51 protein-coding genes and 1 pseudogene (1 of these 52 running past the window's edge) are annotated in these 57,671 nt (G+C 73.0%); 16 read left to right on the top strand and 36 right to left on the bottom strand.

The genetic code is table 11. The annotated features are described in order from the left end of the window. From KBX46_RS21960 to mraZ, 24 genes and pseudogenes are all read right to left on the bottom strand, one after another. A protein-coding gene (locus KBX46_RS21960; RefSeq protein WP_247667947.1) for an AAA family ATPase crosses the window boundary here: on the bottom strand, positions 1–583 show its 5' portion. Its footprint begins 1,145 nt before the window's first position; the window shows 583 of its 1,728 coding nt (coding positions 1–583); the start codon lies at positions 581–583; the stop codon falls past the left edge of the window. A gap of 74 nt (positions 584–657) precedes the next feature. Further along, positions 658–1,686, bottom strand: coding sequence for a hypothetical protein (locus tag KBX46_RS21955; protein WP_210793883.1), 1,029 nt, complete (start codon positions 1,684–1,686; stop codon positions 658–660). A gap of 42 nt (positions 1,687–1,728) precedes the next feature. After that, positions 1,729–2,673, bottom strand: a complete 945-nt coding sequence (locus tag KBX46_RS21950) for an RluA family pseudouridine synthase (protein ID WP_088949365.1) — start codon at positions 2,671–2,673, stop codon at positions 1,729–1,731. Beyond that, complete coding sequence (gene lspA / locus KBX46_RS21945; RefSeq protein ID WP_088949366.1) at positions 2,670–3,284, bottom strand: signal peptidase II; 615 nt, start codon at positions 3,282–3,284, stop codon at positions 2,670–2,672. The genes KBX46_RS21950 and lspA overlap by 4 nt, the downstream gene beginning before the upstream one ends. Positions 3,285–3,348: 64 nt before the next feature. Beyond that, positions 3,349–3,768 carry a TraR/DksA C4-type zinc finger protein gene (locus KBX46_RS21940; RefSeq protein WP_088949367.1) on the bottom strand — a complete coding sequence of 140 codons (420 nt, stop codon included), beginning with the start codon at positions 3,766–3,768 and terminating at the stop codon, positions 3,349–3,351. A 228-nt stretch (positions 3,769–3,996) separates the two neighbouring features. After that, positions 3,997–5,496, bottom strand: coding sequence for a potassium/proton antiporter (locus KBX46_RS21935; RefSeq protein ID WP_088949368.1), 1,500 nt, complete (start codon positions 5,494–5,496; stop codon positions 3,997–3,999). A 22-nt stretch (positions 5,497–5,518) separates the two neighbouring features. Beyond that, complete coding sequence (locus KBX46_RS21930; RefSeq protein WP_210793882.1) at positions 5,519–5,824, bottom strand: DUF167 domain-containing protein; 306 nt, start codon at positions 5,822–5,824, stop codon at positions 5,519–5,521. Between the two features lie 10 nt (positions 5,825–5,834). Then, the gene (locus KBX46_RS21925) at positions 5,835–6,548 is read right to left on the bottom strand and encodes a hypothetical protein (RefSeq protein WP_210793881.1); all 714 of its coding nucleotides are present in this window, start codon (positions 6,546–6,548) and stop codon (positions 5,835–5,837) included. 80 nt (positions 6,549–6,628) lie between these two features. Beyond that, complete coding sequence (locus KBX46_RS21920; protein ID WP_088949371.1) at positions 6,629–7,441, bottom strand: DivIVA domain-containing protein; 813 nt, start codon at positions 7,439–7,441, stop codon at positions 6,629–6,631. Between the two features lie 44 nt (positions 7,442–7,485). Continuing rightward, entirely contained in the window at positions 7,486–7,791 is a 306-nt protein-coding gene (locus KBX46_RS21915; protein WP_088949372.1) for a YggT family protein, read from the bottom strand. A gap of 30 nt (positions 7,792–7,821) precedes the next feature. Further along, positions 7,822–8,514, bottom strand: a complete 693-nt coding sequence (locus KBX46_RS21910; protein WP_141910526.1) for a cell division protein SepF — start codon at positions 8,512–8,514, stop codon at positions 7,822–7,824. 190 nt (positions 8,515–8,704) lie between these two features. Beyond that, a complete protein-coding gene (locus tag KBX46_RS21905; protein ID WP_210793880.1) occupies positions 8,705–9,448 on the bottom strand; it encodes a YggS family pyridoxal phosphate-dependent enzyme in 744 nt (247 codons plus the stop codon). A 9-nt stretch (positions 9,449–9,457) separates the two neighbouring features. After that, positions 9,458–10,573 carry a cell division protein FtsZ gene (gene ftsZ, locus KBX46_RS21900; protein ID WP_088949375.1) on the bottom strand — a complete coding sequence of 372 codons (1,116 nt, stop codon included), beginning with the start codon at positions 10,571–10,573 and terminating at the stop codon, positions 9,458–9,460. Positions 10,574–10,819: 246 nt separating this feature from the next. After that, complete coding sequence (locus KBX46_RS21895; RefSeq protein WP_210793879.1) at positions 10,820–11,638, bottom strand: cell division protein FtsQ/DivIB; 819 nt, start codon at positions 11,636–11,638, stop codon at positions 10,820–10,822. After that, on the bottom strand, positions 11,635–13,200 hold the full coding sequence (gene murC, locus KBX46_RS21890; protein ID WP_210793878.1) for a UDP-N-acetylmuramate--L-alanine ligase: 1,566 nt from the start codon (positions 13,198–13,200) through the stop codon (positions 11,635–11,637). Before murC ends, KBX46_RS21895 begins: the two co-directional genes overlap by 4 nt. Next, positions 13,197–14,303: an undecaprenyldiphospho-muramoylpentapeptide beta-N-acetylglucosaminyltransferase gene (gene murG, locus KBX46_RS21885; RefSeq protein ID WP_099856017.1), complete on the bottom strand. Its 1,107-nt coding sequence runs from the start codon at positions 14,301–14,303 to the stop codon at positions 13,197–13,199. Before murG ends, murC begins: the two co-directional genes overlap by 4 nt. Then, on the bottom strand, positions 14,303–15,733 hold the full coding sequence (locus tag KBX46_RS21880) for an FtsW/RodA/SpoVE family cell cycle protein (protein WP_374223699.1): 1,431 nt from the start codon (positions 15,731–15,733) through the stop codon (positions 14,303–14,305). The genes murG and KBX46_RS21880 overlap by 1 nt, the downstream gene beginning before the upstream one ends. 327 nt (positions 15,734–16,060) lie before the next feature. Further along, positions 16,061–17,185, bottom strand: a complete 1,125-nt coding sequence (gene mraY, locus KBX46_RS21875) for a phospho-N-acetylmuramoyl-pentapeptide-transferase (protein ID WP_088949380.1) — start codon at positions 17,183–17,185, stop codon at positions 16,061–16,063. Continuing rightward, the gene (murF, locus tag KBX46_RS21870) at positions 17,182–18,579 is read right to left on the bottom strand and encodes a UDP-N-acetylmuramoyl-tripeptide--D-alanyl-D-alanine ligase (protein WP_210793877.1); all 1,398 of its coding nucleotides are present in this window, start codon (positions 18,577–18,579) and stop codon (positions 17,182–17,184) included. The genes mraY and murF overlap by 4 nt, the downstream gene beginning before the upstream one ends. Then, positions 18,576–20,138 (bottom strand): UDP-N-acetylmuramoyl-L-alanyl-D-glutamate--2,6-diaminopimelate ligase, encoded by a 1,563-nt coding sequence (locus KBX46_RS21865; RefSeq protein ID WP_210793876.1) that lies wholly within the window; start codon positions 20,136–20,138, stop codon positions 18,576–18,578. Before KBX46_RS21865 ends, murF begins: the two co-directional genes overlap by 4 nt. Before the next feature lie 52 nt (positions 20,139–20,190). Further along, entirely contained in the window at positions 20,191–22,398 is a 2,208-nt protein-coding gene (locus KBX46_RS21860; protein ID WP_210793875.1) for a penicillin-binding protein 2, read from the bottom strand. A gap of 3 nt (positions 22,399–22,401) precedes the next feature. Beyond that, a complete protein-coding gene (locus tag KBX46_RS21855; protein ID WP_141910533.1) occupies positions 22,402–23,007 on the bottom strand; it encodes a hypothetical protein in 606 nt (201 codons plus the stop codon). Further along, positions 22,997–24,106, bottom strand: a pseudogene (gene rsmH / locus KBX46_RS21850) (16S rRNA (cytosine(1402)-N(4))-methyltransferase RsmH). Before rsmH ends, KBX46_RS21855 begins: the two are co-directional and overlap by 11 nt. Before the next feature lie 205 nt (positions 24,107–24,311). After that, the gene (gene mraZ, locus KBX46_RS21845; protein WP_088949385.1) at positions 24,312–24,743 is read right to left on the bottom strand and encodes a division/cell wall cluster transcriptional repressor MraZ; all 432 of its coding nucleotides are present in this window, start codon (positions 24,741–24,743) and stop codon (positions 24,312–24,314) included. Between the two features lie 355 nt (positions 24,744–25,098). Between mraZ and KBX46_RS21840 the strand changes: the two genes are divergently transcribed. From KBX46_RS21840 to KBX46_RS21825, 4 genes are read left to right on the top strand one after another with little or no spacing between them, the layout of a single operon-like run. Continuing rightward, complete coding sequence (locus tag KBX46_RS21840) at positions 25,099–26,346, top strand: MurT ligase domain-containing protein (RefSeq protein WP_088949386.1); 1,248 nt, start codon at positions 25,099–25,101, stop codon at positions 26,344–26,346. Beyond that, complete coding sequence (locus KBX46_RS21835; protein WP_088949387.1) at positions 26,336–27,055, top strand: type 1 glutamine amidotransferase; 720 nt, start codon at positions 26,336–26,338, stop codon at positions 27,053–27,055. The genes KBX46_RS21840 and KBX46_RS21835 overlap by 11 nt, the downstream gene beginning before the upstream one ends. Then, positions 27,052–27,735 carry a TVP38/TMEM64 family protein gene (locus KBX46_RS21830; RefSeq protein WP_088949388.1) on the top strand — a complete coding sequence of 228 codons (684 nt, stop codon included), beginning with the start codon at positions 27,052–27,054 and terminating at the stop codon, positions 27,733–27,735. The genes KBX46_RS21835 and KBX46_RS21830 overlap by 4 nt, the downstream gene beginning before the upstream one ends. A gap of 2 nt (positions 27,736–27,737) precedes the next feature. Next, positions 27,738–28,523 (top strand): aminoglycoside phosphotransferase family protein, encoded by a 786-nt coding sequence (locus tag KBX46_RS21825; RefSeq protein ID WP_210793874.1) that lies wholly within the window; start codon positions 27,738–27,740, stop codon positions 28,521–28,523. A 109-nt stretch (positions 28,524–28,632) separates the two neighbouring features. Here the strand turns inward: KBX46_RS21825 and leuS are convergent, their stop codons facing one another. Next, entirely contained in the window at positions 28,633–31,473 is a 2,841-nt protein-coding gene (gene leuS / locus KBX46_RS21820; RefSeq protein WP_210793873.1) for a leucine--tRNA ligase, read from the bottom strand. A gap of 404 nt (positions 31,474–31,877) precedes the next feature. On the opposite strand from leuS, the gene KBX46_RS21815 reads away from it, so the two are divergent. The 4 genes from KBX46_RS21815 to KBX46_RS32640 all read left to right on the top strand — a co-directional run bounded on the left by KBX46_RS21815 (position 31,878) and on the right by KBX46_RS32640 (position 37,263). Then, positions 31,878–32,936, top strand: a complete 1,059-nt coding sequence (locus KBX46_RS21815; RefSeq protein WP_088949391.1) for a MoxR family ATPase — start codon at positions 31,878–31,880, stop codon at positions 32,934–32,936. Between the two features lies 1 nt (position 32,937). Beyond that, the gene (locus tag KBX46_RS21810) at positions 32,938–34,236 is read left to right on the top strand and encodes a DUF58 domain-containing protein (protein ID WP_088949392.1); all 1,299 of its coding nucleotides are present in this window, start codon (positions 32,938–32,940) and stop codon (positions 34,234–34,236) included. Positions 34,237–34,252: 16 nt separating this feature from the next. Further along, the gene (locus KBX46_RS21805) at positions 34,253–36,727 is read left to right on the top strand and encodes a DUF3488 and transglutaminase-like domain-containing protein (RefSeq protein WP_210793872.1); all 2,475 of its coding nucleotides are present in this window, start codon (positions 34,253–34,255) and stop codon (positions 36,725–36,727) included. A gap of 257 nt (positions 36,728–36,984) precedes the next feature. Continuing rightward, entirely contained in the window at positions 36,985–37,263 is a 279-nt protein-coding gene (locus tag KBX46_RS32640) for a hypothetical protein (protein WP_247667946.1), read from the top strand. A 124-nt stretch (positions 37,264–37,387) separates the two neighbouring features. On the opposite strand, the gene KBX46_RS21795 is transcribed toward KBX46_RS32640, so the two are convergent. From KBX46_RS21795 to KBX46_RS21755, 9 genes are all read right to left on the bottom strand, one after another. After that, positions 37,388–37,786: a DUF3040 domain-containing protein gene (locus KBX46_RS21795; RefSeq protein ID WP_088949394.1), complete on the bottom strand. Its 399-nt coding sequence runs from the start codon at positions 37,784–37,786 to the stop codon at positions 37,388–37,390. A 116-nt stretch (positions 37,787–37,902) separates the two neighbouring features. After that, on the bottom strand, positions 37,903–39,165 hold the full coding sequence (locus tag KBX46_RS21790; RefSeq protein WP_088949395.1) for a DNA polymerase IV: 1,263 nt from the start codon (positions 39,163–39,165) through the stop codon (positions 37,903–37,905). A 63-nt stretch (positions 39,166–39,228) separates the two neighbouring features. Continuing rightward, positions 39,229–40,395: an alkaline phosphatase family protein gene (locus tag KBX46_RS21785; protein ID WP_210793870.1), complete on the bottom strand. Its 1,167-nt coding sequence runs from the start codon at positions 40,393–40,395 to the stop codon at positions 39,229–39,231. Continuing rightward, the gene (locus tag KBX46_RS21780) at positions 40,392–41,168 is read right to left on the bottom strand and encodes a methyltransferase domain-containing protein (protein ID WP_210793869.1); all 777 of its coding nucleotides are present in this window, start codon (positions 41,166–41,168) and stop codon (positions 40,392–40,394) included. The genes KBX46_RS21785 and KBX46_RS21780 overlap by 4 nt, the downstream gene beginning before the upstream one ends. Positions 41,169–41,235: 67 nt before the next feature. Further along, positions 41,236–41,412 carry a hypothetical protein gene (locus KBX46_RS21775; protein ID WP_172862076.1) on the bottom strand — a complete coding sequence of 59 codons (177 nt, stop codon included), beginning with the start codon at positions 41,410–41,412 and terminating at the stop codon, positions 41,236–41,238. Between the two features lie 94 nt (positions 41,413–41,506). After that, a complete protein-coding gene (locus tag KBX46_RS21770) occupies positions 41,507–44,923 on the bottom strand; it encodes an error-prone DNA polymerase (protein ID WP_210793868.1) in 3,417 nt (1,138 codons plus the stop codon). 108 nt (positions 44,924–45,031) lie between these two features. Then, on the bottom strand, positions 45,032–46,876 hold the full coding sequence (locus KBX46_RS21765; protein WP_210793867.1) for a DNA polymerase Y family protein: 1,845 nt from the start codon (positions 46,874–46,876) through the stop codon (positions 45,032–45,034). Then, complete coding sequence (locus KBX46_RS21760) at positions 46,873–47,598, bottom strand: hypothetical protein (protein WP_099856054.1); 726 nt, start codon at positions 47,596–47,598, stop codon at positions 46,873–46,875. The genes KBX46_RS21765 and KBX46_RS21760 overlap by 4 nt, the downstream gene beginning before the upstream one ends. Before the next feature lie 102 nt (positions 47,599–47,700). Then, positions 47,701–48,150: an SAV_6107 family HEPN domain-containing protein gene (locus KBX46_RS21755; protein WP_088949400.1), complete on the bottom strand. Its 450-nt coding sequence runs from the start codon at positions 48,148–48,150 to the stop codon at positions 47,701–47,703. A 725-nt stretch (positions 48,151–48,875) separates the two neighbouring features. Here KBX46_RS21755 and KBX46_RS21750 point away from each other — a divergent pair. From KBX46_RS21750 to KBX46_RS21725, 6 genes are read left to right on the top strand one after another with little or no spacing between them, the layout of a single operon-like run. Beyond that, entirely contained in the window at positions 48,876–49,364 is a 489-nt protein-coding gene (locus KBX46_RS21750; RefSeq protein WP_088949401.1) for a YbaK/EbsC family protein, read from the top strand. Further along, entirely contained in the window at positions 49,361–50,098 is a 738-nt protein-coding gene (locus KBX46_RS21745) for a monooxygenase (RefSeq protein ID WP_088949402.1), read from the top strand. Before KBX46_RS21750 ends, KBX46_RS21745 begins: the two co-directional genes overlap by 4 nt. After that, a complete protein-coding gene (locus KBX46_RS21740) occupies positions 50,095–50,646 on the top strand; it encodes a GNAT family N-acetyltransferase (RefSeq protein ID WP_088949403.1) in 552 nt (183 codons plus the stop codon). The genes KBX46_RS21745 and KBX46_RS21740 overlap by 4 nt, the downstream gene beginning before the upstream one ends. Next, positions 50,643–51,542, top strand: coding sequence for a carotenoid biosynthesis protein (locus KBX46_RS21735; protein ID WP_210793866.1), 900 nt, complete (start codon positions 50,643–50,645; stop codon positions 51,540–51,542). The genes KBX46_RS21740 and KBX46_RS21735 overlap by 4 nt, the downstream gene beginning before the upstream one ends. Further along, positions 51,539–52,666 (top strand): glycosyltransferase family 2 protein, encoded by a 1,128-nt coding sequence (locus KBX46_RS21730; RefSeq protein ID WP_210793865.1) that lies wholly within the window; start codon positions 51,539–51,541, stop codon positions 52,664–52,666. Before KBX46_RS21735 ends, KBX46_RS21730 begins: the two co-directional genes overlap by 4 nt. 11 nt (positions 52,667–52,677) lie before the next feature. Beyond that, positions 52,678–54,165, top strand: coding sequence for an NAD(P)/FAD-dependent oxidoreductase (locus KBX46_RS21725; protein WP_210793864.1), 1,488 nt, complete (start codon positions 52,678–52,680; stop codon positions 54,163–54,165). 24 nt (positions 54,166–54,189) lie between these two features. Here KBX46_RS21725 and KBX46_RS21720 read toward each other — a convergent pair whose 3' ends face one another. Both KBX46_RS21720 and metF read right to left on the bottom strand, forming a co-directional pair. After that, a complete protein-coding gene (locus tag KBX46_RS21720; protein WP_088949407.1) occupies positions 54,190–54,879 on the bottom strand; it encodes a CDP-alcohol phosphatidyltransferase family protein in 690 nt (229 codons plus the stop codon). A 44-nt stretch (positions 54,880–54,923) separates the two neighbouring features. After that, positions 54,924–55,841 (bottom strand): methylenetetrahydrofolate reductase [NAD(P)H], encoded by a 918-nt coding sequence (metF, locus tag KBX46_RS21715; RefSeq protein WP_088949408.1) that lies wholly within the window; start codon positions 55,839–55,841, stop codon positions 54,924–54,926. A 248-nt stretch (positions 55,842–56,089) separates the two neighbouring features. On the opposite strand from metF, the gene KBX46_RS21710 reads away from it, so the two are divergent. Then, a complete protein-coding gene (locus KBX46_RS21710) occupies positions 56,090–56,479 on the top strand; it encodes a helix-turn-helix transcriptional regulator (protein ID WP_308159658.1) in 390 nt (129 codons plus the stop codon). Between the two features lie 9 nt (positions 56,480–56,488). Beyond that, positions 56,489–57,571, top strand: a complete 1,083-nt coding sequence (locus KBX46_RS21705) for a polyprenyl synthetase family protein (protein WP_210793862.1) — start codon at positions 56,489–56,491, stop codon at positions 57,569–57,571. Positions 57,572–57,671: the final 100 nt, after the last annotated feature.

Below are 57,671 nucleotides of genomic sequence, written 5' to 3'. Positions count from 1 at the left end.
GATAGCCCGGCTCGGCCCGGTATTCCGGCTCGACGCGATAGCCAGGCTCGGCCCGGTACGTCGGCTCGGCCCGATAGCCCGGCTCGGCCCGGTATTCCGGCTCAACGCGATAGCCAGGCTCGGTCCGGTACGTCGGCTCGGCCCGGTATTCCGGCTCGGCGCGGTACGCCGGCTCGGACCGGTACGCCGGCTCCGACCGGTAGTCCGGCTCAGAGCGGTACACCGACTCGGCCCGATAGTCCGGCTCGGCGCGGTAACCCGGCTCCGCCCGGTAACCCGGGTCGGCCCGGTAGGCGGGGTCGACACGGTAGGTCGCCTCGGCCCGGTAGTCGGGCTCCGCGCCGTACGACAGCTCGGCCGGATGCCCGATGGCGGACGCCCGCCCGGCGTTGCCGTTCGGTGCCGCGCGCCGTGGCAGCGGGTCCGGTGACGGGTCGTCGGCATGCCGGTCCGGCTCGGTCTGCTCCGCGCCGCGACCGCCCAGCCGGGCACGGTCCAACAACGCGCGCCACCGCGGCGCTGGTTCGGCCGGCCGGCCCCAGCCGGTCTCACTGCCCTCCACGGCCCGCCCTCCCAGCACCATCGATCTCCGTCTGACAGGCTACGAACCAAACCCTATTCGGACCACACCTCAGAGCGCACACCAGCCGACGCAGATCACGACGACGCGGGCGTCGGCGGCTCGGCACCGATGCCGTCCGGGGAGGTGGTGACGGTCGGCGGGGGTGGCTCGGTCGATGTGGCCGGCGACGGCGCGGGTGACGGAGTCGTGACGACCGGTGCGGGTTCCGACGATTCGCCCATCGACGCCATCGGTGCGGGCGCGGGTGGTGTCGACGGCGCGTCCCCGTCGGGTGTGGGCGCCGGACTCGCCCCTATGTCGACGGGCGGACGCACCACGTCGCGCTGCTCGGGCAGCGGAGGTGTGAAGACCGTGCGGTCCAGGCGGTACACCTCGGGAGCGGGGTCGACCGCGCGTACGTCCGGCCGGGCCGCCACACCGCGCAGCGCACCCGGCGTCGCTCGCACCACAGCGGCGTAGACGCAGGCGCAGCCGGTCCGGTACGCGGTCGCCTCGGCGGCGGCCACCTCGGCGCCGCTGGCGTAGCGCTCCCGCAACTCCCGCTCATCCGGCCCGTCACCGTCGACCGTGGCGGCCAGCGCCCGGTAGTCGGCGGCTTCGACGTCCTTGCGGGCCGCCACCTGATCCATCCCGGCCACGACGTCGTCCGGCACCCGCAGTGCGGGAATCTTGACGATCTCGGTCTGCCGCCCGGGTAGCGGCACCCGCCCGAAGACGGTGGAGACCCCCACGTCGCCGAGGACCGTCGCCAGACGCTGCGGCGGCAGGTACGCGGCAAGCGTGACCAGCGCGTAGGTCCCGCCCCCCGCGGACTGCGCCGACGCGGGCAGCGCGGCCAGGTCGGCGGCGGCGGACCGCAGGTAGCCGGGGACGGAATCGCCCTCGGTCACACCGACGCGGGTCACCTCACCCACCGTCCGGTCGCCGACCGGAGTGTCGTCGACGGCCCAGACCGCGGTGCCCAGGACCGCCGCCGCAGAGAGCACGGCGGCCCAGGTGAGCACCCCGGACCGCGCCGACCGCTCGCCGAGCCGGGTCACGGCCCGGGTCAGCGGCGGCAGCAGCCGTTGGTCCAGCTGCCGCAGCAGGTTGCCGGCGCGCACGGGCGGGATCCCCTCGTCGGAGCGGTGTCGGGCGGTCGCCGCTCAGTCACGCAGGATCTGAAGCGCACGGTCCAGGTCGTCAGGGTAGTCGCTGACGAACCGGACCTCGTCCCCCGTTCGGGGGTGCAGGAAGCTCAGTTCGCGGGCGTGCAGCCACTGTCGGGCCAGGCCGAGACGGGCCGAGAGGGTCGGGTCGGCACCATAGGTGAGGTCACCCACGCAGGGGTGCCGCAGGGTGGAGAAATGCACCCGGATCTGGTGGGTCCGGCCGGTCTCCAGTCGAACGTCGACCAGGCTGGCCGCCGGGAACGCCTCAATGGTGTCGTAGTGGGTGATGCTCGGCTTGCCGCCGGACACCACCGCCCAGCGGTAGTCGTGGGTGGGGTGACGGTCGATCGGCGCGTCCACGGTCCCGCGCAGCGGGTCCAGGTGACCCTGCACCACCGCGTGGTAGCCCTTGTCCACCTCGCGGTACTTGAAGGCCCGCTTCAACGCCGTGTACGCCTGCTCGCTCTTGGCGACCGCCATGATCCCGGTGGTGCCCACGTCGAGCCGGTGCACCACGCCCTGTCGCTCGGCGGCGCCGCTGGTGGAGATGCGGTGCCCGATCGCGGCGAGGGCGCCGATCACGGTCGGGCCGGTCCACCCGGGGCTGGGGTGCGCGGCCACGCCCACCGGCTTGTCGACCACCACGATGTCGTCGTCGGCGTAGACCACCCGCAGGCCGGGCACCGCCTGCGGCACCACTGTCGGCGGTGCGACCGGGGCCGGCAGCGTGACGTCCAGCCAGGAGCCGGCCTTGACCTTGTGCGAGTTGGGTCGGGCGGCGCCGTCGACGAGCGCGTCCCCGGCATCCACCAGGGCCGCGGCGGCGGTGCGGGAGAGCCCGAACAGGCGGGACACCGCCTGGTCAAGTCGCATGCCGTCGAGGCCGTCCGGCACCGGGAGGGAACGGTGGTCGCCGCCAGCGGCGAAGGCGGAGGTCATGCCCGCTCCTTCTGGTCGGCGCCCTGGGTGGCGTCCGTTTCGGCCGGGGCGTCGTCGCGTCCGGCCCGCCGGCCGTCCCGCTGACGGCCGGTCAGTTCCAACAGGACCGCCAGCAGCACACCGCAGACCAGCGAGCTGTCCGCCAGGTTGAACACCGGCCAGACCTGGCCGTACGGGTCGAAGAGGCTGATCATGTCGACCACGTGCCCGTGGAAGGGCGAGGGCGCCCGGAAGATCCGGTCGACGAGGTTGCCCAGCGCACCACCCAGCACCAGGCCCAGGGAGATCGCCCAGGGCAGCGAGCGGAGTCGCAGCGCCATCCAGACGATCCAGCCGACCACACCGATCGTGATCAGCGGGAAGATCCAGGTGTGGTCAGCGCCGATGCTCCAGGCCGCACCGCTGTTGCGGGTCAGGCTCAGGTAGACGAACCCGCCGAGCAGCCGGACCGGCTCCCGGTCGGTCAGCGCGGCCAGCGCGAGGTGCTTCGTGACCAGGTCGGCCAGCAGGGCCACGAGGGCGACTCCGGCAAGGATCGCGACGGCCCGGGGCCGGCGTGTGCCGCCTCCTGGGTCGGTGCGGCCGGGCTCGGCGGACGGTACTGCGGTCATGCGCTCCCCATCGACAGTCTCGGCGGTGATCGCTCACCGTCTCATCGCCGCCGGGGAACGGACCTCAGCGCCGCTCCTCCAGCTGCTTGCACGTCACACACTGGGTGGCCGACGGGAAGGCGGCGAGGCGCTCGACCGGGATCGGGTTGCCGCACCGCTCGCACCAGCCGTAACCACCCTCGTCGAGGCGCTCCAGAGCGCGCTCGACCTGCGTGATCCGTTCCAGAATGCTGTTGGCGAGAGAGATCTCCTGCTCCCGCTCGAGCGTCTTGGTGCCCGTGTCGGCCTGGTCGTCCCCGGCCGAGTCGGTCAGCCGGTCGCGCTGCAGCTCGGTGATCTCACTCAGCGTCTGATCGTACTCGGCGCGAAGCTCGTCCCGCCGCGCCGCCAGCGCCGCCCGGATCTTCTCGGTCTCCGCCGTGCTCCGGGTGGGCTTCGTCACCGGCTTGCGCCCGGCGGTCCTGGTGTCGGCTGGCTTCGCCATGGGTCGCTCCCTCGGCCGGGGAGCCGCGTGGTCCGCGGCATCCTGGTTCGGGGGGCGCCGACCAAGGCGTCCCCTAATGTACGAAAAGGGGCGCACGGCAATGATGGCCGCGCACTCCGGAGGTTGGCAAGAATACGGAACGTACAGGCGTCCGACAACGTGCCGCACCGTCGCTCCGCTAAACAGCCCCTAGCCCTGCCTAACTGGGGCAAAGGGAACGCTAGCAGATCAATCGACTGCCTCATCCCCGTACTCACCAAACCACCGGGCCAGGCGACCCCGCCGGCTGACCGCCCGCAGCCGGCGCTCCGCGGCGTCCCGCACCCCCGCGGTCGCCACGATCAACAAGCTGTCGCCGGTCTTCAGGCGGGTGTCCGGTGCGGGCACGAAACCCACCCCGTCGCGCAGCACCAGCGTGACCGATGCGCCCAACGGGAGCCGCAGCTCGTCGACGTGCACACCGGCCAGCCGCGAGCCCGGCGGCACCTCCAACTGGAGCAGGTCCGCCCGCATCCGCTCCAGCGGCGCCGTCTCCACATGGATCTCGGCCGCCTCGGCCGGCGCTGTCACCCGCAACCACCGCGCGAACGGCCCGAGCGCCCCGGCCTGCACCAGCGTGAAGATCACCACCAGCACGAAGACCACGTCGAAGAGACGCTCCGCACCGGGCACCCGCTCGGAGAGCGGAATGGTGGCCAGCACGATCGGCACCGCCCCGCGCAGCCCCGCCCAGGACAGGAACGCCTGTTCGCGGAGGCTGACACGGAACGGCAGCGCCGAGACGGCCACCGACAACGGCCGGGCCAGCAGCACCAGGGCCAGTCCCGCGACCACCGCGGGCAGCACCGCCGCGTCCAGCCGACCCGGCGAGGCCAGCAACCCGAGCAGCACGAACAGCCCGATCTGGGCGAGCCACGCGAGCCCGTCCGCGAAACCGAGGATCGCCTGCCGGTGTGACAACCGGGCGTTGCCCAGCAGCACCCCGGCCACGTAGACGGCGAGGAACCCCGAGGCGTGCAGCACCGCCCCGGCGGCGTACGCCAGCACGGTGATGCCCACCGCGGCGATCGGGTAGAGCCCGGCCGAGGGCAACGCGGCCCGGCGCAGCGCCCAGGTGCCGGCGACGCCGGCGCCCACACCCACCGCCGCACCCACACCCAGCTCGTAACAGACCAGCCCGACCTCGTACCACCACGGGTGCGCCCAGCCCTCGTGGGACAGCAGCACCACCAGCAGCACCACCGGGGCGTCGTTCATGCCCGACTCGGCCTCCAGCGTCGCCACCAGCCGGGGCGGCAGCCGCAGCCGACGCAGGGTGGCGAAGACAGCCGCCGCGTCGGTGGACGAGAGCACCGCGCCATAGAGCAGCGCCAACCGCCAGTCCAACCCCAACAGCAGGTGTACGGCGACACCGACCACCACGATGCTGACGATCACGCCGACCGTCGAGAGCGCGGAGGCCAGCCCGAGCACCGGACGCAGGGTGGTCCACCGGGCGGTGAGGCCGCCCTCCGCGATGATCACGATGAGGGCGCAGAAGCCGAGGGCCCGGGTCAGCTCGACGTCCTCGAAGCCGATGCCCAGCCCGCCCTCGCCGATCGCCACGCCCAGCGCCAGGTAGACGAGGAGGCTGGGCACGCCGAGCCGGGTGGAGAGCCGCACCGCGCCGACGGCGACCAGCAGCACGGCCGCACCGAGCAGCAGCGCGATGTCCAATCCGGGCGTCACAGCAGCCTGGCCTGGGCGTTCCTCACTCGGCGGATCCGTCGCGCAGTCGGCGCAGCAGCTCGGACAGCTCCGGGCCGGGCCGATCGACGAGGAAGAGTTTGTCGCGGCTGGCCGCGCCGACCCGCAGTGACACCGCGGCCGGCCGGAGGCCCAGGGCGGCGGCCAACGCCTTGCGGGCCGCCTCGGTCGCCCGACCGTCGACGGCCGGGTCGTGCACCGCGATCACGAGGGCGGGCCCGTGTGGACCATCGAAGCGGCCTCCCACCCGTGTACGGGAGGCGCCCGGCTTCACCCGTACCGCCACGGTGAGCGTCTCCTGCGCGGGCACCGGCGCCGCTTCAGATCGGCCGGGCGTCGGCGAGCAGGGCGGTGGCTGGCGCACAGTGCGCGCAGGGCGTGAAACCGAGCTCGACGGCCTCGGCGACCGGCAGCACCTCGGGCGCCCGACCAACGAGGTGCGGGCAGCTGGCGAGGTGGTAGCGAGGGTGACCGTCGACCACCTGGACGGCATCGGGAAGTCGCGCCACCCGGGCCGCCTCGGCGGGAGTGACCGGCTGCTCGGCCGGCTCGTCGGCCGCCGGGGCACCGTCGAGGAAGGCGTCATCGGTGGACGCCGCGAACGGCGACGCCGGGCTGACGGGCCGGGCGGGAGCGGACGCGTCGTCGGCCGGGGTCACGAACGGCGAGCCCGGATCGAACGGCGGCACATGGTCGGCCGGCGGCTCGGGTGGTTGCCGCCACCCGGTGCCGCCGGTACCAACCGTCGTGGGCACGTGCTGGACCGGCACCTCCGGCTCGACCAGCGGCGGCCCGTACGCGACACCCGTGGCCTGGCGGGCCGTGCGGGGTGCGTCGGGGGGTCGCCGGCCGGGCCGGCCGGGATCCGCCATGGCGCGGTTGGCGGCTGCCTGGCGGGCGCCCACCACCAACGCCACGGCGGCCAGCAGACTGGCCGCGATGGAGATGATCAACATGAAGCTGGAGCCACTGGCCAGACCGAGCACCAGTAGGACCACCGCGACGAGGATGAGCAGAAGACTTGCGACTATCACGGCTCACCCCCGCCGCGTCGTACCGTCCAGGCTGGGCCGGCGATCGTCACCATTGGCGGGAAACGATCGCCGGCCGGTGCTCAGCGTCCGGCTTCGAGGGCGCCGGAGCGCCCGCCGCCGCCGTACGAACCGGCGAGGCCCGCAGCGGCCAGCCCGTTGCCGCCGGCAACCCGGCCTGCTTCGGAGCGGGTCATCTCGGCTTCGAGGCCCTGGCCGCGACCGTCGAGGTCACGCAGCTGGCTCTCCAGGTAGGCCTTGAGCCGGGTGCGGTACTCGCGCTCGAACTGCTTGAGCTCCTCGATGTGCTTCTGCAGCGCCGTGCGCTTGGCGTCCAGGCCGCCCATGGCCTCCTGGTGCCGCTGGCGGGCGTCCCGCTCAAGGGCGTCAGCCTTCGCGCGCGCCTCCCGGGTCACCTCCTCGGCCTTGCCACGGGCCTCGGACAGCAGCTGGTCGGCCTCGCGACGAGCGTCGGACACGTGGTCGTCGGCGGTGCGCTGGGCCATCATCAGCACGCGCAGGGCCTGCTGCTCACCGTCACCGGTGACGCCGCCGCCGGCCGGGCCGCCGGTCGCGCGGACCTGCTCGAGCTCGGCCTGCATCGCGCGGGCGGCCTGCTCGGCCGCCGACTTGTCGCGCTGCACCCGGTCCAGTTGGGCCTTGACGTCGTTGAGCTCCGCCGCCAGTCGGGCGTCGCCGCCGGGGCCGGCGGGGGCACCGCCACGGCCGCCGCGCTCCACCTGGGCACGCAGCTCGTTGTTTTCCTCGATGAGACGGGCGAGCTCGCGCTCGACCTCGTCAAGGAAGGCGTCGACCTCCTCCTCGTCATACCCCCGTTTGCCGATCGGCGGCTTTTTGAAGGCGACGTTGTGGACGTCGGCCGGGGTCAGCGGCATCGAAACTCCTCGGGTCAGTTGCGGCCGCGAAAGCGCGTCGGTCATCAGGCAGATGCCCTGATCGACGGCCCTAACACGAACTCCATCAGCACGAACAGGATAACCAGGAGCACAAGGGAGGCCAGGTCGATGCTCACGGTACCAATTCGCAGCGGAGGGATCACACGCCTCAACGCGTTGAGAGGGGGATCAGTGACGCTCCACACGGATTCCAATCCTGCCGATGCTCCACGCCCCGGTTGCCAGCGACGGCCGTACTGCAGGACGGCGCTCAACACGAACCGGGACAAGAGGAGGAGCAGGAAGACATAAAGGACCAGGTACAACACTTGCAGTAAGATCGACAACACGGTCAGCGACGTCCCTCGGGTCGGGCGGGGTCAACTCAGACTGAAAAAACCGCCCTCAGCGATCTTGGCCTTGTCCTCAGCGGTGACCTGGACATTAGCCGGTGAGAGCAGGAACACCCGATTGGTCACGCGCTCGATCGTACCGCGCAGGCCGAACGCCAGACCGGCGGCGAAGTCCACCAGACGGCGGGCATCGGCCTCATCCATCTCGGTGAGATTGATGATCACCGGAACCCCGTCGCGGAAGTGCTCCCCGATCGTGCGCGCCTCGCGGTAGGTGGTGGGGTGCAGCGTGGTGATCTGATAGCGCTGCTCCTCCTCGGGCAACGCCCGCTCACGCGACGCGACCTGCGGCGCGAGCGCCAGATTGTCGCGGGTGTGGTAGGTCAGCGCGCCGGAGGTCTCACCAGCCGACGACCGGGTGATCGACCGTACGCTGGCCCGCTCGACCCGCTCCGGACGCTCGTTGTCACCACGCTCGGACTCGCTCAACCGCCCGCTCGCCCGCTCGGAGAGTCGACCCCGCTCACTGACCCGCGGCCGGGGAGCCGGTGGCTCCTCGGTGTCGTCCTCGTCCTCGTCGGCGAACTCCTCGGCGTACCGGCTCTGCCGGTAACGCGAGTCGCGGTAGCCACCCTTGTCGTAGCCACCGTCGTCGTAGGCCCGCTCGTCGTCTTCTTCGACCAGACCGAGCCAGACCCCCGCCTTGCGCAGTGCACCCATCCCGCGCCCTTCCGTCCGCCGTGCGGCACGCGCCCCCGTGCCATGTCGCCCGTCGCGAATGGACAACAATGCCCATCGGACCGGGGCGGCAATCCCCTGGCGCGCGATTCGCGTCGCGCGCCACGACCCCCGACTAGGGGACGCCACCCCTGAAACAACACTGATGTAATTTGCATGTCTCGCGGTCAGGCTACCGCAGCGTGGGACGCATTCCGAGCAACGCGCTGCCGACGCGGACATGTGTCGCGCCGTATCGGATCGCGATGTCGAAATCTCCGCTCATTCCCGCGGACAGCTCGGTCGCTCCCGGATGGACCGTCCGAAACACGCCGGCAACCTCCGCGAGTTGAGCGAAGGCCCGGTCCGGCTCCCAACCCAGCGGAGCCACCGCCATGAGACCGACCAGACGCAGCCCGGGCGCGTCGGCCACCGCCTCGGCCACTGGTTCCAGCCCGGCACCCGGGTCGGCCGAACCAGGCAGTGCGCCACCCCGGGCCGCGTCGCCGTCGATGCTCACCTGGACCATGACGTCCAGCGGCACCTCCCGGTCGGCGGCGGCGTTGGCCAACGCCCGGGCCAGCCGGACACTGTCGACGGACTGCACCACGTCGGCGTACCGGACCACCGAGCGAGCCTTGTTGCGCTGGAGTTGGCCGATGAAGTGCCAGCGGGGGCGCACCCCGGCCGCGGCCACCTCGGCGGCCTTACCCGCTGCCTCCTGGTCGCGGTTCTCCCCCATGTCGGTGACCCCGAGCCCGGCCAGCGCCAACACGTCGCTGGCCGGGTAGGTCTTCGTCACCGCGATCATCGTGACGTCGGCGCGGTCCCGGCCGGCCTGCACGCAGGCGTCGGCGATCCGGGACCTGACCTGAGCCAGACCGGCCGCGATCTCGGCGTGCCGGTCCGGCCCCACCGTGGCTGAGCTGTCGGTCATCGGCGGTGCTCAGGACCCGTTCTTGAGGAAATCGGGAACGTCCACGTCGTCGAAGAGCACTCGGCGCGGCGACTGGGCCGGAGCCGGGTTGGTCGCCGGTGCCGGCACCGGGGTGCTCTGCGCCGCCGGCTGGTTGGTGTTGGTCTTACGGGTCGGCTCGGCCGCCTTGTACGCGGGTGTGCCGCCGTCGAAGCCCGCCGCGATGACCGTCACCCGCACCTCGTCACCGAGCGCGTCGTCGATGACCGCGCCGAAGATGATGTTGGCGTCCGGGTGGGCGGCGTCGGTGACCAGCTGGGCCGCGTCGTTGATCTCGAACAGGCCCAGGTCGGAACCGCCAGCGATGGAGAGCAGCACGCCGCGCGCGCCGTCCATGCTCTGCTCCAGCAGCGGGCTGGAGATGGCCGCCTCGGCCGCCTCGACGGCGCGGTTCTCACCGCGGGCGCTGCCGATGCCCATCAACGCGCTGCCGGCGCCGCTCATCACGCTCTTGACGTCGGCGAAGTCCAGGTTGATCAGACCCGGGGTCGTGATCAGGTCGGTGATGCCCTGCACACCGGAGAGCAGCACCTGGTCGGCCGTGCGGAAGGCATCCATCATGCTGATGTTGCGGTCACCCAGGGCCAGCAGCCGGTCGTTCGGGATCACGATCAGCGTGTCGCACTGGTTGCGGAGTTCGTCTATTCCGGTTTCGGCCTGCACCTGACGGCGCTTGCCCTCGAAGGAGAACGGCCGGGTCACCACGCCGATGGTCAGCGCACCGAGCTTGCGGGCGATGTTGGCCACCACGGGCGCGCCACCGGTGCCGGTGCCGCCGCCCTCACCGCAGGTCACGAAGACCATGTCGGCGCCCTTGAGCACCTCCTCGATCTCGTCGCGGTGGTCCTCGGCGGCGTTCTTGCCGACGTCCGGGTTGGCCCCGGCCCCCAGGCCACGGGTCAGCTCCCGGCCGACGTCGAGCTTGACGTCGGCGTCACTCATCAGCAGCGCCTGGGCATCGGTGTTGATCGCGATGAACTCGACGCCCTTGAGCCCAACCTCGATCATCCGGTTGACGGCGTTGACGCCGCCTCCCCCGATGCCGACGACCTTGATGACCGCCAGGTAGTTGTGCGGAGGTGTCATCTCCGGTCCTTTCCTTCGAGATTGGCTTCGGCCGACCGGGTACGGCGTGGCCAGACCAGCGGCCGACGACAGCTGTCACCAGCGAGAGTCAGGAGTGAACCCTCACCCTCTACTAGAGGCTTACAGTTATGTCAACCACTGAACCTCTTCGGGGCAACGTAAGCGCCACCACGCGATGAGCCAAGGACCCGCCCGGCGTGTCGCCGGCCGGAGCGCGACAGGTCACGCCTTGACGCGCTCGCCGGGTCAGCGGAAGGTCACCACGTCCGGGGCACTCACGTCGATCCGATCGGTGTCCTCGTCGAGCAGCGCGGTGGCCACCCGGGCCTTGTCCGCGCCCCGGGTCGCGTCGCCCCAGACCACCGTCCGGTCTCCGCGCAGCCGCAGGGTGATCCGGGCCAACCCCTCCACGCTCACGTCCACCACCTCTGCGCGCAACTCCGGGGTCAGGGCGACGAGCACCTCCAGCCCGGCCCGCGTGCCCGGGTCGTCGGCGGCCGGTCGGGCCACCGTCACCTGCGGCATCCCGGCGGGGCGTTGGTCCACCGTCCGGAACGCCACCCCACTGCGGTCGATCAGGGCGTACGCCTCCCCCTGCGGCACCGCCGCCACCGGAGTCCGCTCGGTCACCCGCACCACCAGCGTGCCGGGCCAGTCGCGGGACACCGTGGCCCGCTCCACCGGCGCCAGCGTGCCGACCCGGCGGGCGGCGGCCGCCAGGTCCACCCGGGCCAGCGGCACCCCGTCCGGTACGGCGACCGCGTCGTGCACCTGCACCGGGGTGACCAGGTCGGCCCCCTCCACGCGCACCTCCCGCACACCGAACAGCCCGGTGCCCAGCACCGTCCAGGCGACCAGCCCGGCCAGCGCGAGCACCCCGGCGGCCACCGCCCAGGGCAGCGCCGCGCGCATGCGACGCTGCCGGGCACGGGCCATGAACCGGCGGGTCGAGGGCGGTACCGCGTCGCGGCTCGCCCGGACCAGCTGCCAACGCCGCGCCGGACCGCGACGCGGGGCGCCGCCGTCGGCGGCGCGGGTCCGCCCTCGGGCCGGGCCGGGACTCATCCGGCCGTGGGCGCCGTGCCGCCGGGCGCGACGGCGCCACCGAGGGCCGCTCCGTCGCCCCCGGCCGTGGCGCCACCCGGCACCGGATCACCGATCACCGGGGCGGTGGCCACCGGGTCGACGGTCGCGGTCGGCGCGGAGCCGTTCGCACGCGCCCCCAGGGCGGCGAGCAGCTCGTCACCCATCAGGGAGATCGGCGGGGCGCCCATGGTCACCACGACGTCCCCCGGGCGGGCCCTGCGGGCCACCTCGACCGGCGCCGCCTCCCACGAGTCGACAAAGACCTTGCGGTCGGCGGGCAGCCCCACCGCCGCGATCAGCGCCGCCGAGCCCTCGCCGGGCTGGCGCAGCTCGCCCGGCCCGAAGACCTCCAACAGCACCACCTCGTCGGCGATGGCCAGCGCCTCGGCGATCTCCGCCTGGTTGTCGCGGGTGCGGTACAGCCGGTACGGCTGGAAGACGACGATCAACCGCCCGTCGCCGGCCACCTCGCGCAGCGTCTGCATGGCGAGGGTCATCGAGGTCGGGTGGTAGGCGTACTCGTCGTAGACCAGCACGCCGTCCGCGACGCCCTTGCGCTCGAAGCGCCGCCGCACTCCGGGGAAGACCGCCAGCGCGGCCTCGGCCGCCTCCAGCGGCAGTTTCAGCAGGTACGCGGCCAGCACCGCGGAGGCGCTGTTCAGCCCCATGTGCCGCCCCGGCACCGGCAACCGGAACTCGCCGAGTGACCGGCCGTCGATCGCGGCCAGATAGCGCACACCACGCGCCGAGGAGACGATCTCGGTCAGCCGCAGGTCGGCGTCGGCCGCCTCGCCGTAGGTGAACACCTGCCGGCCCTCGGCGCGCAGGCTCTCGGCCAGCCGCCGACCGCCCGGGTCGTCGGCGCAGGTGATGATGAACCCGTCCGGGTCGGTGAGGCGGGCGAACTCCACGAACGCCGCCTCCAGCGTCGCGTAGTCGCCGTAGGTGTTGAGGTGGTCCGCCTCGACGTTCGTGATGATCGAGACGTACGGGCGGTAGATGAGGAACGAGCGGTCGCTCTCGTCCGCCTCGACCACGAAGTGCTCGCCGGTGCCGTGGTGGGCGCCCGAGCCGACCTCGGAGATCTCGCCGCCGATCACGAAGGACGGGTCCACACCGGCCTGCTGGAGCACCATCGTCACCATCGAGGTGGTGGTGGTCTTGCCGTGCGTGCCGGCGACCGCCACCGCCCGGCGGCCGGTCATCGCCGCGGCGAGGGCCTCCGACCGGTGCAGCACCCGCAGCCCGCGCCGACGCGCCTCGACCAGCTCCAGGTGGTCCTGAGGAATGGCCGACGAGTAGACGACAGTGTCCACGCCGTCAAGGTTGGTCGCCTCGTGGCTGAGGTAGATGGTGCCGCCGAGCGCCCGCAGGCCCGCCAGCGACGGCCACTCACGCAGGTCGCTGCCGGAGACCCGGATGCCACGGGTGAGCAGCAGCCGGGCCACGCCGAGCATGCCCACCCCGCCCACCCCGATCAGGTGGACGGCGCCCAGGTCCTCCGCGGTGAGCGTGCCGGCCGGGGTGAACTGCGCGGTCATCGAGCCACCGCCTGGATGACGAAGGAGCGCAGGGCCTCGTCGCCGTCGCGTCGGCCGTACGCCCCTGCCGCCGCGCCCATCGCGTACAACCGCTGCGGGTCGCGGATCAGGGGGATGACGGTGCGCTCCAGCCAGGCCGGGGTGAGTTCCGCGTCGTCGACCAGGAGCCCGCCGCCGGCCTCCACCACGGGCAGCGCGTTGCGCCGCTGCTCCTGGTTGCTGTGCGGGTACGGCACGTAGATCGTCGGCAGCCCGATCGCGGCAACCTCGGCGACGGTCATCGCCCCGCCCCGGGCCAGCATCAGGTCGGCGGCGGCGTAGCCCAGCTCCATCTCGGACAGGTACGGCAGCGTCACGTACGGCACCGGCAGGTCGGTGGGGATCGGCACCGGCTCGTTGCGGGCGCCCATCACGTGCAGCACCTGCACGCCGTTGCGGGCCAGCTCCTTGGCCGCCCCGGAGACCGCCAGGTTGATCGACCGGGCGCCGGACGAGCCGCCGGAGACGAAGAGCACCGGCAGGTCCGGGCGGAGCCCGAAGTGGGCGCGGGCGGCGTCGCGAAGCGCGTACCGGTCCAGTGCGGCGATGGTGCGGCGCAGCGGCACCCCGACCACTGTGGCGTCGCGCAGCGACTCGGCCTGGCTCGGCTGGTGCGGGAAGCCGACGGCGACGTTCTTGGTGAACTTCATGCCCAGCTTGTTGGCCACACCCGGTGGCACGTTCACCTCGTGGATCACCATGGGCATCTCGCGACGCCAGGCGGCCAGGTAGGCCGGCACCGAGACGTACCCACCGAAGCCGACGACCACGTCGGCCTGTACCTCGTCGATCACCTTGCCCGCGGCGCGCGCCGCGGTCCACATCCGGCCCGGGGTACGGACCAGGTTCATGTTGACCGACCGGGGCAGTTGGTATGCCGGGATCTGCCGCAGGTCGTAGCCCTGCGGCGGGATCAGGTCGTTCTCCATGCCGCGTGGTGTGCCGAGGCAGGTGATCCGGACGCCCGGGTCGTGTCGGCGCAGGCAGTCGGCGAAGGCGAGCAGCGGGTAGACGTGCCCCCCGGTGCCACCTCCCGCGAGCACCACCGAACGCAGCGGACCCATCAGCGTCTCCTTTCGCTCGCCGTACCCCCGCGGTTGCGGTCCTGGCGGACCCCGCGCGGCGCGGCCTGGTCGTCATGGCGCCGCTCGCGGGACCGGGGTATGGACCCTCGGCCAGCGGGCGGCGTCGCCGGTCGGCGACGCCGGCCGGGAAGCGGCGGCAACGGGGCCCAGAGTAGTCGGACCCACCGGGCCGGCGGACGGGCATGCAGTGCTCGGGCCGCATCGGGTTCGGCGCGGGCGAAGGACGCCAGCATGCCGATGCCCGCCAACGTCACCACCAGGGCACTTCCGCCGTCGGAGATGAACGGCAGCGGCAGACCGGTGATCGGCAGCAGCCCGACCACCCCACCGATGTTGATCACGGCCTGGCTGACCAGCCAGGTGGTCACGGCGGTGGCGGCGAGCCGGCGGAACGGGTCGTCGACCCGGCGGGCGATTCGGAACCCGGTGTACGCGAGGACCGCGAACAGGCTCAGCACCACGACGCACCCGATCACGCCCAACTCCTCGGCGATGATCGCGAAGATGAAGTCGTTGTGCGCCTCGGGCAGCCAGTCCCACTTCAGGCTGCCCTTACCCAGCCCGACACCGAACCAGCCGCCGTGCTCGATGGCCAGCCGACCCTGGTAGAACTGGAGACAGCCGTCGAGCTTGCAGGTCTCCGGGTCCGGCGGGTTGAAGAACATGGCCAGCCGGGCGAAGCGGTAGTTGTCCTCGCCCCGCTCGCCGGAGCCGGCGCCCAGCGATGCCACCGCGACGAGCAGGCCCACGCCGAGCAGGCCGACCACGGTCAGCGCGCCGAAGACCCGCATGCGGACGCCGGCGGCCCAGAGCAGACCCACCACCAGGGCCAGCAGGCAGAGCATCGTGCCCGTGTCGTTGTAGCCGACCAGGACGAAGAGCAGGCCCATCACCGGGAAGAGCGGGGTGGCCAGCTCGCGCCACCAGCCCAGCGCGGCGCCCTTGCGGGCGATCAGGTGCGCACCCCACAACACCAGCGCGAACTTGGCCAGCTCGGAGGGCTGCACCTGGATCCCGCCGACGAAGAGCCAGTTCAGTCGCGCCTCGATCGGCCCGAACCCGGCCGACTTCTGCTTGGTGAGCCGGGCGTAGGCGACCAGCAGGTTGAGCACCAGCAGCAGCCCGATCGAGGTGAACAGCAGCGGTCGGCCCAGCGAGCGGTACGTGCTGGCGGGCAGCCGCTGGCAGACCCAGAACGCCCCGATGCCGATCACCGCGAAGATCGCTTGCTTGGTCACCGAGGCCGAGGCGTTGCCGTCCTCGGCGTAGTCCTTCACGCTGGTCGCCGAGAAGACCATGGTCAGCCCGATCAGCAGCAGCAGGCCGGCGCTGGACAGCAGCAGGTAGTAGGAGGCCAGCGGTCGCGCCAGCAGACCGCGCAGCGCGGCGAGCCCACCGGCCCCGTCCAACCCGCGCAGTGGCACGGGTGGTGGCGGGTCCGCTGCCCGCGGTGCCGCACCCGGTTCCGGGCCGCGCGCGTCGTCGGGCGGCGCGCCCGCCGCAGCGGTACGCGTCGCGCCCGGTGACCGTCGCGGCCGACCGGCTGTCCTGTCGTCGGTGCCTGAGTCCTCCCCCACCCCGACATCATCACCGCTGGACGCGCCGGGCACGCCCACAACGACGCACCGGGCGTGTCGAACTCCCGCGCCGGCCTTGAAAGCACCAACCGCCCGGACGGAACCCGCGCGGGGCGGGCCGTCCGGGCGGCCTGGGAGTGCGGGGATCGCGAGGGCCGATCAGGTCATGTTGGCGAGGAACTCGCTGTAGAACAGGCCCAGGGCGATGGCCACGCCGATGCCCGCGATGATCCAGAAGCGCACCACGATGTTGACCTCACTCCAGCCGGCCAACTCGAAGTGGTGCTGCAGGGGCGACATCCGGAACACCCGTTTACCGGTGGTCTTGAAGGAGATGATCTGGATCACCACGGACATCGTGATGATCACGAAGAGCCCACCGATGATCGGCAGCAGCAGAATGGTGCGGGTGGACATCGCCATGCCGGCGATCAGACCGCCCAGCCCCAGCGCCCCGGTGTCGCCCATGAAGATCCGTGCCGGGGACGTGTTCCACCAGAGGAAGCCCACACAGGCCCCGGCTGCCGCCCCGGCTATCAGCGCGATCTCCAACGGGTCGCGGACCTCGTAGCAGTACGGCTGGGTGTAGTTCGGGTCCGCGCACCAGTGCCGGTACTGCCAGAACGCGATCAACGCGTACGCGGCGAGCACCATCACCGAGGCGCCGGTGGCCAGACCGTCGAGGCCGTCGGTGAGGTTGACGCCGTTCGTCGCGCCCATCACCACGAAGATGAAGATGATCACCGCGCCGACCTTGCTGACCTCCAGGGCATCGATGTCCCGGATGAAGCTCAGCGTGGTGCTGCCCACCGTCTCGGTGTTGGTCGCCAGGCCCGATCCGTCGGTCATCGTGCTCGGGAACCACAGCGCGATCACCCCGAAGACCGCGCCGACCAGGATCTGGCCGAGCAGCTTGCCGCGCTTGTTCAGCCCGGCGCTGTTGCGCTTGCGCACCTTGAGGAAGTCGTCGAGGAAACCCACAGCACCGGAGAAGACCATCAGCCCCAGCAGCACCAACGCCGTGATGGTCGGCTCCACCTGGGCGATCTGCTGGTCCGGCAGGCTGGTCAGGGCCAGGTGCCCGGCCACGTACGCGATCACCGTGGCCAGGATGAAGACCACGCCGCCCATCGTGGGCGTGCCCTTCTTGCCCTGGTGCATGGCCGGGCCGTCGGACCGGATCGGCTGACCGGCCTTGAGCCGGGTGAACAACTTGATCGCGATCGGGGTGCCGAACAGCGAGACGAGGAAGGCGACCCCGACGGCGACGATGACGGCCCTCATCGGGTCGGCTCCCCACCGGCGTCGGCGCGCAGGGCGTCGGCCACCTCCCAGGTCCGGTACCGGGAACCCTTGACCAGGACGACATCACCCGGTCGTAGCTCGCTCCGCAGCACCTCGACGGCCGCCGCCTGATCGGTGAGCAGCACCGACTCTCCTCCCCAGTTCGCTACCGCTGTCGCGCCTTCGTGGATCGGCGCTGCCGGCTCACCCACCACGAGCAGCCGGTCGACGCCCAGCTCGGCCACGAGTTGGCCGACCTCGGCGTGGCCGTCGCGCTCGAACGGGCCCAGCTCGGCCATGTAACCGAGCACCGCGACGGTACGCCGCCCCTGGCCGATACTGGCCAGCGCCCGTACCGCCACCGCCATCGAGGCCGGGTTGGCGTTGTACGAGTCGTCGATGACGGTCACCCCGTCGGGGCGGTCGAAGACGTCCATCCGACGGGTCGAGACCAGCCCCAGCTCGCCGAGGGCCGTGGCCAGCTCGGCCAGCGGCATGCCCAGCTCCCGGGCGACCGCCGCCGCGGCGAGCGTGTTGCCGACCTGGTGACGGCCGGTCAGCCCGAGCCGCACCGACGCGCGGCCCTCCGGGGTGACCAACGTGTACGACGGGTGCCCCCGCTCGTCCAGCGTGACGTCCTCGGCGCGCACGTCGGCGTCCGGCGCCTCGCCGTAGCGGACCACCCGGGCCCCGGTGCGACCCGCCATCGCGTCCACCCGCGGGTCGTCGGCGTTCAGCACCGCCAGCCCGTCCGCCGGCAGAGCCTCGACCAGCTCTCCCTTGGCCTGGGCGATGGCGTCCTGCGAGCCGAACTCGCCGATGTGCGACGTGCCGACGTTGAGCACCACGGAGATCCGGGGCGGCACCAGCTCACACAGGTACCGCACGTGCCCGATCCCCCGCGCGCCCTTCTCCATCACCAGGTAGCGGGTGTCCGGCCCGGCCTGCAACGCGGTGTACGGGTGACCCAGCTCGTTGTTGAACGAACCGGGCGGCGCCACGGTGGCCCCGAGCCGGGCGGTGAGCTGACCGATCAGGTCCTTCGTGGTGGTCTTGCCGGACGAGCCGGTCACCCCGATCACGGTCAGCTCCGGCAGCCGGTCCACCGCGGCACGGGCCAGCCGGCCCATCGCGGTCAGGGCGTCGTCCACCAGCACCATCGGCACCCCGGGCACCGCACGGCTGCCGAGCACCGCCACCGCGCCGGCCTGGATCGCCGTCGCCGCGTAGTCGTGCCCGTCGACCTTCTCACCGGGGAAGGCCACGAAGAGCGAACCGGGCCCCACCTTGCGGGAGTCGAACTCCACCGAACCGGTCACTGTGGCGGCGGGATCGGCGGCCTCCAGCCGGCCGTCGACCGCCGCGGCCACCTCGGCCAGGCTCAGCGCGATCACCGCTGGACCGCCAGATCCCCGAAGCGGGCCCGCAGCGCCTCGGCCAGCTCGATGCTGTCGTCGAACGGAAACACCTCGCCCGCCACCTCCTGGCCGCGCTCGTGCCCCTTGCCGAGCAGCGCGATCACGTCGCCCGGCTCGGACAGCCGAACCGCCTCGTCGATCGCGGCGCGGCGGCCGGCCACCTCGATGATCCGGGCGGCCGTTCCAGCCCGGTACGCGCCCGCGAGCACCTCGGCGCGGATCTCCGCCGGGTCCTCGGTACGCGGGTTGTCGTCGGTCACCAGCACCAGGTCGGCTCCCTCCGCCGCAGCCGCGCCCATCACCGGCCGCTTGCCCCGGTCCCGGTCACCACCGGCGCCGATCACACAGATCAGCCGTCCGGCGCTCAACTCGCGCAGCGCGGCCAGCGCCGCAACGATCGCGTCCGACTTGTGCGCGTAGTCGACAACGCCGCGCACCGGCGCGGCGACGTCAACCAGCTCCAGCCGGCCCGGCACACCACCGCAGGCGGCCACCCCGGCCGCAGCGGTCGTCGGGTCCACCCCGGCACCGACCAGCGCGGCGATGGCCAGCAGCGCGTTCGCCACGTTGTGCCGGCCAGGCAGTGCCACCCCGGCGTCCAGGACCACGCCGTCCGGGCCGTGCGCGGTGAACCGCTGCGCGTACCCCTCGCCGCCCACGCCGTCGGCCCACCAGCTCGCGCCCTGGTCGCCGGCCGCCGAGTAGGTGACGGTGGCCGGCTTGTACAGCGGCTTCAGGGCCGGGTCGTCGTGGTTGAGCACCTCGACCGCGCACCGCCCGTCGAAGAGCTGGGCCTTGGCGGCGAAATAGTCGTCGCTGTCGGCGTGGAAGTCCAGGTGGTCGGAGCCGAAGTTGGTGTAGCCGCCGACGGCGAACCGGACGCCGCCCACCCGGCCCATGGCCAGTGCGTGGCTGGAGACCTCCATGACCACCGAGGTGACCCCCCGCTCGCGCGCGGTGGCCAGCATGGCGTGCAGGTCGGTCGCCTCCGGAGTGGTGCGCACACTGTCGATCACCAGGTCACCGAGCCGCGTCTCGACCGTGCCGATCAACCCGGTGGTGTGGCCGGCCGCCCGCAGCCCCGACTCGATCAGGTACGCGGTGGAGGTCTTCCCGGCGGTGCCGGTCACCCCGATCACGGTGAGACCGGCGGTCGGGTCGCCGTACACGGCCGAGGCCAGCTCGCCGAGCACGGCGCGCGGGTCGGGCACCACCAGGACGGGCAACCCGCTGCCCGCGGCCAGCTCCGCACCCGCCGGGTCGGTCAGCAGTGCCACGGCACCCGCCTCGGCGGCGCCGGCGGCGAACTCCGCGCCGTGCCGGCGAGCGCCGGGCAACGCCGCGTACAGGTCGCCGGGATGGACCTCCTGGCTGGCGTGGGTGGCCCCGGTGACGACCACCTCGGCGGCGTCCGCCGGAAGGTCGACGGCGAGTCGGACGGCGAGATCGCCGAGCCGGACTCCGGTCACGGTACGTGGACGTGGATTGCCGGGCACGGCGTCAGACCCTACCCCGTCGTCCGGTTCCGGCCGCACAGCCGCCCCGGTGGTTCGTCGGCACTCACCGATGATGTCCCGCCATTGCTGCTCAGCGCGGATAGACCACGAACTTGGGTGCGGAACCACCGGTTGACGGTGGTACACGGTAGTGACGCAGCGTGAACTGCATCATGTCGCGGAACGCCGGGCCGGCGATCGCCGCGCCCCCACCACCGGGCGCGTACGCGAAGACCGCGATCACGTACCGGGGGTTCTCGGCGGGGGCCATGCCGATGAACGAGGACACCTCGCCAGGCTGCTTCTTGCCGTCCACCAGTCGCCACCCGGTGCCGGTCTTGCCGGCGACCCGGTAACCGGGGACGGCGGCGGCCAGGCCGGTGGCGCGGTCGACGGTGGTGACCGCCTCCAGCATGGTGCGCAGGGCCGCCGCGTTCTGCGGGCTGAGCACCGACCGGGTCACCGGTGCCGGCGCGGGGGTGCGCTTGCCGTCCGGGCCGATCACCTCCTTGACCAGGTGCGGCTGCACGTACGTGCCGTTGTTGGCGATGGCGGCGTACGCGGCGGCCATCTGCAACGGCGTGGCGTCGACGCTGTGCCCGATCGGCACCGACCCCTCCGACGAGTCGCTCCACTCGTCGGCCGGCAGCAGACGTCCGCTGGCCTCCCCCGGCATTCCCTCGCCGGTGGGCTTACCCAGCCCGAACCGCTTCTGGTAGTCGATCAACCGGTCCTTGCCGAGCTGGTCGGCGATCGTGATGGTGCCGACGTTCGACGAGTAGGCGAGCATCCCCGGCACGCTCATCTTCTTGCCGTCGGCGGGATGGGTGTCGGAGAACCAGGTGTCGCCCTTCTTGATGCTGTTCGCGATGGGCAGCGCCGTGTCCGGCGTGATCACACCCTCCTGCAACGCCGCGCCGAAGGTGATCGCCTTGTGGATCGAGCCGGGGTCGACGACGAAGCTGGTCGCCGCGTCCTCCCGGGCGACCGGGTCGCTCGGGAACGGCTTCGCCGCGCTGTAGGTGGGATTGCTGGCCTGGGCCAGCACCGCGCCGGAGGGGATCTCGATGATCACGGCCACGCCGGTGCCGCCGCGCTGCTGGGCCATGCCCGCGCTGAGGATCTGCTGCGTGCGGAACTGCAGGTCACGGTCGATGGTGAGGGTCAGTGAGCTGCCCGGCTTGGCGGGAGTGGTCTGGCTGTAGCCGCCCGGGATCGGCGCCGCGAGGTCACCGAGGCCGGCCTCGTACACGCGCTTGCCGTCCTGCCCGGCGAGCACGTCGTCGTAGCGGGCCTCCAACCCTTCCAGGCCGGCCATGTCCTGACTGGTGAAGCCGATCAGGTTGGCCGCCAGGTCACCGCCGGGCACGTCACGGCTCTCGTCGCGGTGCACACCGATGCCGGGAAGCTCCAGCGCCTGCACCCGCTTGGCGGTCGGGATCTCCACACCCCGGGCCAGGTAGGCGAACGTGGACAACTTGCCGTTCTCCAGCCTGCGGGGCTTCATCAGCTCGACCAGCTTCGACGCCGGGATGCCGAGCAGCGGGGAGAGCGCCTTCGCGGTGGCGGGCGGGTCCTTCACCTCGGTCGGGTCGGCGAAGACATAGCGGGCCTCGACACTGCGGGCCAGGGGCGCGCCGGTGCTGTCGTAGATCGCGCCCCGCGGCGCCGGCAGCTCGACAGTGCGCAGGCGGTCGGCGATGCCGCCCCCGGCGTACGCCGGAGCGTCGACCGCCTGAAGGAAGATCAGCCGGATCCCGATGACGGCGAACAGCGTCAGGGCGAGCACGGTGCCCAGCCGCAGGCGCAGTCGCGACTCGGCCAGCTTCGGCGGGCGCGGTGGCTTGCGGGACGGTCGGCGGGCCGCCGGTCGGTCGGTGCGCCGCGGCGCGCGTGGCGTGGTCCGGCGCCGTGGCGGCGGCTCGTCGACGCCCGGGGCACGCGGGGTGCGCGGCGAGACGGTGCGCACGACGCCGCCGCGCCCAGCGGCCGGAGCGTCGCGCCGGCCGGACCGGGCGGCGGCCCGGCCGCCGTCGAGCACCTGCAGCGCCGGCCGGAAAGGGTCGCCGGACCGGGTGCTGCGCGGCGTACGCCTCTGCTCGGCGCCCTGACCGCGCACCGGCGTGCCGCGCTCCTCGCGCACGGTTCGACCCCTCGGGGTGTACGCGCGAGCCCCGGAGATGCCCCCGATGCCTGATTCGCCTGTGCGGGACTCCCCGTCGACGGGACCGGCGTCACGCGAAGAACCGCGCCGGGCCCCCGTGGGGTCCCGGCGCGGCTCGTCCGACCTTGGTGGCACTGGTCAGCCTCCCGCACCCTGGCTGGTCACCGACGGCTTGCCGGTCGCCGGCTGCGGCACGCCGATGGTCTTGCCGTCCGGCAGCCGGATGTAACCCGGCTCGCCGGCGTCCACCAGACCCAGCCGCCGCGCCTCGGCGGTCAGGTTGCCCGGCGCCTCGGCCTCGGCGATCTGCTTGTCCAGTTGCTGCTTCTCCAGGTCCAGTCGAGCCTGCTGCTGCTGCAACCGCTCCAACCGGAACGCGTTCTCATTGATCTTGGTGTTGACCGCCAGGATGCCCAGCACCCCGCCGACCACCAGCAGCACGATCAGCGCCGCGAACGGCGCGCGCGGCACCGACACCGGCGGTGGCGGCGCCACCCGCAGCCGAGGCGGGCGGGCGACGGTGGCGCTGGCGGCCTTCTCGACCGGTCGCAGCGCGGCGGTGCCCTGAGTCGGGAACTCGCGCGCCCCCCGGGCGCGAGTCTCCCCCTGCCGATTCGTTCGATCGATGCGTGGCGTACCGTTTCCGAGGCGCGGAGCCCGCTCCGCCGCGGTCCGGCCCCCCGACCGCGGTGCGCGCTGCTCGCCGCCGGTGACGTCCCGGCGGCCGCGCTTGTCAATGTTCATGTCCCTCCCCCTCAACGTCCGTCCCTCTGCCGTCCCGGTGCCCCTGACCCCCCACGGATCAGGCGGACCCCGTGCCCGGTTGGTGCATTCCCTTCACCCGTCGGCGAGACCGTTCGCGGTCGGTCCGCCCAAGCTCTGTCGCGTTCGGGTCGAGTCGCTCCGCCGCCCGCAGCCGCACCGAGGCGGCGCGCGGGTTGGCGGCGACCTCCGCCTCCCCGGGCAGTTCGGCGCCCCGGCTGAGCAGCCGGAACGTCGGACCGGACCCGGGAAGTTCGACCGGGAGGTCGACCGGGCCCGTGTTGCGGACCCGGTCCGCGAGCGCCGCCTTGGTGAGCCTGTCCTCCAGCGAGTGGTAGGACAGGACCACCATGCGACCGCCCACGGTCAGTGCGTCGAGCGCGGATGGCAACGCTGTCTCCAGCGCTGCCAGCTCTTTGTTTACCTCGATCCGTAAAGCCTGAAACGTTCTCTTTGCCGGGTGTCCGCCCGTTCGTCGGGCCGGCGCCGGGATGGAGTCCCGGACCAGCTCCGCCAGCAGCGCGGACGAGGTGATCCGGGCGCGTTCCCGCTCCCGGATGATCGCCGAGGCGATCCGGCCGGCGAACTTCTCCTCGCCGTAGACCCGCAGCACCCGGGCCAGGTCCGGATGCCCGTAGGTGTTGACCACCTCCTCGGCGGTCACCCCCCGGGTCTGGTCCATCCGCATGTCCAGTGGCGCGTCCTGGGCGTACGCGAACCCGCGGTCGGGCGCGTCCAACTGCAACGACGAGACACCCAGGTCGAACAGGATCCCGTCGATGCCCGGATAGCCCAGCCGGTCGAGCACGTCCGGAAGCTCGTCGTAGACGGCGTGCTCCAGGTGCACCCGATCGGCGAACCGGGCCAGTCGGACCCGCGCGTGGGCGAGCGCCTCGGTGTCCCGGTCGAGCCCGATCAGGACCGTCTCCGGGTGCGCCTCCAGCACCGCCTCCGCGTGCCCGGCCAGGCCGAGCGTCGCGTCGACGTAGATCGTCCGGCCGCCTCGACCCAGCGCGGGGGCCAGCAGCTCGAGACACCGCTCGAGCAGCACCGGCACGTGCGTGCCGCGCAACTCCCCCATGATGACCCCCACTGGTTGAAACGTCCGTTCTCTTCGTGCGCCTGTCGTCGGACGGCGCTGCCGTCGTACCGCCAGATCCCCATCCGCTCCCGCCGGACACCGGACCGTCGCCCGATGACTGGATCGTGCGCCTGGCACCGGGGAAGGGGTGCCAGGAACTCGAAAGCGGCTGGAGATCTCGCAGTACGTCGGGCGCCGTTCCGCCCTACAGACCGCCTGGCAGCACCCCCTCCTCGATGTCGGCGAAGTCGTCTTCGCTCTCGGCGAGGTAGGTCTCCCAGGCGACCTTGTCCCAGATCTCCACCCGCGTGCTCGCGCCGATGACCACCAACTCGCGGTCGAGCGCGGCATACTCCCGCAGATGAGCTGGAATGGTCACCCGACCCTGCTTGTCGGGAACCTCGTCGTGCGCGCTCGCGAAGAAGACCCGGCTGTAGGCCCGGGCCGCCTTGTGCGTCATCGGCTGCGCGCGCAACTGCTCCGCGATCCGCTGGAACTCAGGAGTCGGGAAGACGTAGAGGCAACGATCCTGCCCTTTGGTGACCACGACACCCCCCGCCAGCTCATCCCGGAACTTGGCCGGAAGGATCAACCGGCCCTTTTCGTCCAGGCGCGGAGTGTGGGTGCCGAGGAACATCGGCCCAACCCCCTCGCCCTTGAGCGGCGTTCGCGGCGCCGCTGACCCCCCGGGCCGGTGAGCCCTCCCGGCCTCACCATTGGTCCCCACTCTACTCCACTTCCCTCCACCCGCAACCAGATTCGCCCGCGTGGCGCGCCCGATCCCCGCCTAAAACAGCACGTCACAAGGGGTGGAGCGGAGTGGAGGGCTGAGACCGCCCTCCGGCGTGGTCCGCTTTCCGACATAGATCGACTCCGTCCGGCGGAGGTCCACCCGGCCGCCCGCGCAGCCACCACGGCCGAACGGTTCACCGTCGGCGGCGATCTGGCGGGGCGGGCGGTCCGGTAACCTCGCTCGCGTGACCGACGCGAAAATGCCCCTACGGGCCAAGGTGGCCAGCTCCGTGTCACGGACCGCCGCAGCGCTCTCCCGGGCGGCCGGCCGCGGCGACGGTTCGGTGATCGGCGGTTGGATCGGCCTGAAGATCGACCCGGACCTGCTGGCCCACCTGTCGGCCGGGCGTGCGATCGCGCTCGTCTCCGGCACCAACGGCAAGACCACCACCACCCGGCTGACCTCGGCCGCGGTCGGCGTGCTCGGCCGGGTCGCCACCAACTCGTTCGGCGCCAACATGCCCAGTGGGCACACCTCGGCGCTGGCCAAGGCCGGCAGCACCCCGTACGCGGTGCTGGAGGTGGACGAGCACTACCTCGCCCAGGTGCTGGAGGCGACCGAGCCGCACGTGGTCGCGCTGCTCAACCTCTCCCGCGACCAGCTCGACCGCGCCAAGGAGGTCGCCATGATGGCGCAGCTCTGGCGCGCGGCCCTGGTCCGGCACACCAACGTGCGGGTCGTGGCCAACGCCGACGACCCGCTGGTGGTGTGGGCCGCCACCCCGCCGGGCGACCCCGCCCGGGGCATCAACCCGCCGCACGTGACCTGGTTCAGTGCCGGCCAGCGCTGGCACGACGACTCCTGGGTCTGCCCGGAGTGCGGCTCCACCATCCAGCGCTCCGGTGACCAGTGGTGGTGCACCGGCTGCCCGCTGCGCCGACCGGAGCCGAACTGGGTCGTCGAGGACGAGGGGGTGCTCGACCCCACCGGGGCCTGGCACAAGGTCTCGCTCCAGCTACCCGGCAAGGTCAATCTCGGCAACGCCGCGACCGCGCTGGCCGTGGCCGCCGAGTTCGGCGTCCGTCCGGTCGACGCGGTGTCCCGCCTCGGCATCGTCACCTCGGTGGCCGGCCGTTACGCGCAGGTCGACAAGGACGGGCGCAACATCCGGCTGCTGCTGGCCAAGAACCCGGCCAGTTGGCTGGAGGCCTTCGACATGGCCGACGACGCACCGACCCTGCTCTCCATCAACGCGCGCGACCCCGACGGTCTGGACACCTCCTGGCTCTACGACGTCGACTTCGCCCCGCTCCGTGGCCGGCAGGTGTTGATCACCGGCGACCGGGCATACGACCTGGCAGTCCGTCTGGACGTCAACGACGTGCCGTTCCAGCACGTCCGCACGTTCGACGACGCGATCCGGTCGGTCCCGCCCGGGCGGCTGGAGGTCATCGCGAACTACACCGCGTTCCAGGACATCCGAGCGGAGTTGGACCGTGTCATCTGAGAGCCTGCGCATCGTCTGGATCTACCCCGACCTGCTGTCCACCTACGGCGACCGGGGCAACGCCCTGATCCTCGCCCGCCGGGCCCGCCAACGCGGCATGCCCGTCGAGGTGTTGGAGGTCCGTTCCGACCAGCAGCTGCCCGCGACCGCCGACATCTACCTGGTCGGCGGCGGCGAGGACGGCCCACAGGCGCTGGGCGCGCAGCGCCTGCTCGCCGACGGCGGTCTGCACCGGGCGGTCGCCCAGGGTTCGGTGGTGTTCGGTGTCTGCGCCGGCTACCAGCTGCTCGGCACCTCGTTCTTCGCCAAGGGCGTGCAGTGCCGCGGCCTGGAGCTGCTCGACCTCCAGTCCGACCGGGGCCCGAGCCGGGCCGTGGGCGAGCTGGCCGGTGAGATCGACCCCCGGCTGGGCCTGCCACCGCTGACCGGTTTCGAGAACCACGGCGGCCGCACCCACCTCGGCCCGGAGGTCTCCCCGCTGGCCCGGGTCACCGCCGGGGTGGGCAACGATGGTGCCACCGAGGGCGCGTGGCGCGGCAAGCTGCTGGGCACCTATTCGCACGGCCCGGCGCTGGCCCGCAACCCCGCCCTGGCCGACCTGCTGCTGCGCTGGGCCACCGGCGCACACCAGCTTCCTCCGCTGGACGACACCTGGCCCGACCGGCTCCGCAACGAGCGCCGCTCCGCGGTGGCCGCCGCCCGGCAATGATCCGAGCCGTCCGTCGGCTGCTCCGGCAACCGTCGGCCGCCCGGTTCGCCCTGCTCGTGCTGCTGATCGGCGGGTGCGGGCTGCTGCTGCTCCTGGTGCCCCGTCCGGATCCGGAGCAGTTGCCGCTGCTCGCCGACCGGCTGGGCGACCTCGCCCCGGTGGCGGCGATCCTCGGCGGCGCTCTGCTGCTGGTCGCGCTGGTCCCCCGTACCTTCATCACGCTCGCCGCGGGCGCGATCTTCGGCCCCCTGGAGGGCGCCGCGTACGCCCTGGGCGCCGCGTTGGTGGCCGCGGCGATCGGGTTCACTGTCGGCCGGCTGCTCGGCCGGGAGTTCGTAGCCGAACGGGTCCGTGGTCGCCTGGCCCGCCTCGATGGCTGGTTCGCCCGGCAGAGCGTGTTCGGTGTGGTCACCGTGCGGCTGCTGCCCATCGCCGGCTTCGGGCTGGTCAGCTACGGCTACGGCACGACCGGCGCGCGGGTGCTGCCGTTTTTGGCCGGCAGCGTGATCGCCTCCGCGCCGACCGCCGTCGGCTACGCGGCGATCGGCTCCGCGGTCAGCTCCCCCGGCCACATCAACTGGTATGCCGCCGCGCCGGCCAGCCTCGGCCTGATCGCCAGCGTGGTGCTCATCCACCAGTGGTGGCGTGCCGAGCGCCGCCGCCGTCGCATGCCGGTCTGACCGTGGCCGAGCCGACCGCCGGCCCGGCCGGGGAGCCACTGTCCGGTGGGTTCGTCGCCGACGTGGTCCGGATCGGGGAGACGGTACGACGTACCCCGCCCGCCAACCTGGACTTCGTCGGCGCGCTGCTGCGCCATCTGGCCGGGGTGGGCGCGGACCTCGCGCCGCGCCACCTGGGCGTCGACGCCCACGGTCGGCAGATGCTCAGCTACGTCGCGGGTCGAGTGCCGTGGCGGGACCGGGAGGATCCGGCGTTCTTCGCCGACGCGGCGCTGGTGCGGCTGGCCGAGCTGATCCGGCGGCTGCACGACGCGTGTGCGGGCACCGGGCTGGCGGGCGACGCCGAGACGGTGTGCCACCGCGACCTGTCGCCGAAGAACACTGTGTACCGGGACTCCCCCGCCGGACCACTGCCGGTGGCCTTCCTCGACTGGGACCTGGCCGGCCCGGGCCGGCGGATCGAGGACGTCGCGTTCGCCGGATGGCACTGGGCCGCGTTGGGCGAGGGCGCCGACCCGTTCGAGCTGGGTCGGCGCTGCCGGCTCCTCTGCGACGCCTACGACGCGGCGCCGACCGCGACCGCACCGGCCACGCTGGCACGGGCCGAGCTGGTGGGCGTGATGCTCGACCAGATCGAGACCACCTGGCGGGGCATCGACGCCGGCGCCGACCGCGACGAGCCGGGCATGCGCCGGCTGCGCGACCAGGGCACGGTCGAAGGAATACGAAGCTGGCAGAACTGGCTGAGCTCCCACAGCGGAATCGTGGCGGCCGCGCTGAAGGCCTGACCACCCGTGCCCGGGTCGATCATGGAGTTGTGGTGGGGGATCAAACCCCTGCCACGGGGCGAACCAGGCACCACAACTCCATGATCGACGCCGGTGAGGGCCTGCGGCGTCAGGCGACGACCGAGACCATCCGGCCCTTCACCACGATGACCTTGCGCGGTTCCTTACCGGCCAGCGCTGCGGCCACCGCCTCCAGGGCAGCCGCGCGGACGGCCTCCTCGGCGGTGTCGGCGGGGACCTCGATGCGGCCACGGACCTTGCCGTTGACCTGCACCGGATAGGTCACCGTGTCCGCCACCAGCAGCGCCGGGTCGGCGGTCGGGAAGTCCGCGTACGTCAGTGAGGTGTCGTGGCCCAGCTTGCGCCACAGCTCCTCCGCCAGGTGCGGGGCGAACGGCGCCACCATCAGCACCAGCGGCTCGGCCACCTCGCGGGGCGTCGCCGACAGCCCGGTCAGCCCGTTGGTCAACTGGATCAGCTTGGCGATCGCGGTGTTGAACCGGATGCCGTCCATGTCGCCACGGACCCCGTCGATCACCGTGTGCAGCAACCGGCGGGTCGCCCCGTCGGCCGGGTCCTCGGTGACCCGCAGCGCCCCGGTCTGCTCGTCGACGACGGCCCGCCAGACCCGCTGCAGGAACCGGTACGAGCCGACCACCGCCCTGGTCTCCCAGGGGCGGGACACCTCCAGCGGGCCCATCGACATCTCGTACACCCGGAAGGTGTCCGCGCCGTACGCGGCGCACATGTCGTCGGGGGTCACCACGTTCTTCAGCGACTTGCCCATCTTGCCGTACTCGCGGTTGACCGTCAGGTCACCCAGGTAGTAGGCGCCGTCACGCTCCATGACCTCCTCGGCCTGCACGTAACTGCCGCGCGAGTCGGTGTACGCGTACGCCTGGATCATGCCCTGGTTGAACAGCTTGCGGAACGGCTCGAACGACGACACGTGACCCAGGTCGTACAGCACCTTGTGCCAGAACCGCGCGTACAGCAGGTGCAGCACGGCGTGCTCGGCGCCGCCGACGTACAGGTCGGTGCCTCCGCAGTCGCCGTCGCCGCGCGGGCCCATCCAGTACTGCTCGTTCTCCCCGTCGACGAACCGGTCGCTGTTGGTCGGGTCCAGGTAGCGCAGCTCGTACCAGCAGGAGCCGGCCCACTGCGGCATCACGTTGGTCTCGCGGGTGTAGCGCTGCGGCCCGTCACCCAGATCCAGCTCGACCTCGACCCAGTCGCGCCGCCGCGACAGCGGCGTCTCCGGGTTGCTGTCGGCGTCGTCGGGGGCGAACGTCTTCGGCGAGAAGTCGTCCACCTCCGGCAGCTCCACCGGCAGCATCTCCTCCGGCAGGGCGATGGCCGCGCCGGTGGAGTCGTAGACGATCGGGAACGGCTCGCCCCAGTAACGCTGGCGGGAGAACAGCCAGTCGCGCAGCCGGTAGGTCACCGCGCCGGTGCCGTGCCCGTTCGCCTCCAGCCAGGAGATGATCGCCGCCTTGGCGTCGGCGACCCCCAGGCCGTTCAGGTCCAGGCCGCGCTCGGGCGCGGCGCTGTTGATCGCCGGGCCGTCCCCGGTGTACGCCTTGCCGTCGAAGCCATCCGCCGGCTGCACGGTGCGCACGATGGGCAGCTCGAAGACCTCGGCGAACGCCCAGTCCCGCTCGTCCTGAGCCGGCACCGCCATGATCGCGCCGGTGCCGTAGCCGGCCAGCACGTAGTCGGCGATGAAGATCGGGATCTGCCCGCCGGTGACCGGGTTGGTGGCGTACGCGCCGATGAAGACGCCGGTCTTCTCCTTGGTGTCGGACTGCCGCTCGACGTCGGTCTTGGCCGCTGCCGTCTTGCGGTACGCCTCGACGGCCACCCGGGGGCTGGCGTGCCCGCCGGTCCAGGCGTCCCTCGTCCCGTCCGGCCAGGCGGCCGGCACCAGCGCGTCGACCAGCTCGTGCTCGGGCGCCAGCACCATGTAGGTGGCACCGAAGACGGTGTCCGGTCGGGTCGTGAACACCCGCACCGGCGCCTGCCCGGTGGGGAAGTCGATGTGCGCACCGGTGGAACGGCCGATCCAGTTGCGCTGCATCAGCTTGATCGGCTCGGGCCAGTCCAGGGTGTCCAGGTCGTCGATCAGGCGGTCGCCGTACGCGGTGATCCGCATCATCCACTGCTTCAGGTTGCGCTTGAAGACCGGGAAGTTGCCCCGCTCCGAGCGGCCGTCGGCGGTGACCTCCTCGTTGGCCAGCACGGTGCCCAGCCCCGGGCACCAGTTCACCGGGGCCTGCGAGACGTACGCCAGGCGGTGGTCGTCGACGACCTGGCGGCGCTCGGCGACGCTCAGCTCGGCCCACGCCCGGCCGTCCGGGGTGGACCGGTTGCCACCCTCGAACTCCGCGATCAGCTCCGCGATCGGGCGGGCCCGGCCGGCGTCACTGTCGTACCAGGAGTTGAAGATCTGCAGGAAGATCCACTGGGTCCAGCGGTAGAAGTCGGTGTCGATGGTGGCCACCGAGCGACGCTCGTCGTGCGCCAGCCCCAGCCGGCGCAGCTGCGCCTTGTACCGCTCGATGTTCGCGACCGTCGTGGTCCTCGGGTGGGTGCCGGTCTGCACCGCGTACTGCTCGGCGGGCAGGCCGAACGCGTCGAAGCCCATCGCGTGCAGCACGTTGCGGCCGGCCATCCGCTGGTAGCGGGCGTAGCAGTCGGTGCCGATGTAGCCCAGCGGGTGGCCGACGTGCAGGCCGGCGCCGGACGGGTACGGGAACATGTCCAGCACGTACAGCTTCTCCGCGCCGGCGCGGGGGTGGGTCGGGTCGGCCAGCGGGCCGGTCGGGTTCGGTGCGTGGAAGGTGCCCTCGCGCGCCCAGATGTCCTGCCAACGAATCTCGATCTCGTCGGCCAGGGCCGCGTTGTACCGGAACGGGGGAATGTCGCCCGCCGGTGCGGCTGCCTCACTCATCGTCTCTCCTCGCTTCGCTTCGCTTCGTCTCGGCACCACCGGGCCGGGCCGGCGGCGGGCACAAAAAAGCCCCTCGCGCAGGAGGGGCCGCCGTGCTGTCGCTGCGTTCAGCGCATCAGCACGGCCCGGTAAGAAGCAGGAAGACTCCGGCCATGTCCGGCAGTGTACCCCGCGCGCCGTTGCCCATGCCGGCCCCCGGGGTGAGGTCGGATCCGGTCCCCCGACATGGCGAATATCGGTGCGTAACCGACGGACTACCTGCGGGGGTCGGCGATAACGACAAACATGGTTAGCCTGAGAGACCAGTGAGATTCCTGCGGCAGACGAGGCTCGACGTCGCGAACCCAACGGCGGGTCCAGGTGCTCTATACAGAGCTGCCGTCATGGCGACGAGGAGGAGGCCCGTGACACAACAGACCTGGGACGAGGTGGGCGGCCTATTGCCGCACGACGAGTTCCGCGCCGCCAGCGAGGCCATCGTGGCCAACATCGAGCAGGTCATCGAGGGTAAGACCGCCACCGTGCGGCTCGCCCTGGCCGTCCTGCTCGCCGAGGGTCACCTCCTGATCGAAGACGTGCCGGGTGTCGGCAAGACCAAGCTGGCCAAGGCCCTGGCGCGGTCCATCGACTGCACGGTGCGACGGATCCAGTTCACCCCCGACCTGCTGCCCAGCGACGTCACCGGCGTCAGCGTCTACAACCAGGAGACCCACGACTTCGAGTTCCGTCCCGGTGCCGTGTTCGCCAACCTGGTGGTCGGCGACGAGATCAACCGGGCCTCGCCGAAGACCCAGTCGGCGTTGCTGGAGTGCATGGAGGAACGGCAGGTCACCGTCGACGGTGTCACCTACCAGCTCCAGACCCCCTTCATGGTCATCGCCACCCAGAACCCGATCGAGATGGAGGGGACCTACCCGCTGCCCGAGGCGCAGCGCGACCGGTTCACCGCCCGTATCGCGATGGGCTACCCGGACTCCAACGCCGAGCTGGCCATGCTCGACGGGCACGGGGCCACCGACCCGCTGAACGAGCTGCGCTCGGTCTCCGACGCGGCCATCGTCCGACAGCTCATCGCCACCGTCCGGCAGGTGCACGTCGCGGACGCGGTCAAGCAGTACGCGATCGACCTTGTCACCGCCACCCGCGAGGCACCTGACCTGCGGCTCGGCGCCTCCCCCCGGGCGACCCTGCAACTGCTGCGCACCGCCCGGGCGGTCGCCGCCCTGGAGGGTCGCGACTACGTGCTCCCCGACGACCTGCAGGCCCTGGCGGTGCCGGTGCTCGCGCACCGGATCATCCCGACGGCCGACGCGCAGCTCGCCCGACGCACCACCGACGCGATCGTCTCCGAGCTGGTGCACCGCCTGCCGTTGCCACACGACAGGCAGCGCAACCCGTACGACACCCGCCCCGGCACCGGCACCGGCAACGGCCGCGCGCCCTACGAGCCGCGGAGGCCATGACGTGCGTGCCGGGCTACGCGGGCTGACCACCCGCGGGCGCTCCTTCCTCGCCGCCGCCATCGCGGCGGCGATCTCGGCCGCCATCCTGGGCGAGAAGGACCTGCTCCGGGTGGCTGTGCTGTTGGCCATCCTGCCGTTGCTGGCCGCGGCCTACGTCGGGCGCAGCCGCTACAAGCTGGCCTGCAACCGTTCACTGGACCCGCACCGGGTTCCGGTCGGCGCCAACTCCCGGGTGGTGCTGCGCCTGCAGAACCTCTCCCGGCTGCCGACCGGCACCCTGCTCCTGGAGGACCGGCTGCCCTACGCGCTGGGCAGCCGGCCCCGGGTGGTGTTGGAGCGGCTCGGCGCGCACCAGGCCACCTCCGTGGCGTACACCGTCCGTGCCGACGTTCGGGGTCGCTACGACGTGGGCCCGCTGGTGGTCCGGATGACCGACCCGTTCGGTCTCTGCGAGCTCACCAGGTCCTTCCCCAGCACCGACCACCTGACGGTCATCCCGCAGGTCACCGCACTGCCGTCGGTCCGGCTCCCCGGGGAGTACGCGGGCAGCGGCGACAGCCGGGCCCGCTCGGTGGCGGTGCACGGCGAGGACGACGCGGCGACCCGGGAATACCGGCGTGGCGACGACCTGCGCCGGGTGCACTGGAAGTCCACGGCACGCACCGGCGAGCTGATGGTGCGTCGCGAGGAGCAGCCGTGGGAGAGCCGGGCCACTGTCGTCCTGGACACCCGCGCGTACGGCCACCGCGGCGAGGGGCCGACGGCCAGTTTCGAGTGGTCCGTCTCCGCCGCCGCGAGCATCGCCGTCCACCTGCGCCAGGCCGGCTACAAGTTGCGCCTGGTCACCGGCTCGGGGGCGGATGTCGACGCCTCGGAGGCCGGCGGTGACGGGGCGCTGCTCGATCACCTCGCGGAGGTCCGACTGGATCAGCGCGCGGAGCTGACCGACCTCGTGCAACGGGTCCGCCAACGCGCCGACGGTGGTCTGATCATCGGGCTGTTCGGCACGGTGAGCGTGGCCGAGGCCGAGCTACTGGCCGGCCTGCGGGGCAACGGCGCCACCTGCGTCGGCTTCCTGCTGAACAGCTCCACCTGGCTCAGCCTGCCGGAGAAGGCCCGTGCCGAGGCGGAACGCGCGCACGCCGCCGCCGTCCTCGCCATGCTGCAGAGCGGTTGGCGGGTGGTCGGTGTCGACCACGGCGGCCGACTGCCCGCGCTGTGGCCGCAGGCCGGCCGGGGCTCCCAGGGCTTCGCGCTTCGCGCCGCACTGGCCGAGACGGTGGCCGGCGGCGTGCGATGAACGGAAGGTTCCCCTCATGATCGCCAGTCGGAACATCGGCCTGGTGGCGGCCACGGCCACCCTGCTGGCCGCCGCGCCGCTGTCGGCCATCTTCCAGAGCTGGACGTGGCTCATCCAGTCCGTCATCGCGGTCGCCGTGGTGGCCGGGGTGGCCGCGTTGACCCGCCTCGCCCGGGCCCCCCTGTGGGGTCAGGTGCTGGGCATGCTGGCCGGCCTGCTCCTTGCCCTGACCTGGTTGTTCCCCAGCGGCGCGGAGCTGCTCGCCGTCCTGCCCACGCCGGGCACGCTCGCGCACTTCAACGATCTGCTCGCCGGTTCCATGCAGGACATGCGCTCGTACGGCGTCGAGGTCCCCGACACCGACCCGCTGCTGTTCATCACCGTGCTCGGCGTCGGTGGGGTCGCCGTCCTGGTCGACGTACTGGCCGTCGGGTTGCGCCGACCCGCGCTGGCGGGGCTGCCGATGCTCGCCATCTACTCGGTGCCGGTCGCCGTCTACGTGGACAGCGTCCCCGCGGTGCCGTTCGTGGTGGGCGCCGCCGGTTACCTCTGGCTGCTGGTCACCGACAACGTGGACCGCGTACGCCGCTTCGGGCGCCGCTTCACCGGTGACGGCCGTGACGTCGACGTGTGGGAGGCCTCGCCGCTGGCGTCCGCCGGCCGCCGGCTCGCGGCGGTCGGGGTGGCTCTGGCGGTGATGCTGCCGCTGGCGGTGCCCGGCATGACCGGCGGGCTGCTCGACTCCCTCAGCCGGAGTTCGGGCAACGGCACCGGCAACGGCACCGGCTCGGGCGGCACATCGGGTCGGATCGACCTGTTCGCCTCGCTCGCCGGCCAGCTCAACCAGTCCCAGGTAGCCGATCTGGTCAAGGTCACCACGTCCGAACAGAGCCCGTTCTACCTGCGCTACGCGGTCGCCGACGAGCTGCGCCCGGGTGGTTTCCAGGCGCGCAGCCCGAGCGGTCGGCCCGCCAACCGGGACCTGCCGGACCCGGCCAAACCGGCCGATCGGGGCGTGCAGCAGACCACCTACCGGGCGACCGTCGAGGTCACCAAGAGCCTGAGCATGGGGCTGATGCCGGTGTACGCCGAGCCGGTGCGCACCGAGGACCTCAACGGCAACTGGCTCTACGACCCCAACCAGCAGGTCGTCTTCTCCAACCGGGAAAACTCCCGGGGCCGCAAGTACTCCTTCGACTACGTCCGCTCGACATACACTCCGGCGGTGCTGCGGGCCGCGCAGCCGCTCGGGGCCGACCTCCCGGTACGCCGGCAGCTGACCGCCACCCCCGAGCGGGTGCCGGAGGTGGAAGAGCTGGTCAAGGGGCTGGTCCAGGGCAAGCGCACCGACTACGACCGGGTGCTGGCCATCTACCAGCACTTCTCGGCGGACAACGGGTTCAGCTACCGGTTGAGCACCGAGAGCGGCAGCAGCGGGCAGGACATCGTCAACTTCCTGACCAACAAGGTCGGCTACTGCCAGCAGTACGCCGCCGGGATGGCCTGGCTGGTCCGCGCGGCCGGGATCCCAGCCCGTGTGGCCTTCGGCTTCACCAACGGCAGCAAGCGCGACGGTGACACCTTCACGCTGACCAACCTCAACCTGCACGCCTGGACCGAGGTCTTCTTCAACGGCCTCGGTTGGGTGCCCTTCGACGCCACCCCGGCGTCCGGGGTGCCCGGTTCCACCCGGTCGGCCTGGGCACCGGACACCGACGCACCGGATCCGACCACCCCGGGCACGGGTGTCACGGACGCCCCGACGGGCCCCGAGGCCTCAGCTGGGCCGGCCGGCCCGGACAACGCCGACCGGGACACCGACGAGGGGCTTGCCCTCGGCGGAACGACGCCCGACGAACAGCCGCCGACCTGGCCCTGGTGGGCGGCCGGCATGCTGGCCCTGCTGCTGCTCCTGGCGGTGCCTGCTCTGCGCCGGGTCGCGCTGCGGCGCCGACGCGGTGGCCGGGCGGCGAGCGCCACGGTGGCCGCCACCACCGTCGCCGACGGCACCGAGCCGGGGACCCGCCTGGTCACGGTCGCCGCGGACGCCAACCGCGCCCGCGCGGACGCGCACGCCGCCTGGTCGGAGCTGCTCGACACCCTGGTGGACTTCCGGGTTCCGGTCGACCTCACCGAGACGCCGAGGGCGACCGCGGACCGGCTCATCCGGGACACCCTCAGCGACGACACCGCCGCTGTGGAGTCGGCGCGGTTGCTCGGCAAGGCGGAGGAACGGGCCCGCTACGCGCGGGATCCGCTGACCGGTGAGCGGTTGCTGCCGGCGCTGCGCACGGTCCGCGGGGCGCTCGCCGCACGGGCGGACCGACGGACCCGCATCTTCGCCGCCGTGTTGCCGCCGTCGGTGCTGCTGCGGTGGAGGACCGGCATGGCGGACACGTCCGGTCGAATGGCGGCGCTGACCGGGCGGACCCGGTACCGACTGCTGCGCTGGAACCCACGACGGCTGATGGCCGACCGGGCGGCGCGCTGAACAACGCAGGTCCAGGTGTGGGGCGGCGGTCGGTGGACCGCCGCCCCACTCTGCATCAGTCGCCACCGCCCAGCGCCCCCGGCGCGGGTCACCCCGCCCCGCCACCCGCGTCGGTCCCCCGTCGCCCGTCGACCCGTGGGCCAACGAGCCAGCGAGCCAGCGAGCCAGCGAGCCAGCGAGCCAGCGAGCCATGATCAGTTGATGGTCAGTAGTTGCAAACGGCTTCCCGCAACTACTGACCATCAAGTGATCACGGAATGCGGAGCACGATCATGGGGAAAGGGGGCCGCAAGGCTGCCGTGGGCTGGGTCAGCGTTTCCGGGAGAGCCGGCGCTCGCGCCCGGGGAGACACGAGAGAGACCGGCGGAAAGGGGACCGCCAGAAGGAAGACCGCGGGAAGGAAGACCGCGGGAAGGAAGACCGCGGGAAGGAAGACCGCGGGAAGGAAGACCGCGGGAAGGAAGACCGCGGGAAGGAAGACCGCGGGAAGGAAGACCGCGGGAAGGAAGATCACCGGCAAGGAAGCCGCCGGATAGGAGGCGGCACGCAGAGGGGCGCGCGGATGCCACTGAGGTCGCCGGCGGGAATGCCCGGCGACCCACTCGTCGCGACGTACGGCCGCCTCAGCGGCGTACGTCCCGCCTCAGGGGCGGGACTGGCCTACCGGTGTCCCTCCGGGCGCTGCCGCCACCTGTCCTCCATGCGGTCCAGGAGTGACGACTTGCGACCGGATCGGCCACCGCGGGGGCGACGACGACTCGTCGTGCCGCCCACCACGTGCAGGTCAGGTGATTGTGCCCGCCGGTGCGACTGGTACGCGAACGCGGCCGACGCCAGCATGACGACGAAGCCCGCCACCGCCAGCGGTGGAGTCTTGATCACCGCGCCATAGACCAGTAGAGCCAAGCCAGCGATGATGACGCCGGCGGCGACGAGCAGGCGACGCCGCGCATGGAAGCGCGGATCGCTGGCGCGCACGGCCGAGGCGAATTTGGGGTCCTCGGCAAGCGACTGCTCGATCTGCTCGAACAGCCGCTGCTCGTGCTCCGAGAGCGGCACGGCACTCCTCCCCGGTCACGTTGGTCGGGCCCATTCGGGCCGACAGACCGTGGCAGCCATCCGGCTGCTTACCCGCAAGTCTACGAGGGGGCTCGCGCGTCGGAAAGCGGGACGACCTACGGGTGGGGTGGATTTTCGTTTCGACGGCTGTCACGGTCGCCCATCAGACTGGCCGGACCTATGACGGACCGCCCGAAACGGGCAGCAGCGGCGTCCACGGCAGCTTCCGCTTCGCGCCAACCATGCTCGGGCGCGCCGAGGGTGAGCTGCCGGGGAGCGCCCTGCGCCGGGGCGAGCCCTTCGACCCGGACGCCGACGAGTCGGATCCGCTCACCCGGGTCCAAAACGGTGTAGAGCGCCCAAACCGTGTCGAACATCTCGCGGGCGGTGTCGGTGGGCACGTCGAGGGTGCGAGAGCGGCTCACGGTGCGGAAGTCGGCCAGCCGGACCTTGAGGGCGACGGTGCGCCCAACCTGCCCGGAGCCTCGCAGCCGGACGCCGACCTTCGCGCTGAGCGCGAGCAGCGCGCGGCGGATCTCCAGTGGGTCGGCCACGTCGACGTCGAAGGTCACCTCGGCGCCGATCGACTTGTCGACGTGCTCCGGGCTGACCCCGCGCGGGTCCCGTCCCCAGGCCAACTCGTGCAGGTGTGCCGCCGAGGCGGCGCCGACCGCCCGACGGATCATGCCCACCGGCGCCTCGGCGAGATCGCCGACGGTGGTCAGGCCGAGCCGGCGCAGCGACTCCGCGGCGCGCTCCCCCACCCCCCACAGCGCGTCCACCGGCAACGGGTGCAGGAAGTCGAGCACCTGCCCCGGGGGCACCACCAGCAACCCGTCCGGCTTGGCCCGGGTGGAGCCCAGCTTGGCCACGAACTTGCTCGGCGCCACCCCGACCGAGCAGGTCAGCGCCTGCTCGGTCGCGACCCGACGGCGGATCAGCCGGGCGATGGTGGCCGGGGAGCCGAAGAGCCGGCGGGCGCCGGTCACGTCGAGGAACGCCTCGTCGAGGGACAACGGCTCGACCAGCGGGGTGACGTCGCGGAAGATCTGCATGACCGCCCGGGAGGCCTCGGTGTAGGCGGTGAAGTCAGGTGGCAGGTAGACGGCGTGCGGGCACCGGGCTCGGGCCTGACTGGTCGGCATCGCGCTGCGCACGCCGTACCGGCGGGCCTCGTAGCTGGCCGAGCTGACCACCCCGCGTGGCCCGACGCCGCCGACGACCACCGGCCGGCCGCGCAGCTCGGGTCGGCGGCGCACCTCGACGGCGGCGAAGAACGCATCCATGTCGACGTGCAGGATCGGGCTGCCGGAGTCGTCGGCGTCCGGCCCGAAGCGCGGATCGTCGTCGCCCCGGGGCAACGACTGGCTGCGGCCCATCCCGGCAGGTTAACCCGGAGGTACGACACCACCAGTCACCGGCGGGCCGCACCGGTACGCCGGTCAGCCGCGGACGACCAGCAGGGGCACAGTCAGCTCGGCCGCGGTGTCCGACCCGTGGTACGCCACCAGCTTCGACGCCATCGGCCGCTCGGTGCGGCTGGCCATGACCGCGTACGTGTCGTTGCAGGTCACCACCACGTCGCCGATCCGCCCCAGGTGTTCCTCGGGCACCGGACCGAACCAGCCGGTGGCCACCACCTCGTCGCGGGTGCGTACCCGCGCCGCGTCGCCCAGCACCTCGGACCAGGCGGCCCGCACGTCGTCGACCGCGCCCTCCTCGACGTGCAGGTAGCGCACCCGGGCCTCACCGGCCACCACCCGCACCCCGGCGCGCAGCCGTGGGTCGGTGTCCAGGTCGAAGCGGTGGTCGGCGGGAATGTCGAGCTGGCCGTGATCGGCGGTCACCAGCAGTGCCGCGTCCGACGGCAGCCCGTCGACCAACCGGGCGATCAGGGCGTCCACCTCGGTGGCGGCGACCCGCCAGGGTGCTGAGTCGACGCCGCTGAGGTGGCCGTGCCGGTCCAGGTCGGCGTGGTAGCCGGAGACCAGGGTCGGGCCCGGGCCGGCGGCCAGCGCGGCCAGCATGGCGGCGGCCACCGCGTCCCCACCGGCGGCGCCCCGGAAGTCGCCGCCCCGGTTGGCGGCGAGGGTCAGCCCACTGCCGCCGAACTCCGGCCGGCTCACCACTGTCACCGTCACACCGGCGGCGCGGGCCCGTTCCAGCTGGGTGGGCACCGGCTGCCAGTGCAGCGGCGACGGGTCCGCGGCCCAGTCGGTGTGGGTGAGCACCCGGTCGGTGCCGGGCACCCGCACGGTGAAGCCGAGCACCCCGTGCGCGCCCGGCGCGACGCCGGTGCCGAGCGTCACCAGGCTGGTCGGTGTGGTGGACGGGAAACCGGCGATGATCGGCCGGGCCACCGTGGCGGCGAGCCCGGCGAGGGTCGGCGCGTACGGGGCGGCGGTCGGCAGCTGGTACCAGCCGAGCCCGTCGACCAGGAGCACGGCGATCCGGCGTACCCCGGCCAACGCGGGGACGAGCGCGAGCGGGTCGGCCGAGCCGGGAACGCCCAGCACGGCGAGCGCGCTGGGCAGCACGTCGGCGAGACGGCCGCCGCCGTGGTGAGGCCCGAGGACCGTCAGCGGCGCCTCAGGTGGCGTGTCGCTCATGCCGGCCGGCGGGCGAAGAGGTGCAGTTGGGCGGCCAGGTCCCGGTACGGAGGTTGGGCGGCCAGCGCGCGTTCCAACTCGACCAGGGCGGCGGACTGCCCGTCGGCGACCGCGGCCGGCAGCAGGTCGGCGAGCACGCGTACCCCGTGGATCTCCTCGACCACGAGACCGGCGGCGCCGAGCAGCGCGGCGGCGCCCGGGGCGTCGTAGCGTCGGCGCAGCGTGTCCCGTGGTCCGGCGGTGCCGGCCGGGTCGGCGGCCAGCGCGGTCGCGACGTCGAGGTGGCCGTTCATCGCGCGGCCCAGCACGGCGGCGGCCCGCCCGGCCACGAGCACACTGGCCGCGCCGCCCGGACGCAGCGCGGTGGCCAACGCGGTCACCACCGGTGCCGGGTCGTCGACCACCTCCAGCACGGAGTGGCAGAGGACCAGGTCGACGCCGGCCGGCTCGACCAGCCCGGCGAGGGCGTCGCCGTCGCCCTGCACGGCGGCGATCCGGTCGGCCACGCCGGCCTCGGCGGCCCGGCGGGTGAGCGCGGCGAGCGCGTCGGGGCTGGCGTCGACCACTGTGACGCGGTGCCCGGCGCGGGCCAGCGGAACGGCGAAACCGCCGGTGCCGCCACCCACGTCCAGCACGGTCAGCTCGACGTCGCCGCGCCGGTCCAGCTCGGCGCGGAGCACCGACCAGATCACGGCGGTACGGGGGGTCAGCGGCGGCCCGGTGAACCGGCCTCGGGTCTGCTCCACCCGGTCGAGCCTAGTCACCTGGTCCATCCTCGCTGCGGACGTGTGGCGGGTGCACCCGCCACACGTCCGGTCGGGTGTGCGGTGCCAGGGTCGGTCAGGACTCGGTGCCTTCGGCCTCGTCCTCCGCCTGGGACCGGCGCTCGTTGGCCACCGGGCCGTTGGTCACCTCGTACTCCCGGGGGTCGGCGAGGTGCGACGGCACCCAACCGGCACCCAGCCGGGTCCGCCGAGCGTTGGCGATTCCACCGGTGTACGCGTGATTGCCCGTCACTTGTCATTCCCCCTCACGGATCACGGGCGGCTCTGCCCGCTCGTGACGAGTCTCCCGCCCAACGACCCGGGAAACCGTAATGTGGATCACTCTCTCAGCGGAAGTCACGGGAGGCGGGGCTGACCGGCGGCTCGATGGCGTCCAGTCGGTCGGCGACCAGATTGGTCACCCCCTCGTTCCGCTGCAACCGCCCCCGGACCACCAGCGCGGCGCTGGTGCGGGCCACCCGCCGGTAGCGCTGCCACAACCCCGGCGAACAGGTGACGTTGAGCATCCCGGTCTCGTCCTCCAGGTTGAGGAAGGTGACCCCGCCCGCGGTCGCCGGACGTTGCCGGTGGGTGACGATGCCACCGACCCGGATCCGCTGGCCGGGCTCCACCCGGCCGAGCCGGGCGATCGGCACCGCGCCGAGCACGTCGAGCTGACCCCGGATGAACCGGGCGGGATGGCTCTCCGGCGACAGCCCGGTGGCCCACACGTCGGCGACCAGCCGGTCCACCGCCTCCATCCCGGGCAGCGTGGGCGCCGCCGCGCCGGTCACCGTGCCGGGTAGCCGTCCCGGCCGGTCCTGGGCGGCCGCGCCGGCGGCCCACAGCGCCTGCCGCCGGGTCAGCCCGAAACAGGCGAAGGCGTCCGCGGTGGCCAACGCCTCCAGTTGCGCGGCGGTGAGACCGACCCGCCGGGCCAGGTCAGGCATGTCCCGGTACGGCCCACCGACCGCCCGTTCGGCCTCGATCCGCTCGGCCACGTCGGCGCCGAGGGTCCGTACGCTGGACAGGCCGAGCCGGACCGCCGGGCCGCCCAACCCCCAGGCGTGCGGCGGCTCCCCCGGCCCGCTGCCCCACCGGGTGTCCGGGGTGGACTCCAGCACCGCCAACGCCGCACTGGCGTTGATGTCCGGGCGACGAACCTCCACCCCGTGCCGGCGGGCGTCGTCGACCAGGGTCTGTGGGGAGTAGAAACCCATCGGCTGGGCGTTGAGCAGCGCGGCCAGGAACGGCGCCGGGTGGTAACGCTTGAGCCAGGAACTGGCGTAGACCAGGTAGGCGAAGCTCATCGCGTGGCTCTCCGGGAAGCCGTAACTGGCGAACGCGGTGAGCTTGCGGTAGACGTCGTCGGCCAACTCACCGGTGATGCCCCGCTCGGCCATCCCGGCGTAGAGCCGGTCGGCGATACGGGTCATCCGCTCGACCGACCGTTTGGCGCCCATCGCCCGGCGCAACTGGTCGGCCTCTGCCGCGTCGAAGCCGGCCAGGTCGATGGCGAGCTGCATCAACTGCTCCTGGAACAGCGGCACACCCAGGGTCTTCTCCAGGGCGTTGCGCATCAGCGGGTGCGCGAAGGTCACCGGCTCCTGGCCGTTCTTGCGCCGGATGAACGGGTGCACCGAACCGCCCTGGATCGGGCCGGGCCGGATCAACGCCACCTCGACCACCAGGTCGTAGAACTCGCGGGGCTTGAGCCGGGGCAGGGTGGCCATCTGGGCGCGGCTCTCCACCTGGAACACCCCGACCGAGTCGGCCCGGCAGAGCATGTCGTAGACCTCCGGGTCGTCCAGCGTCATGTCACCCAGGTCGAGGCTCTGGCCGATCATGTCGTAGCCGTAGTGCAGGGCGGAGAGCATGCCCAGCCCGAGCAGGTCGAACTTGACCAGGCCGACCGCCGCGCAGTCGTCCTTGTCCCACTGCAGGACGCTGCGCCCGGGCATCCGCCCCCACTCCACCGGGCAGACCTCGATCACCGGCCGGTCGCAAATCACCATGCCGCCGGAGTGGATGCCCAGGTGCCGTGGGAACGTCTGCAACTCGTTGGCGTACTCCACCACCTGCTCCGGGATGTTCTCCACGTCGACAGTGGCGACCGAGCCCCACCTGTCGATCTGCTTGCTCCAGGCGTCCTGCTGCCCCGGCGAGTAGCCGAACGCCTTGGCCACGTCGCGCACCGCCGACCGGGGCCGGTAGGAGATGACGTTGGCGACCTGGGCGGCATGTTCCCGGCCGTAGCGGGTGTAGACGTGCTGGATCACCTCCTCCCGACGGTCGGACTCGATGTCCACGTCGATGTCCGGTGGGCCGTCGCGTTCCGGGGCGAGGAACCGCTCGAATAGCAGCCGGTGCCGGACCGCGTCCACATTGGTGATCCGCAACGCGTAGCAGACCGCCGAGTTGGCCGCCGAACCCCGACCCTGGCAGTAGATGTCCTGCTCACGGCAGAACGTGACGATGTCGTAGACCACCAGGAAGTAGCCGGGGAAGCCCAACTCCTCGATCATGTTCAACTCGTGGTCGAGTTGCGCGTACGCCGTCGGGTGCGCCTGCGGCGGCCCGTAGCGCTCCCGTGCCCCGTCGGCGGTCAGCTTCCGCAGCCAGCTCATCTCCGTGTGCCCCGGTGGCACCGGGTACGCCGGCAACTGCGGCGCGACGAGCTGGAGGTCGAAGGCCAACTCGGCGCCGAACTCGGCGGCCCGCGCCACCGCACCCGGGTACGCGGCGAACCGGGCCGCCATCTCCGCGCCGCTGCGCAGGTGGGCGGTGGCCGCCGCGGGCAGCCAGCCGTCGATCTCGTCCAGGCTGCGTCGGGCCCGGACGGCGGCGACGGTGGTGGCCAGCCGACGCCGGCCAGGCGTGGCGTAGTGCACGTTGTTGCTGGCCACCGTCGGCAGCCCGGCCGCGGTGGCCAGGTCGGCGAGCGCGTCGTTGCGGTCGGCGTCGACAGGATGGCCGTGGTCGGTCAGCTCCACCGCCACCGTCTCCGCACCAAAGAGCGCGGTCAGCCGGTCCAGCTCGCGGGCCGCCGCGTCCACCCCCTCGGTGAGCAGCGCGCCCGGCACGTGCCCCTTGCGGCAACCGGTCAGCACCAGCACGTGATCGCGTAGCTCGTCGGCGACCTCCTCCAACTCTCCGTAGACCGGGCGGCCCTTCTCCCCGCCGCGCAGTTGGGCGCGGGCGATGGTGGTGGCCAGCCGGGCGTACCCCTCATGGCCGTGCGCGAGCACCAGCAGGTGCGCGCCGTGCGGGTCGGGTTCGCCGTTCTGCGGGCCGGGCAGCCCGAGGGACAGCTCCGCGCCGAAGATGGTCGGCAGGCCCAGCGTGCGGGCCGCCTCGGCGAAGCGGACCACCCCGTAGAAGCCGTCGTGGTCGGTGACAGCGAGCGCGGTGAGCCCCAGCCGGGCCGCCTCCTCAGCCAACTCCTCGGGATGGCTGGCACCGTCGAGGAAGCTGAAGTTGGTGTGCGCGTGCAGCTCCGCGTAGGGCACCACCCCGTCGGGGCGGGTCAGCTCCGGTGGCTGGTACCGCTCACGGTGGCGGCTCCAGGCCGGGGAGTCTCCCCCGTCGGCGTCCACGGCGAGCGGGTCCACCACGTGCAGGTGCCGCTCGTCGCGCGACCGCCCGCCGCCGGAACCGCCGGAACCGCCCGACCCGCCGTCGCCCCGCCCGGAGCTGCCACTGCCCCGCCCGGAGAGCACCCGTTCCAGCTCCGACCAGGGCATCTTCGGGTTGTGGAAGCTCATTCCCGCACCCTCACCCTGATCGACTCGACCTCCGCGAAGTCGGGCTGTCCGGGTCGGCGGGACACCCCGACTTTCGGAATACCGAGTCGATCAAGCCCGGCTGGACGCTCAGTCATAGATCGCCTCCACCAACCACTGCCCGCCCTCGACGGCGAGCAGCAGGGCGGTGCCGTCGGCCAGGCAGACCTGGAACCGTGCCCGCCGCCGAGCCTCGGCCGGAGCCCACCACCGCTCGTCCACCGGCCACGGGCCGACCCAGCCGACGATCTCCGCCGGCCGGCCGGTGCCGACCACCAGCCGGGCGGGCGGAGCGCTCACCGCCAGCCGCGCGCTGATCACCACCGCCTCACCAGCGGCGTCGTGCACGGTCGCGGCGAGCGGGCTGGGCAGCACCACAGCCGGCGCGGGCGCCGGCAGCCGGCCGGGCCACGGTGGAACCCCGCCGGCACTGTGGTCGGCAGGCCGACCGGCACTGACGGCCCGGCCGCCGCCACTGGCGATCGGCTCGCCGGACAGCGGTGCCCGGCCGGGACGCGCGATCGGCGCACCGGACAACGGCGCCGGACCGGGACGCGCGATCGGCTCGTCGGACAGCAGTGCCGGGCCGGGACGTGCGGTCGGCTCGCCGGACAGCGGTGCCGGGCCAGGACGCGCGATCGGCTCGCCAGGCAACGGCGCCGGACCGGGACGCGCGATCGGCTCGCCGGGCAACGGTGCCGGACCGGGACGCGTGGGGAGGCGTTCGTCGCCCCACGGCACCAGTCGCACCTGGTCGGCCGGGGAGCGACCACCGCCGAGCACCGCGGTGACCACCGCTTCCGGGCCGAGGATGCCCTGCACCCGGCTCAGCGCCCGGTGCGCCCGTTCCCGCTCCTCGCCGGTCTCCCCCCACAGGCCGGCCTGCAGACCGGCCTGGGCGATCACCCCGTCCGGGATCAGTCGCAGCCGGATGATGCCGGCCGTCGGTCGGGCCGGTCGGGCGCCGGTGCGGCCACTGCTGCCGGAGAGCCACCCGTCGAGCTGCCAGCGCACCCGGTCGGCGATGGCCGCGGCGGTGAGCAGGCCGTCGTGCCGCCACACCCGGTGCAGCTCCTGCCCGTGCTCGGTGACCGCCTCGATGCCGAGCCGGGTGCAGGCCAGCCCGTGCCCGGCCAGCCGCTCATGCAACTGCTCAGCCAACGCCCGGGCCACGAACGCGGCCACGTCGACCCGGTCGATCGGCTCGTCCTGCTCGGCGGTCACCGTCAGGTCGGCCGGCGGCTGCCGGACGGCGAGTGGGCGGTGGTCCCGCCCGGCGGCCAGCCGATGGGCCAGCGCACCGTCGAACCCGAACCGGGCCAGCACGTCGCCAGCCGGCAGCGCGGCGAAGTCGCCGAGACTGCGCACACCGAGTCGCCGCAGCAGGTCGGCCAGCGCCGAGCGGCCGAGCGCCTCGACCGGCAACCCGGCCAGGAACTCCGGTGTCCCACCCGGTGGCACCACCCGACCGGAGCGAGCGGCCAACCCGGCCGCGAACACCCCGTCGGCGATGCCGACCTGGCTCTCCACCAGGCACGACTGGGCGACGTGCTCGATGATCCGCTCGGCGGCCGCCTCCTCGCCACCGAGGTAACGGCTCGGCCCGCGGGCGGCCACCGCGCAGGCGCCCGGACGGACCACCTCGACGCCGGCGACCAGCTCCTCCACTGCGGCGACCACCGGCTCGAATGCCCGGGCGTCCCGACCCGGGTCGTAATCCACGACGGTGAGCTGCGGGCAGCGACCCTGCGCCTCCCGTTTGCGCAGCCCTCGGCGCACTCCCTCGGCGCGGGCCCGCTCGGAGCAGGCGACCACCCGGTTGGCGTGCAGCACGGCGACCGGGCCGGTGGCCGGCACCCCGTCGACGATCTCGGCGGCGAGCACCGGCCAGTCCGGGCACCACAGCAGCAGGGTCCGTGCCGGCGTGCCGGTCACTCCCGACCGACCAGGGCGAGCGGCGCGGCCGGACGGCCCACTGTCGACGGCATCACACGCGGGATCACCCGGGTCAGCTCGTCGCCCGGCAGCCAGACCTTGATCTCCTTTGGTCGGGCAGCCGCCCCGCGCCCGCGCGCCGAGACGGTGACCTCCCGGCGGCGCAACCGCCCCCGGCCATGCCCGAGCCCTTCCCAGACTCCACGGACCACCTGCAACGTCACGTCCGCGCCGTCCCACCGGCCGTACGGGACGAGCACACTGCCGCGCTGCCGCGCCCGGGCGGCCAACCGGGTGGCGACCGAGGCGGAGACCGCTGCCGGCACGGTGGTGACCACGACGTCCACGCCGTCGATCAGCGCGGCGACCACTGTGGCCCACTCGGGGCCGGGATTCGGCACCAGGGCCAGCCGGTCCAGGGCGATGCCCAGCTCGGCGGCCGCGCCCGCACCGAACGTCGGCACACCGACCACGGCGCACCACGAGCCGGCCCGGGAGGCCTCGGCGAGCAGAGCCAACATCAGCGAGGTGCCACCGCTGCGCCGGGGCTGGCCGGCGGCAACCGCGATGGTGCTGCCCCGGCGCAGGCCTCGGTTGGGCAGCAGACCGGTCAGCTCGGGCACCACCGGCAGCACCCGGTGCCCGCCGGCCTGGTCGGGCGCGCTCGCCGGGCGCACCAGATCGGCCAGTGCGGCGGAACCGACCACCATGCGGCCCGCCATTGGACCAACTCCCCCGTCGTTGCTGTTGATCAGATCAGGACCGGCACGCCGTGCCACCGGCCGCCCGGCTCCCCCCGCGGGGCGGTCGGTGGCACGGCGGGATCAGGCGGCGAGGCCGTCCAGGGCCGGTTGGTGGGCAACGCCGAGTGCGGTCTCCACCACCGTGACGAACTGTTCGGCGGCACGGAGCAGATCGTCGGCCTCCCGGGCGCTGACCACCCGGGGGATGCCGGCCTCGGCGGCGGCGCGCTTGCTGGCGCCGGCGGCGAAGAACCGGGACCACTCGTCGAGCTCCGGAGCGACGGCGCAGAGGAGGACCCAGACGCTGGTGATCCGGTTGCGTCGGCTCGGCGCGGGTCGGGCACGCGCGGCGAGCAGGGCGGCCGCCGCGCGCAGCGCCGCCAGGTGGGCAGCCGCATAACGCAGACCGTCAGGTCGGGTCTGGCCGGCCTCGACCAGCCCACGCCGGGCCAACGTGAGCAGCTGGGCGGGGGTGCGGTGCGGCAGCACGTGCGCCGGCACCGTCGGTGCCTGAGCCGAGTTGGTCGGCATGGATGTCTCCTCCACATGGCCGAGGCGTCGCCCCGGCGCGCTGATGCCGCCGACGAGACGCCGAGGTCGAGTGGTGCGGAGGAAGACGCACCGGGTGTGGCCGGCCGGGTGTGGATGCTTCCCCACACCACACCCGGCCGGCGTACCGGCGGGTTCGTCGCCCGCCGCCCGGGGGTCGTGGGCGGCGAGCGACGATCCTGCCTGTCGGGACCAGGCTCGCGACTGCCCGGAAACCCAGGTGCGGCCCGCGGAGCCACACCGCCCGGAGCTGGCGCCGCGAAACGCCGCGCTCCGGCTGGTTGGAACGGGCGTTCGAGGCAATCGAACACTCGTTCTAACTGCTCCTGACAGTACACCTCCCCTCCGACGAAAATGCAACGTGTGACGCGCCAGGCGTGCGTACCGAGCGCGGCGGCTCAGCTCGGGGTCGGATAGTCGGGCGGGCCGGCGGCCGGGACGAGGAACGGGCCGGGGTCGCCCCACGCTGCCAGCGCATCGCGTAGTCGCGCAGCCGCTCCGGCGAGATCGACGAGGAAGATCCGTACAACATCAGGAATGTTGCTGCCTCCCGCGCGCCGGAGACAGCAACACCAGGGAAGTTGCGCGGATCTTGGCGCGAAGGTCGGTCATTCACCACGAACGGGACCTGTCGGGCTGGGTCCGATGGGACGGGATGGAACGTGGTCGGCTGAACCCGTCGCCGACTGACCGGGAAGAATGGCGACATGCAGCCACACCCGAACGTACGAGCGGTGCAGGACGCGCTCACCGCCGTCGGCGCGCTCGACGGCACCGGTGAGCCCAGCACGGTCCGCCTGCTTCCCGACGCGGTGCACACCGCCTCGGCGGCCGCCGAGGCGCTCGGCGTCGAGGTAGGCCAGATCGCCAACTCACTGATCTTCGACGCGGACGACGCGCCGCTGCTCGTGCTCACCTCCGGCGCGCACCGGGTCGACACCGCCAGCCTGGCGGCGTCGCTCGGCGTCACCCGGCTGCGCCGCGCCACCCCGGAGTTCGTCCGGACACACACCGGGCAGCCGATCGGCGGTGTCGCCCCACTCGGGCACCCGCACCCGCTGCGCACCCTGGTGGACACGGCGCTGACGGCGTACCCCGAGATATGGGCCGCGGGTGGCGTACCGCAGGCGGTCTTCCCGACCACCTACACCGAGCTGCTGCGGGTCACCGCCGGCAGCCCGGCCGAGGTGGCGTGAACGCCGCACCGGAGCTCGTCACGCTGCACGTGTGGCGGACCTCCCGCGCCGCGCTGCCCCGGGCGCTGACCCGGATGGCGGTGGACCCACGCCGGTTGCGCTCCCTCCCGGGCGTTCGGTTCGGCAAGCTGCTGGGCACCGGGACCGGCACCGGATTCGGGCCGGGGGACGCCGACCTGACCCGGTGGGCGGCGCTGACCGTCTGGGACTCCCCCGCAGCGGCGGCCGGCTTCGACGACTCGGCGGTCGGGCGTGCCTGGGCGCGCATCGCCCACGCCTCCGCCCGGGTGGACCTGCGCCCGCTGACCAGCCGAGGCGAGTGGTCCGGTCAGCGGCCGTTCGGTGACCCGCCGGGTGGCCGGGTCACCGGCCCGGTGCTGGCGCTGACCCGGGCTCGGCTGCGGGTCCGCCGGGCAGCCACCTTCTGGCGGGCGATCCCCCCGGTGGCCGCCGCCCTGCGCGACGCGCCCGGGCTGTTGGCCCGGTTCGGGGTCGGGGAGGCGCCCTTGGGTTGGCAGGGCACGGTGAGCGTGTGGCGCGACCCGACGGACCTGGTGGCGTTCGCGTACCGTCACCCGGAGCACCGGGCGGCGATCATGCGAACCCCCACCGAGGGCTGGTACGCCGAGGAGTTGTTCGCCCGGTTCGAGGTGCGCGACGTGGTCGGCGACCGGTCGGTGCTCGGATGGGTCGCCGACGGTGGCCCGGAAACAGTGAAGGGTGGACGGGCATGAGGTTGGTGCGCTGGACGCCGGACGATCTCGTCCGGCGGCTGGACGACGTGGTGACCGTCTACGGCGAGGCGATGGGATACCGCACCGACCTGCTGGAGGCCCGGCGCGGTTACATCGCCACCCACGTCCGCCGGCCGGGTTTCCGGGCGGTCGCCAGCCTGACCAGTGAGGGTCACCTCGCCGGCTTCGGTTACGGCTACCTGGGCGCCTCCGGTCAGTGGTGGCACGACCAGGTGCACCGGGCACTGGACGCCCCGACCCGCCAGCGCTGGCTCACCCACTGCTTCGAGGTGGTCGAGCTGCACGTCCGGCCACCGGCGCAGGGGCACGGTCTGGGCGCCGGCCAACTGCGCGCGCTGCTCGGCATGGCCGAGGGTGACACCACGCTGCTGTCCACCCCGGAGGCCGACGAGCAGACCTCACGGGCCTGGCGGTTGTACCGGCGCTTCGGTTTCGTCGACGTGCTGCGCAACTTCCACTTCCCCGGCGACGAGCGGCCGTTCGGCGTACTCGGTCGGGACCTGCCCCTCGAACCACCGGCGTCATGACCCGACGGATCTCCTGGGCGCTGCTCGCCATCCTGGTGCTCGCCCAGATCTGCTACCCGCTCACCACCGGCGCCACCAGGGCCGGGCTCACCGTGGCCACCGTCGTGCTCGGGTGGCTGCTCTCGGTCGGCCACGCGCTGCTCAGCCGGGGCCCTCGGGTGGCGGCGGCGCTGGTCGCGGTGGCCACCGGCGGCGGGTTCGCGATCGAGGCGATCGGGGTGGCCACCGGGGTGCCGTTCGGCAGCTACGACTACTCCGGCGAGCTGGGCCCCAAACTGGCCGGAGTGCCGCTGATCATTCCGCTGGCCTGGACCTGGATGGCCTGGCCGGCCTGGCTGGCGGCGGTCCGGCTGACCGGCGGCAGCGCGTCGCGGGCCGGTGACAGCGGTGCGACGGCCGGCGGCTGCACATCGGGGACAGGCCGCGGCGGGTCGGCGGTCGGGCTGTGGGTACGACGGATCGCGCTGGCCACCGTGGGGCTGGCCGCCTGGGATCTCTTCCTCGATCCGCAGATGGTGGCCGAGGGCTACTGGGTCTGGCGGGACGCCACCCCGGCGTTGCCCGGCCTGCCCGGCATCCCGGTCAGCAACTACCTGGGCTGGCTGCTCTTCGCGGTGCTGATGATGAGCGCGCTGCGCCCGCTGGCCGGGCCGGCCGCCGAGCACACCGACCGGCGGGATCACCCGATGGTCGCGCTCTACCTGTGGACGTACTTCTCCAGCATCCTGGCCCACGCCGTCTTCCTCGACCTGCCCGCCTCGGCGCTCTGGGGCGCCGCCGGCATGTCGGTGACAGCCGTACCGCTGGCGGTGACCCTGCTGCGTGCCCGGCGGGCTCGCGACACCCGCCGGGAGGACCACCAGCCGCACCGGCCCGGCGTCGACGCGACCCGATGACCGTCCTGCTCGCCCTGGTCATCGCCATCGCCGCGTTGACCGGGCACACCTGGCTCAACGCCACCCGCTGGCTGCGCAGGCCCACCGACCAGCCCGACGAGGTCGACGAGCGGGTCGCCGTGCTGCTGCCGCTGCGCGACGAGGCCAACCGGGTCACGCCCTGCCTGCGCGCCCTGCTCGACCAACGCGGCGTACCCGGGCTGCGCGTCGTGGTCCTCGACGACGGGTCCACCGACGGCACCGCCGACGTGGTCCGCGCGGTGGCCGGCGACGACCCCCGGGTGACGCTTCTCACCGGGATCGCCCCACCGCCGGGCTGGCTGGGCAAACCGCACGCCTGCTGGCAACTGGCCACCCGCGCCGACCCGGACGCCACCGCGCTGGTCTTCGTCGACGCCGACGTGGTGCTCGCCCCGCACGCCGTGGCCGCGGCCGTCACCGAGCTGCGTGCCGCCCGCGCGACGCTGCTGTCGCCGTACCCCCGGATCGTGGTGGCGACGGCGGCCGACCGGCTGGTGCAGCCGCTGCTGCAGTGGCTCTGGCTGACCTTCCTGCCGCTGCGCGCGATGGAGCGCTCGTCGCGGCCGTCGCTGGCCGCGGCGGGCGGCCAGTTCCTGGTGCTGGACCGGGCCGGCTACACGGCCGCCGGCGGGCACGTCGCGGTCGCCGACAAGATCCTGGAGGACGTCGAGCTGGCCCGGGCGGTCAAGCGGTCCGGTGGGCGGATCGCCCTGGCCGACGGCTCCCGGCTGGCCACCTGCCGGATGTACGACGACTGGCCGCAGCTACGCGACGGGTACTCGAAGTCGCTCTGGGCGTCGTTCGGGCACCCGGGAGCGGCAGCGGCCGTGGTGGCGTCGCTGCTGCTGCTCTACACCGCACCGCCGCTGATCGCGCTGGCCGGTGTGGCGACCGGCGCGCCGGGGGTGGTCGCCGCGGGCCTGGCCGGCTATCTGCTCGGGGTGGCCGGGCGGGTGTTCACAGCCCGGGCGACGGGGGGCCGGTGGTGGCCCGACGCGCTCGCACACCCCGTGTCGGTCGTGGTCCTCGGTTGGCTGACCCTGCGGTCGTACCATCTGCGAAAGCGACGCCGCCTGACCTGGCGGGGTCGCCCGGTCAGCTAGGAGGACGCGGAATGGCGCGGATCGTGGTCGTCGGCGCCGGGGTGGGTGGCCTCGCCACCGCCGCCCGGCTGGCCGCCACCGGGCACCAGGTGACCGTCTTCGAACGGGCCGGCACGGTCGGCGGCAAGCTCGGCCGGTACACGCACGACACCTCGGCCGGGTCGTTCCACTTCGACACCGGGCCGAGCCTGCTCACCCTGCCCGAGGTCTTCCACGACCTGTTCGAGGCGACCGGGGCGAAGCTCGACGAATACCTGGACCTGGTTCCGCTGGACCCGATCGTCCGGCACGTCTTCCCCGGCAGCGGCCCGGCACTGGATTCGTGCGCCGACCCGGTGGAGTTCGCCACCCGGATCGGTGCCGCCTTGGGCGACCGGGCGGCAGCCGACTGGCAGCGGCTGTGGCGTCGGGCCGCGCGGGTGTGGAACGCCTCCTCGCGGGACATCCTGCGTCGTACCGTCGACTCCCCCCGCGACCTCGCGTCGCTGGCCTGGCGGGTCGGTGACCTGGCCGCCATCGCCCCGGGCCGCACCCTGCGTGGCCTGGGCCGCCGGCACCTGTCCGACCCGCGGCTGCGGATGATGCTGGACCGGTACGCCACCTACACCGGCGCCGACCCGCGGCGGGCGCCGGCCGCGCTGGTCGCGGTCCCGTACGCCGAGCTGGCCTTCGGTGGCTGGTACCTGCGCGGTGGGCTGGGCACGCTCGCCGACGCGCTGCTCACCCGCTGCCTGGACCTCGGCGTGGTCGTGCAGACCGACGCCACGGTCACCCGGATCGACGCCACCGGTGGCCGGGTGCACGGGGTACGCCTCGCCGGTGTCACCGCGCCGGTGCCCGCCGACGTGGTGGTGGCCAACGTGGACGCTCTCACCGTCTACCGTGACCTGCTGCCGCACCCGCGTCGGCTGGCCGGGCTGACCGACCGCAGCCTCGCCGGCTTCGTGCTGCTGCTCGGCGTCTCCGGCAGCACCGGGCTGGCCCACCACAATGTCTTCTTCCCGCGCGACTACGACGCGGAGTTCGACGCGATCTTCGGCGACCCCGGGCGCGGCGTACGGGCCCGGCCGGCGGCCGACCCGACGGTGTTCGTCACAGTGGCCGACGACCCGATGGTCCGCCCGGCCGGGCATGAGGCGTGGTTCGTGCTGGTCAACGCCCCTCGGCAGGGCACCGCGGCGGGCGCTGTCGACTGGCGACGGCCGGGGCTGGCCGACGCGTACGCCGATCGGGTCCTGGACGTGCTGGCGCGGCGCGGCATGGACGTGCGCGACCGGCTGCTGTTCCGCGAGGTCCGCACCCCGGCCGACCTGGACGCGGCGACCGGAGCGCCGGGTGGCTCGATCTACGGCACCGCCGGCGGGCTGCTCCGCCCCGCCAACCGGGGCCCGGCCAACGGGTTGTGGCTGGTGGGCGGCTCCACCCACCCGGGCGGCGGGTTGCCGATGGTGACCCTTTCCGCGCAGATCGTCGCCGACGAGATCGGCCCCGCCTGGTAGGCGCGGGGCCGTACGCTCCGGGGCTCAGCCGGCGTCGAGCAGCGCGCGGCGGATGGTGGAGAGCAGCTGCCCGAGGCCGAACCCGGCCAACAGCACCCACACCGCGGTCGCCATGGTGATGGTGCCGGCGGCCAGCTCCGGCTCGATCAGCCCGGCCAGCCCCGCGACCAGCAGCCCGGCCAGCGCCACCGAGACCCGGGTGGGACGTTCGCCCACGGTGACCGCGCCGATGTCGCGCATGCCGGCGGCGACCGCCCGGGCTCGGACGTACTCGTGCAGCCAGGACAGCGCGCCACCCGCGACGACCAGCGCGCCCGGCGCGCCGAGCAGCCAGAACGCCAGCAACCACGCCACCTCACCGAGCCGGTCGGCAACCGAGTCGTAGACGTAGCCGAGTCGGGTGGTGCGGCTGGTGGCGACCGCCACCGCACCGTCCACGCTGTCCGCCACGGCGGCGAACAGCACGAACAACGCGCCCAGGAAGGGCCCGTTGCCCGGGCGGGTCACCAGCAACGGTACGCAGAAGCAGAGCAGCACCCCGGCCACTGTGACCGCGGTGGGGCTGACCCGCAGCCGGCCCAGCACATAGCCGACGTGGTACGCGAATCGCAGCCAGGCGCGGACCACCGGGGCCGCGACCCGAGGGTCGAACCCGCCGTGCAACCGCGCCCACGCGGTGGCGTACTGATCCCAGTTCAGCTGTGTGCCCACCACGGATCAACCGTCGTGCCGGGCATCAGGTGTCGCAGAAGCAACGTTCACACCCGCGCGCCGGCCTTCAGGTTCTGCCAGACCTCGCGCGTGGCCGTGGACCGGTTGAGGGTGATGAAGTGGATCCCGGGCACACCCTCGTCCAGCAGTCGGCGGCACATCTCGCTGGCCTGCTCGACGCCGAGCCGGCGGACGGCCTCCGGGTCGTCGGCGACACGCTCGAAGCGGGCCGCCAGCGCCGGCGGGAAGGGCGCGCCGGACAGCTGCACGGACCGCTCGATGGTGCCGATCTGGGTCACCGGCATCACCCCGGCCAGGATCGGGGTGTCGCAGCCGGCGGCGGCCACCCGGTCGCGCAGCCGCAGGTAGTCGTCGGCGTCGAAGAACATCTGCGTGATCGCGAATTCCGCGCCGGCACGGCACTTGCGGACGAACTGCGCGGTGTCGCTGGCCACGTCGGGCGAGCGGGGATGCTTGTACGGGAAGGCGGCCACGCCGACGCTGAAGTCGCCGGCATCGCGCACCAGGCGGACCAGGTCCTCGGCGTAGTCCACGCCCTCCGGGTGGCGGATCCACTCACCACCCGGGTTGCCCGGAGGGTCCCCGCGGACCGCCAGCACGTTGCGCACTCCCACCCCGGCGAGCCGGCCGATCACGTGCCGCAGCTCGGCGACGGAGTGGTCGACAGCGGTCAGGTGGGCCATCGGCAGCAAAGTGGTGTCGGTGGCGATCCGTTCGGTCACCGCCACCGTGGTGTCCCGGGTCGACCCGCCCGCGCCGTACGTGATCGACACGAACGACGGGCGCAGTGACTCCAGCTCGCGGATGGCCTGCCAGAGCAGCCGCTCCCCGGCGTCGGTCTTGGGCGGGAAGAACTCGAACGAGAAGGTCGGCTGGCGCTCACGGATGAGCTCCCCGATCGCCGGTTGCGGATTGGGGAGGACCGAAGGAAGACCGAGCGCCACGACCCGACTCTAGCTGGCGACGCCACCGCGACCCAGGCGCTTCCCACCCGGTGACCCGTGCCGCCCCGCCCGTCCCGGCGCGGTGGACGCACGGGTGTCGTACCCCCGGGGTAGGAATGGGTGGCGTGGGAGGGGCGGCGGGGGCGGCTCCGGGGTTCCGCGCGGGGGTCAGCAACCGAGCGGTGACGCCGGTCCCGGCCGGTCGGCCGGGCGGGTCGTCACCACACCGACGCCCGCCAGGAGGACCCGTGACCCCACCCGTAGCGCCGCGCCCCGCGCAGCTCGGGCCACTGCTGGCCCGCTGCCGGCTGGCCCGCGGCTGGAGCCAGCAGCACGCCGCCGCCGAGTTGTGTGCCGCTTCCAGAGTGCCGACTCTGAGCCGGCATGAGGTCTCCCGCTGGGAACGACAGCGCCGCGTGCCCGGCGGTTTCTGGCTCGGCTGGCTCGCTGTCGTCCTGGACGTGCCGCTGGTGACGCTCGCCGAGGCCGCCGCAGCCACCCGTCGGGCCGGCTCGACAGGAGCCGCCGGTCCGGGCCGCACCGCACGGGCCGGCGCGCCACCGGCGGGGCGCACCGGTCCGGGCCGCACCGGCGGGACTACGCGTGGCGGGAGAGCGCGGGTCAGGACGACCCGCTAGCGTCGGGGAGTGACCCAAGCTGCTCCCGTGTCTCCCGTCGACCGCGCCGGCCTGCGCCAACGCGTCGACAAGGCCCTCACCGAATTCCTCGCCGGTCAACGGGGCCGGCTCGCCGCCGTGGATGACGCCCTCGCCCCGGTGGCCGAGGCGATCGAGGCTTTCGTGCTCGGCGGCGGCAAGCGGCTGCGTCCGGCATTCGCCTACTGGGGGTTCCGGGGCGCTGGCGGGGTGGACGGCGACCAGGTGGTCACCGCCCTGGCCGCGCTGGAGTTCGTCCAGGCCAGCGCCCTGATCCACGACGACCTGATGGACCGCTCCGACACTCGCCGCGGCGAGCCCGCGGTGCACCGGCGGTTCGCCGCGCGGCACCGGGAGTCCGGCTGGGGCGGCGACCCGGACGGCTTCGGCGACGCCGCGGCCCTCCTGCTCGGCGATCTCTGCCTGGTCTGGTCCGACGAGCTGCTGCACTCCTCGGGCCTGGATCTCCAGGCGTTGGCCCGGGCTCGGCCGGTCTTCGACGAGATGCGCACCGAGGTCACCGTCGGGCAGTACCTCGACGTGTTGACGCAGGCCACCGGGGACACCTCGGTGGAACGCGCCAGCAAGGTCGCCCGCTACAAGTCCGCGAAATACACGGTCGAGCGTCCGCTGCTGCTCGGTGCCGCGCTGGCCGACGCGACGGCCGACGTGCGGACGGCCTACTCGGCGTACGGGCTGCCGCTGGGCGAGGCGTTCCAGCTCCGCGACGACGTGCTGGGGGTCTTCGGTGACCCGGCGCTGACCGGTAAGCCGGCCGGGGACGACCTGCGGGAGGGCAAGCGCACCTTCCTCGTGGCGGCGGCCGGGGAGGCAACCGACGACGCGGGCCGCGAGCTGCTGTTCAGCCGGCTCGGCGACCCGGAGCTGGACGAGCAGGGGGTGGCCCGGCTCCACGAGCTGATCACGGCGAGCGGGGCGCTCGCCCGCACCGAGCAGCGGATCGTCACGCTCACCGACGCCGCGCTGGCCGCCCTGACCGCCGTGGACCTCGACACCGAGGCCCGCCAAGCCCTGGTGGACCTGGCCATAGCCGCAACCCGCCGAGCCGACTAACCCACCCCGGCCCCTCTCTGCCCCTCTCCCCGGCCTCCGCTCCCCCGGTCGATCATGAAGTTAGCGGCGTCCGCGACGGCGTGTCGCGCCGCTAACTTCA

It is taken from the genome of Micromonospora sp. C81 (assembly GCF_018070425.1).
Taxonomy (GTDB): Bacteria; Actinomycetota; Actinomycetes; order Mycobacteriales; family Micromonosporaceae; genus Micromonospora; species Micromonospora zamorensis.
The sequence above is the reverse complement of the archived record's forward strand: the minus strand, read 5'-3'. Positions and strand labels throughout refer to the sequence as shown.

Bases quoted from the DNA above. Each gene is read 5' to 3' on its own strand.
- KBX46_RS21910 (WP_141910526.1), bottom strand. From the start codon at position 8,514: ATGGGTGCACTGCGCAAGGCGGGGGTCTGGCTCGGTCTGGTCGAAGAA.
- KBX46_RS21725 (WP_210793864.1), top strand. From the start codon at position 52,678: ATGGCGCGGATCGTGGTCGTCGGCGCCGGGGTGGGTGGCCTCGCCACC.
- mraZ (WP_088949385.1), bottom strand. From the start codon at position 24,743: ATGTTCCTCGGCACCCACACTCCGCGCCTGGACGAAAAGGGCCGGTTG.
- KBX46_RS21840 (WP_088949386.1), top strand. From the start codon at position 25,099: ATGCCCCTACGGGCCAAGGTGGCCAGCTCCGTGTCACGGACCGCCGCA.
- murC (WP_210793878.1), bottom strand. From the start codon at position 13,200: ATGACCGCGCAGTTCACCCCGGCCGGCACGCTCACCGCGGAGGACCTG.
- KBX46_RS21855 (WP_141910533.1), bottom strand. From the start codon at position 23,007: ATGAACATTGACAAGCGCGGCCGCCGGGACGTCACCGGCGGCGAGCAG.
- KBX46_RS21950 (WP_088949365.1), bottom strand. From the start codon at position 2,673: ATGACCTCCGCCTTCGCCGCTGGCGGCGACCACCGTTCCCTCCCGGTG.
- mraY (WP_088949380.1), bottom strand. From the start codon at position 17,185: ATGAGGGCCGTCATCGTCGCCGTCGGGGTCGCCTTCCTCGTCTCGCTG.
- KBX46_RS21770 (WP_210793868.1), bottom strand. From the start codon at position 44,923: ATGAGCTTCCACAACCCGAAGATGCCCTGGTCGGAGCTGGAACGGGTG.
- KBX46_RS21760 (WP_099856054.1), bottom strand. From the start codon at position 47,598: ATGGCGGGCCGCATGGTGGTCGGTTCCGCCGCACTGGCCGATCTGGTG.
- KBX46_RS21805 (WP_210793872.1), top strand. From the start codon at position 34,253: ATGATCGCCAGTCGGAACATCGGCCTGGTGGCGGCCACGGCCACCCTG.
- KBX46_RS21830 (WP_088949388.1), top strand. From the start codon at position 27,052: ATGATCCGAGCCGTCCGTCGGCTGCTCCGGCAACCGTCGGCCGCCCGG.
- KBX46_RS21905 (WP_210793880.1), bottom strand. From the start codon at position 9,448: ATGACCGACAGCTCAGCCACGGTGGGGCCGGACCGGCACGCCGAGATC.
- KBX46_RS21730 (WP_210793865.1), top strand. From the start codon at position 51,539: ATGACCGTCCTGCTCGCCCTGGTCATCGCCATCGCCGCGTTGACCGGG.
- KBX46_RS21780 (WP_210793869.1), bottom strand. From the start codon at position 41,168: ATGGACCAGGTGACTAGGCTCGACCGGGTGGAGCAGACCCGAGGCCGG.
- KBX46_RS21740 (WP_088949403.1), top strand. From the start codon at position 50,095: ATGAGGTTGGTGCGCTGGACGCCGGACGATCTCGTCCGGCGGCTGGAC.
- KBX46_RS21895 (WP_210793879.1), bottom strand. From the start codon at position 11,638: ATGAGTCCCGGCCCGGCCCGAGGGCGGACCCGCGCCGCCGACGGCGGC.
- KBX46_RS32640 (WP_247667946.1), top strand. From the start codon at position 36,985: ATGCGGAGCACGATCATGGGGAAAGGGGGCCGCAAGGCTGCCGTGGGC.
- murG (WP_099856017.1), bottom strand. From the start codon at position 14,303: ATGGGTCCGCTGCGTTCGGTGGTGCTCGCGGGAGGTGGCACCGGGGGG.
- KBX46_RS21750 (WP_088949401.1), top strand. From the start codon at position 48,876: ATGCAGCCACACCCGAACGTACGAGCGGTGCAGGACGCGCTCACCGCC.
- KBX46_RS21920 (WP_088949371.1), bottom strand. From the start codon at position 7,441: ATGCCGCTGACCCCGGCCGACGTCCACAACGTCGCCTTCAAAAAGCCG.
- KBX46_RS21940 (WP_088949367.1), bottom strand. From the start codon at position 3,768: ATGGCGAAGCCAGCCGACACCAGGACCGCCGGGCGCAAGCCGGTGACG.
- KBX46_RS21785 (WP_210793870.1), bottom strand. From the start codon at position 40,395: ATGAGCGACACGCCACCTGAGGCGCCGCTGACGGTCCTCGGGCCTCAC.
- KBX46_RS21755 (WP_088949400.1), bottom strand. From the start codon at position 48,150: ATGCCGACCAACTCGGCTCAGGCACCGACGGTGCCGGCGCACGTGCTG.
- lspA (WP_088949366.1), bottom strand. From the start codon at position 3,284: ATGACCGCAGTACCGTCCGCCGAGCCCGGCCGCACCGACCCAGGAGGC.
- ftsZ (WP_088949375.1), bottom strand. From the start codon at position 10,573: ATGACACCTCCGCACAACTACCTGGCGGTCATCAAGGTCGTCGGCATC.
- KBX46_RS21790 (WP_088949395.1), bottom strand. From the start codon at position 39,165: ATGGGCCGCAGCCAGTCGTTGCCCCGGGGCGACGACGATCCGCGCTTC.
- leuS (WP_210793873.1), bottom strand. From the start codon at position 31,473: ATGAGTGAGGCAGCCGCACCGGCGGGCGACATTCCCCCGTTCCGGTAC.
- KBX46_RS21735 (WP_210793866.1), top strand. From the start codon at position 50,643: ATGACCCGACGGATCTCCTGGGCGCTGCTCGCCATCCTGGTGCTCGCC.